The sequence below is a fragment of the Pectobacterium artocarpous genome (assembly GCF_046159765.1).
Taxonomy (GTDB): domain Bacteria; phylum Pseudomonadota; class Gammaproteobacteria; order Enterobacterales; family Enterobacteriaceae; genus Pectobacterium.
On sequence record NZ_JBJXVK010000020.1, the window covers coordinates 1 to 57,671 of the forward strand.

General features: G+C 50.6%; 48 protein-coding genes, 1 other RNA gene, 5 pseudogenes and 1 other annotated feature (1 of these 55 running past the window's edge). Of the genes and pseudogenes, 37 read left to right on the forward strand and 17 right to left on the reverse strand.

Going from position 1 to position 57,671, the window contains the following annotated elements; all coding sequences use genetic code 11:
- Positions 1-346 precede the first annotated feature (346 nt).
- From ACKQAD_RS13650 to ACKQAD_RS13670, 5 genes and pseudogenes are all read left to right on the forward strand, one after another.
- Positions 347-640: a hypothetical protein gene (locus ACKQAD_RS13650; RefSeq protein ID WP_010307340.1), complete on the forward strand. Its 294-nt coding sequence runs from the start codon at positions 347-349 to the stop codon at positions 638-640.
- A gap of 88 nt (positions 641-728) precedes the next feature.
- Positions 729-950: a DUF2188 domain-containing protein gene (locus tag ACKQAD_RS13655; RefSeq protein WP_010307337.1), complete on the forward strand. Its 222-nt coding sequence runs from the start codon at positions 729-731 to the stop codon at positions 948-950.
- Between the two features lie 102 nt (positions 951-1,052).
- A pseudogene (lplA, locus tag ACKQAD_RS13660) lies at positions 1,053-1,943 on the forward strand (lipoate--protein ligase); the annotation flags it as partial.
- 137 nt (positions 1,944-2,080) lie between these two features.
- On the forward strand, positions 2,081-2,806 hold the full coding sequence (locus ACKQAD_RS13665; RefSeq protein ID WP_409160667.1) for an EAL domain-containing protein: 726 nt from the start codon (positions 2,081-2,083) through the stop codon (positions 2,804-2,806).
- A gap of 186 nt (positions 2,807-2,992) precedes the next feature.
- The gene (locus ACKQAD_RS13670) at positions 2,993-4,444 is read left to right on the forward strand and encodes a protein adenylyltransferase SelO (protein WP_409160668.1); all 1,452 of its coding nucleotides are present in this window, start codon (positions 2,993-2,995) and stop codon (positions 4,442-4,444) included.
- 19 nt (positions 4,445-4,463) lie between these two features.
- On the opposite strand, the gene ACKQAD_RS13675 is transcribed toward ACKQAD_RS13670, so the two are convergent.
- The 6 genes from ACKQAD_RS13675 to ppsR form a co-directional block, all read right to left on the reverse strand.
- Entirely contained in the window at positions 4,464-5,261 is a 798-nt protein-coding gene (locus ACKQAD_RS13675; RefSeq protein ID WP_409160669.1) for a heme ABC transporter ATP-binding protein, read from the reverse strand.
- On the reverse strand, positions 5,254-6,258 hold the full coding sequence (locus ACKQAD_RS13680; RefSeq protein WP_409160670.1) for a FecCD family ABC transporter permease: 1,005 nt from the start codon (positions 6,256-6,258) through the stop codon (positions 5,254-5,256). Before ACKQAD_RS13680 ends, ACKQAD_RS13675 begins: the two co-directional genes overlap by 8 nt.
- Positions 6,255-7,073: a heme/hemin ABC transporter substrate-binding protein gene (locus tag ACKQAD_RS13685; RefSeq protein ID WP_409160671.1), complete on the reverse strand. Its 819-nt coding sequence runs from the start codon at positions 7,071-7,073 to the stop codon at positions 6,255-6,257. Before ACKQAD_RS13685 ends, ACKQAD_RS13680 begins: the two co-directional genes overlap by 4 nt.
- Positions 7,070-8,122 carry a hemin-degrading factor gene (locus ACKQAD_RS13690; RefSeq protein ID WP_409160672.1) on the reverse strand — a complete coding sequence of 351 codons (1,053 nt, stop codon included), beginning with the start codon at positions 8,120-8,122 and terminating at the stop codon, positions 7,070-7,072. Before ACKQAD_RS13690 ends, ACKQAD_RS13685 begins: the two co-directional genes overlap by 4 nt.
- 220 nt (positions 8,123-8,342) lie before the next feature.
- On the reverse strand, positions 8,343-9,389 hold the full coding sequence (locus ACKQAD_RS13695) for a 3-deoxy-7-phosphoheptulonate synthase (protein ID WP_409160673.1): 1,047 nt from the start codon (positions 9,387-9,389) through the stop codon (positions 8,343-8,345).
- Between the two features lie 218 nt (positions 9,390-9,607).
- The gene (gene ppsR / locus ACKQAD_RS13700; RefSeq protein WP_409160674.1) at positions 9,608-10,429 is read right to left on the reverse strand and encodes a posphoenolpyruvate synthetase regulatory kinase/phosphorylase PpsR; all 822 of its coding nucleotides are present in this window, start codon (positions 10,427-10,429) and stop codon (positions 9,608-9,610) included.
- 300 nt (positions 10,430-10,729) lie between these two features.
- Between ppsR and ppsA the strand changes: the two genes are divergently transcribed.
- Positions 10,730-13,108 carry a phosphoenolpyruvate synthase gene (gene ppsA, locus ACKQAD_RS13705; protein WP_409160675.1) on the forward strand — a complete coding sequence of 793 codons (2,379 nt, stop codon included), beginning with the start codon at positions 10,730-10,732 and terminating at the stop codon, positions 13,106-13,108.
- A gap of 172 nt (positions 13,109-13,280) precedes the next feature.
- Here the strand turns inward: ppsA and apbE are convergent, their stop codons facing one another.
- The 3 genes from apbE to ydiK form a co-directional block, all read right to left on the reverse strand.
- Positions 13,281-14,327, reverse strand: a complete 1,047-nt coding sequence (gene apbE / locus ACKQAD_RS13710) for an FAD:protein FMN transferase ApbE (RefSeq protein ID WP_409160676.1) — start codon at positions 14,325-14,327, stop codon at positions 13,281-13,283.
- Positions 14,328-14,416: 89 nt separating this feature from the next.
- An RNA gene (gene rprA, locus ACKQAD_RS13715) (antisense sRNA RprA) lies at positions 14,417-14,528 on the reverse strand.
- A gap of 292 nt (positions 14,529-14,820) precedes the next feature.
- On the reverse strand, positions 14,821-15,930 hold the full coding sequence (gene ydiK / locus ACKQAD_RS13720; RefSeq protein ID WP_409160677.1) for an AI-2E family transporter YdiK: 1,110 nt from the start codon (positions 15,928-15,930) through the stop codon (positions 14,821-14,823).
- A gap of 285 nt (positions 15,931-16,215) precedes the next feature.
- Here ydiK and ydiJ point away from each other — a divergent pair, with 285 nt between their 5' ends.
- Complete coding sequence (ydiJ, locus tag ACKQAD_RS13725; RefSeq protein ID WP_409160678.1) at positions 16,216-19,269, forward strand: D-2-hydroxyglutarate dehydrogenase YdiJ; 3,054 nt, start codon at positions 16,216-16,218, stop codon at positions 19,267-19,269.
- Positions 19,269-19,685: a 1,4-dihydroxy-2-naphthoyl-CoA hydrolase gene (gene menI / locus ACKQAD_RS13730; RefSeq protein WP_409160679.1), complete on the forward strand. Its 417-nt coding sequence runs from the start codon at positions 19,269-19,271 to the stop codon at positions 19,683-19,685. Before ydiJ ends, menI begins: the two co-directional genes overlap by 1 nt.
- Positions 19,686-19,730: 45 nt before the next feature.
- Here the strand turns inward: menI and ACKQAD_RS13735 are convergent, their stop codons facing one another.
- Positions 19,731-20,132, reverse strand: a complete 402-nt coding sequence (locus ACKQAD_RS13735; protein WP_409160680.1) for a hypothetical protein — start codon at positions 20,130-20,132, stop codon at positions 19,731-19,733.
- A 427-nt stretch (positions 20,133-20,559) separates the two neighbouring features.
- Here ACKQAD_RS13735 and sufA point away from each other — a divergent pair, with 427 nt between their 5' ends.
- The 7 genes from sufA to ACKQAD_RS13770 all read left to right on the forward strand — a co-directional run bounded on the left by sufA (position 20,560) and on the right by ACKQAD_RS13770 (position 27,748).
- On the forward strand, positions 20,560-20,931 hold the full coding sequence (gene sufA / locus ACKQAD_RS13740) for a Fe-S cluster assembly scaffold SufA (RefSeq protein ID WP_409160681.1): 372 nt from the start codon (positions 20,560-20,562) through the stop codon (positions 20,929-20,931).
- 13 nt (positions 20,932-20,944) lie between these two features.
- Complete coding sequence (gene sufB, locus ACKQAD_RS13745; RefSeq protein WP_409160682.1) at positions 20,945-22,444, forward strand: Fe-S cluster assembly protein SufB; 1,500 nt, start codon at positions 20,945-20,947, stop codon at positions 22,442-22,444.
- A 97-nt stretch (positions 22,445-22,541) separates the two neighbouring features.
- Positions 22,542-23,288: a Fe-S cluster assembly ATPase SufC gene (sufC, locus tag ACKQAD_RS13750; protein ID WP_409160683.1), complete on the forward strand. Its 747-nt coding sequence runs from the start codon at positions 22,542-22,544 to the stop codon at positions 23,286-23,288.
- Positions 23,263-24,594, forward strand: coding sequence for a Fe-S cluster assembly protein SufD (gene sufD, locus ACKQAD_RS13755; RefSeq protein ID WP_409160684.1), 1,332 nt, complete (start codon positions 23,263-23,265; stop codon positions 24,592-24,594). Before sufC ends, sufD begins: the two co-directional genes overlap by 26 nt.
- A complete protein-coding gene (sufS, locus tag ACKQAD_RS13760) occupies positions 24,594-25,817 on the forward strand; it encodes a cysteine desulfurase SufS (protein ID WP_409160746.1) in 1,224 nt (407 codons plus the stop codon). The genes sufD and sufS overlap by 1 nt, the downstream gene beginning before the upstream one ends.
- 32 nt (positions 25,818-25,849) lie before the next feature.
- Positions 25,850-26,266, forward strand: a complete 417-nt coding sequence (sufE, locus tag ACKQAD_RS13765) for a cysteine desulfuration protein SufE (RefSeq protein ID WP_409160685.1) — start codon at positions 25,850-25,852, stop codon at positions 26,264-26,266.
- A 456-nt stretch (positions 26,267-26,722) separates the two neighbouring features.
- On the forward strand, positions 26,723-27,748 hold the full coding sequence (locus ACKQAD_RS13770; protein WP_409160686.1) for a L,D-transpeptidase family protein: 1,026 nt from the start codon (positions 26,723-26,725) through the stop codon (positions 27,746-27,748).
- A gap of 177 nt (positions 27,749-27,925) precedes the next feature.
- Here the strand turns inward: ACKQAD_RS13770 and ACKQAD_RS13775 are convergent, their stop codons facing one another.
- Entirely contained in the window at positions 27,926-28,162 is a 237-nt protein-coding gene (locus tag ACKQAD_RS13775; protein ID WP_005970385.1) for a major outer membrane lipoprotein, read from the reverse strand.
- Between the two features lie 406 nt (positions 28,163-28,568).
- Here ACKQAD_RS13775 and ACKQAD_RS13780 point away from each other — a divergent pair.
- A pseudogene (locus ACKQAD_RS13780) lies at positions 28,569-28,859 on the forward strand (transposase).
- A 379-nt stretch (positions 28,860-29,238) separates the two neighbouring features.
- Here the strand turns inward: ACKQAD_RS13780 and ACKQAD_RS13785 are convergent.
- A pseudogene (locus ACKQAD_RS13785) lies at positions 29,239-29,469 on the reverse strand (phage repressor protein C); the annotation flags it as partial.
- A pseudogene (locus ACKQAD_RS13790) lies at positions 29,454-29,576 on the reverse strand (helix-turn-helix domain-containing protein); the annotation flags it as partial. The pseudogenes ACKQAD_RS13785 and ACKQAD_RS13790, both read right to left, overlap by 16 nt.
- A gap of 194 nt (positions 29,577-29,770) precedes the next feature.
- Between ACKQAD_RS13790 and ACKQAD_RS13795 the strand changes: the two are divergent.
- From ACKQAD_RS13795 to ihfA, 20 genes are all read left to right on the forward strand, one after another.
- The gene (locus ACKQAD_RS13795; RefSeq protein ID WP_409160687.1) at positions 29,771-30,028 is read left to right on the forward strand and encodes a hypothetical protein; all 258 of its coding nucleotides are present in this window, start codon (positions 29,771-29,773) and stop codon (positions 30,026-30,028) included.
- Positions 30,029-30,419: 391 nt separating this feature from the next.
- Positions 30,420-32,588: a sensor domain-containing phosphodiesterase gene (locus ACKQAD_RS13800; protein WP_409160688.1), complete on the forward strand. Its 2,169-nt coding sequence runs from the start codon at positions 30,420-30,422 to the stop codon at positions 32,586-32,588.
- A 143-nt stretch (positions 32,589-32,731) separates the two neighbouring features.
- Positions 32,732-34,477 carry a LytS/YhcK type 5TM receptor domain-containing protein gene (locus ACKQAD_RS13805; RefSeq protein WP_409160689.1) on the forward strand — a complete coding sequence of 582 codons (1,746 nt, stop codon included), beginning with the start codon at positions 32,732-32,734 and terminating at the stop codon, positions 34,475-34,477.
- On the forward strand, positions 34,474-35,223 hold the full coding sequence (locus tag ACKQAD_RS13810; RefSeq protein ID WP_409160690.1) for a LytR/AlgR family response regulator transcription factor: 750 nt from the start codon (positions 34,474-34,476) through the stop codon (positions 35,221-35,223). Before ACKQAD_RS13805 ends, ACKQAD_RS13810 begins: the two co-directional genes overlap by 4 nt.
- Positions 35,224-35,407: 184 nt before the next feature.
- Positions 35,408-36,631 (forward strand): L-lactate MFS transporter, encoded by a 1,224-nt coding sequence (locus ACKQAD_RS13815; RefSeq protein WP_409160691.1) that lies wholly within the window; start codon positions 35,408-35,410, stop codon positions 36,629-36,631.
- 222 nt (positions 36,632-36,853) lie between these two features.
- Entirely contained in the window at positions 36,854-38,191 is a 1,338-nt protein-coding gene (ugpB, locus tag ACKQAD_RS13820) for a sn-glycerol-3-phosphate ABC transporter substrate-binding protein UgpB (protein ID WP_409160692.1), read from the forward strand.
- A gap of 30 nt (positions 38,192-38,221) precedes the next feature.
- A complete protein-coding gene (locus tag ACKQAD_RS13825) occupies positions 38,222-39,070 on the forward strand; it encodes a glycerophosphodiester phosphodiesterase family protein (RefSeq protein WP_409160693.1) in 849 nt (282 codons plus the stop codon).
- Positions 39,071-39,234: 164 nt separating this feature from the next.
- A complete protein-coding gene (gene htpX / locus ACKQAD_RS13830) occupies positions 39,235-40,116 on the forward strand; it encodes a protease HtpX (RefSeq protein ID WP_409160694.1) in 882 nt (293 codons plus the stop codon).
- A 342-nt stretch (positions 40,117-40,458) separates the two neighbouring features.
- Positions 40,459-41,625 (forward strand): oligogalacturonate lyase, encoded by a 1,167-nt coding sequence (gene ogl / locus ACKQAD_RS13835; RefSeq protein WP_409160695.1) that lies wholly within the window; start codon positions 40,459-40,461, stop codon positions 41,623-41,625.
- A gap of 226 nt (positions 41,626-41,851) precedes the next feature.
- On the forward strand, positions 41,852-42,643 hold the full coding sequence (kdgR, locus tag ACKQAD_RS13840; protein WP_409160696.1) for a DNA-binding transcriptional regulator KdgR: 792 nt from the start codon (positions 41,852-41,854) through the stop codon (positions 42,641-42,643).
- A 255-nt stretch (positions 42,644-42,898) separates the two neighbouring features.
- Positions 42,899-43,162: a YebO family protein gene (locus ACKQAD_RS13845; RefSeq protein ID WP_409160697.1), complete on the forward strand. Its 264-nt coding sequence runs from the start codon at positions 42,899-42,901 to the stop codon at positions 43,160-43,162.
- 126 nt (positions 43,163-43,288) lie between these two features.
- The gene (locus tag ACKQAD_RS13850; RefSeq protein ID WP_409160698.1) at positions 43,289-44,710 is read left to right on the forward strand and encodes an amino acid permease; all 1,422 of its coding nucleotides are present in this window, start codon (positions 43,289-43,291) and stop codon (positions 44,708-44,710) included.
- Positions 44,711-44,971: 261 nt separating this feature from the next.
- On the forward strand, positions 44,972-46,900 hold the full coding sequence (gene thrS / locus ACKQAD_RS13855; RefSeq protein ID WP_409160699.1) for a threonine--tRNA ligase: 1,929 nt from the start codon (positions 44,972-44,974) through the stop codon (positions 46,898-46,900).
- A gap of 3 nt (positions 46,901-46,903) precedes the next feature.
- Entirely contained in the window at positions 46,904-47,446 is a 543-nt protein-coding gene (infC, locus tag ACKQAD_RS13860; RefSeq protein ID WP_072034236.1) for a translation initiation factor IF-3, read from the forward strand.
- 110 nt (positions 47,447-47,556) lie between these two features.
- Positions 47,557-47,754 carry a 50S ribosomal protein L35 gene (gene rpmI / locus ACKQAD_RS13865; RefSeq protein WP_034861980.1) on the forward strand — a complete coding sequence of 66 codons (198 nt, stop codon included), beginning with the start codon at positions 47,557-47,559 and terminating at the stop codon, positions 47,752-47,754.
- Between the two features lie 42 nt (positions 47,755-47,796).
- Positions 47,797-48,153 (forward strand): 50S ribosomal protein L20, encoded by a 357-nt coding sequence (rplT, locus tag ACKQAD_RS13870; protein WP_005968887.1) that lies wholly within the window; start codon positions 47,797-47,799, stop codon positions 48,151-48,153.
- Between the two features lie 115 nt (positions 48,154-48,268).
- Positions 48,269-48,393: a sequence feature (Phe leader region), on the forward strand.
- Positions 48,274-48,318, forward strand: a complete 45-nt coding sequence (gene pheM, locus ACKQAD_RS13875) for a pheST operon leader peptide PheM (protein ID WP_106120997.1) — start codon at positions 48,274-48,276, stop codon at positions 48,316-48,318. It overlaps the preceding feature by 45 nt.
- Before the next feature lie 107 nt (positions 48,394-48,500).
- A complete protein-coding gene (gene pheS, locus ACKQAD_RS13880) occupies positions 48,501-49,484 on the forward strand; it encodes a phenylalanine--tRNA ligase subunit alpha (protein WP_409160700.1) in 984 nt (327 codons plus the stop codon).
- Positions 49,485-49,498: 14 nt separating this feature from the next.
- The gene (pheT, locus tag ACKQAD_RS13885; RefSeq protein ID WP_409160701.1) at positions 49,499-51,886 is read left to right on the forward strand and encodes a phenylalanine--tRNA ligase subunit beta; all 2,388 of its coding nucleotides are present in this window, start codon (positions 49,499-49,501) and stop codon (positions 51,884-51,886) included.
- Between the two features lie 4 nt (positions 51,887-51,890).
- Positions 51,891-52,187, forward strand: coding sequence for an integration host factor subunit alpha (ihfA, locus tag ACKQAD_RS13890; protein ID WP_009112984.1), 297 nt, complete (start codon positions 51,891-51,893; stop codon positions 52,185-52,187).
- A gap of 81 nt (positions 52,188-52,268) precedes the next feature.
- Here the strand turns inward: ihfA and ACKQAD_RS13895 are convergent, their stop codons facing one another.
- Positions 52,269-53,987: an ABC transporter ATP-binding protein gene (locus tag ACKQAD_RS13895; RefSeq protein ID WP_409160702.1), complete on the reverse strand. Its 1,719-nt coding sequence runs from the start codon at positions 53,985-53,987 to the stop codon at positions 52,269-52,271.
- Positions 53,988-54,287: 300 nt separating this feature from the next.
- Positions 54,288-55,112: an NAD(+) synthase gene (gene nadE, locus ACKQAD_RS13900; protein ID WP_409160703.1), complete on the reverse strand. Its 825-nt coding sequence runs from the start codon at positions 55,110-55,112 to the stop codon at positions 54,288-54,290.
- A 224-nt stretch (positions 55,113-55,336) separates the two neighbouring features.
- Here nadE and osmE point away from each other — a divergent pair, with 224 nt between their 5' ends.
- On the forward strand, positions 55,337-55,669 hold the full coding sequence (osmE, locus tag ACKQAD_RS13905; protein ID WP_409160704.1) for an osmotically-inducible lipoprotein OsmE: 333 nt from the start codon (positions 55,337-55,339) through the stop codon (positions 55,667-55,669).
- Between the two features lie 145 nt (positions 55,670-55,814).
- On the opposite strand, the gene ACKQAD_RS13910 is transcribed toward osmE, so the two are convergent.
- Together ACKQAD_RS13910 and ACKQAD_RS13915 are read right to left on the reverse strand one after the other, a co-directional pair.
- Positions 55,815-57,209: an L-cystine transporter gene (locus tag ACKQAD_RS13910; RefSeq protein ID WP_409160705.1), complete on the reverse strand. Its 1,395-nt coding sequence runs from the start codon at positions 57,207-57,209 to the stop codon at positions 55,815-55,817.
- Between the two features lie 240 nt (positions 57,210-57,449).
- Positions 57,450-57,671 (reverse strand): annotated as a pseudogene (locus ACKQAD_RS13915) (metal-dependent hydrolase) (its annotated part continues 285 nt past the right edge of the window); the annotation flags it as partial.

Here is a 57,671-nt window from a genome sequence, read left to right on the forward strand (position 1 = left end):
AACAACTCGTTGCAAGGATGTTTACCCCAAACCTGATTTATTCAACAAAGCCATGAAGAACTACAAAATCAGCAATTACACGGGGTAGTACCGTGTTCAACGACATATCCCTACGACAAGATTTATGCGACTCACAAACTCATTAAGAAGAAAGTACTGAAAGATGGTGGTGGTCTACTAGCTATCAGTTTTCTTAAGGGGTCAGAACCACGGTTAGAAGTAGGAGAAAAGACACAATGGGAGGCATTGGGAATTGTTCATGACGTTCAAGTACTCATGTCCTTCCCATTACAACATAAAGGATATCGGGCATGGTGTTACATCGTCCAACAAATGGAGGCAGTAAATGTTATGGATAACGGCGATCATTGATTTGGTCAAAAGTGGCGTGGGGTACTTCACCAAGCGTCAACAATCAAAAGACGAGTTACAGGCACAGAATAGCCATGAACAGAATCAGATCACCCTTGAAGAGACTCGTAAGGGTTTCACATGGCGTCAGGGACTAGGCTGGGTACTTACTTTTATTGTTCTCTGGAACTACGTCATGGTGCCATTGTTGGCATTAATGGGCGTTGTTCTACCAGTGTTGCCTTTGGATGAAGTATGGAAAGTGTTGCTAGTACTGATTGGTAGTTAATTTTTACTATATGTAGTGTTTGAGTTTTTAATAAACCAAATATATAGTGTTTGTGCTGTATCCTAATCAACTTTCAGAGGGCTGCAAAATGGGTAAGAACCAACATGTAGTACCACATAATGGTGAATGGGCTGTTCGTGGCGAAGGTAATGATCGAGTTACTAAAACTTTCGATACACAGCGTGAAGCAATTGATTATGGAAGAGGTATAGCCCGTAATCAGGAAAGTGAACTTGTGATCCATCGCCCTAATGGACAGATACGCGATAAAGATTCACATGGGAATGATCCGTTCCCACCTCGAGGGTGATTGTCAGTACTACTTTTAGAAGGGAGCCAATGGTTCCCTTTTCTTCGTTTGGTGCAATAGTACCTAATTACAATTTCCGGTATGTGTGAAACATTGACTATTACCGTGGTGATTGGTCGCGCTCAGAACCCGTGGAAAGAGTGCAATACGCGGCGGATGGAAGAAGATGGCATCAAGCTGGCACGGCGCAGCAGCGGCGGTGGGGCGGTCTTCCACGATCTCGGGAATACCTGCTTTACTTTTATGGCCGGCAAGCCGGAGTATGACAAAAGCGTTTCAACACAGATCGTTCTGGATGCACTCAGCGCGCTTGGGTTAAAGGCCAGCGCGTCAGGCCGTAACGATCTGGTGGTGGAAACCGCCGACGGCGTGCGTAAGGTGTCCGGCTCTGCCTATCGCGAAACGAAAGATCGCGGCTTTCATCATGGCACGCTGCTGTTAAATGCGGCCCTTAGCCGCTTAGCCGATTATTTGAATCCGGATGTTAAGAAGCTACAGGCAAAAGGGATTACGTCCGTGCGTTCTCGCGTTGCCAATCTGGTGGAATTGCTGCCTTCTGTCGATCACCAGGTCATTTGTCAGGCAGTGACGCAGGCCTTCTTTTCTTATTTCGGCGAACAATGTGAACCGGAAATTATCTCGCCTTATGCCCATCCGAATTTACCGGGATTCAGCGAGCAGTTCGCGCGTCAAAGTAGCTGGGAATGGAACTTCGGTCAGGCACCCGATTTCTCGCATTTACTTGATAACCGCTTTACCTGGGGCGGGGTTGAATTACATTTCGATGTGGAGCGCGGCGTGATTGTCCGTGCACAGATTTATACCGATAGCCTGAACCCTGCGCCGTTAGAAGCACTCGTTTCCGTATTACAGGGAACCGCGTATCGGCCGGAAGCGCTGGCGGCTGCATGTCAGACACTGATTGTCGCGTTCCCCGAACAACAAAACGAATTGCAGGAACTGGCTACTTGGCTGGAGCAAAGTCTGCGTTAGCGCACGAAAGTCGACGCTGAATGACCTTGTTGCATGGCAGAAAGGCACTTTTCGTGCGTTATGCGAATAAGCGCTGTAGATTTACCTATAATAATAACTTAATGTGATTATTATTAATCGCCATGCAGTACAGGATCATGCGTATCCACCTTGCTGTTGACTACACCAGTGATTACGTTTTTTGGCCGATATTCAGGTTGGATGGATCGCTGCTGGCCGTCGAAATGATAAGCCATTTTAATGGTCTTTCAGGCAAGTTGAGCATGCCTGCCGATATTCTCCTCATGCAGTTAAGTCCGCACCAGAAGCAGGATTTGGTTCATGAACAACTGCTTTTTATCAAAGAAAAATCCACATGGTTTATCGATAACCACATTCAACTGGTGCTGAAAGTGGGGCGTGAAATAGCAGAGATTTTACTCAATTCTGACGTGCTGCGCGGCGAAATTAAACGTCTCGATTTTGTTCTGTTGGAAATTAATGAGTTTTTCCCGCAACTCTCACAGGGTAAAGAAAACGCTGCACTACTGAATTTGAGCCAGTCTGTTCCTTTATGGCTGGATAATTTTGGTTCTGAAAAGACAACACTGAAACCTTTGCATGATGGGTTAGTACGCGGAGTGAAACTGGATCGTCAGTTTATTGGGCAGCTTTTATCGCGGCCAGCAAATACGCTGATGATGGAGCCGTTATTACGGACGATTAAAAACAGCTATTCAGGCATCAATATCGTTGCCAAAGAGATCGATAGTATGGCGTTTCTGAATAAAATGAGGCAGCTAAATATTGATGCCGTTCAGGGGAAAATGTGGCCCGCCGTACATTTCGAACGACTTGAGCAGCGTACGACGCTGATCGACTAATTCAATAAATTCACGGTCTTTGGGAGCGAGCGTTCCTCCTGAATAGGCGTGGTAAAAATAATACCCTTGTTTTTCATCCGTGTTAATTTCATTGCCATCCCTCTACACTTTCTACATACCCGTTAGTCGGTGTGTGGTGAGCGTATGGTTCTCTTCACCTGAACAGGGTGGTATTAGGGAGACAGGATGCAGCAGACACCGTTATTCAAAAATCACTATTTTCACCAATTGCCGGGGTTTTATACCGCGCTACAGCCGACGCCGCTACATGGCTCTCGCCTGCTTTATCACAGCGAGGGATTGGCCGCCGAACTCGGCCTGTCTGCCGACTGGTTTACGCCGGAACAAGATGCTCTCTGGTGCGGTGAACGTTTGCTGCCGGGAATGGCGCCGTTGGCGCAGGTTTATAGTGGCCATCAGTTTGGCATGTGGGCCGGCCAACTGGGGGACGGGCGCGGTATCCTGCTCGGGGAACAACAACTGGCGGATGGCCGCATTATGGACTGGCATCTGAAAGGCGCGGGGCTGACGCCGTATTCGCGCATGGGGGATGGTCGCGCGGTGCTGCGTTCGGTGATACGCGAATTTTTGGCTTCGGAAGCGATGCACCATCTGGGGATTCCCACCACGCGGGCGCTGACGATTGTTACCAGTGAACATCCTGTGCAGCGTGAACAGGAAGAAAAGGGTGCGATGCTGTTACGTGTGGCGGAAAGCCATGTTCGCTTCGGTCATTTTGAACACTTCTACTACCGCCGTGAGCCGGAAAAGGTGCGTCAACTGGCGGAGTATGTCATTGCCCGCCACTGGCCGCAGTGGGAGCACGACGAGCGTCGCTATGAGCTGTGGTTCGGCGATGTGGTAGAACGTACCGCCCGGCTGATAACCCACTGGCAGGCTGTGGGGTTTTCACACGGCGTGATGAATACGGATAACATGTCAATTCTGGGGCTGACTATCGACTACGGCCCTTATGGTTTTTTAGATGCCTATCAGCCTGATTTCATCTGTAATCACTCCGACCATCGCGGGCGCTACGCGTTTGACAATCAGCCGGCCGTGGGGCTGTGGAATTTGCATCGTCTGGCGCAGGCGCTGTCGGGGCTGATGGACACCGACACGCTGGAGCGCGCACTTGCCTGCTATGAACCGGCGCTGATGCAGCACTACGGCACGCTGATGCGCGCCAAATTGGGCTTGTTTACCGCGAGCGCGGAGGATAATGATGTGCTGGTCGGGCTGTTGCGTCTGATGCAGCAGGAAGGCAGCGATTATACCCGCACGTTCCGTCAGTTGGCAGACTGTGAGAAACAGGCATCACGCGCGCCGCTTCGTGATGAATTCATTGATAGGGCCGCGTTCGATAGCTGGTTTGCGACCTACCGTCAGAGACTGATGCAGGAAGAACAGGGTGATGAAGAGCGTCGTCAACTGATGAATGCGGCGAACCCGAAATACATTTTGCGTAATTATCTGGCGCAAATGGCGATTGAACAGGCGGAAAATGATGATATCAGCGTGCTGACTCGTCTGCATCAGACGCTGTGCCGACCGTTTGACGAACAGCCGGATAAGTACGATCTGAAAGCGTTACCGCCAGAATGGGGCAAACATCTGGAGATTTCCTGCTCCAGCTAAGCCGGAGCAGGCGTAATGATTATTGCCGCAGATAAACCTGCGGAATGGTGTAGTCAGGGTGCGAGCCGACGCTGAGGTCGGCGCGATACCAATGGGTCAACGTCTCAGCCTGTAATACCTGTGCGGGCGAACCCTGTGCAACCAATTTCCCTTCGTGCAGCAGCAAAATTCGGTCGGCATACAGCGCCGCCAGATTCAGATCGTGCAGAACACAGCACACGGAGAGCGGTTGTTCACGCGTGAGCTGCTTGAGCAACCGCAAGAGATGTTGCTGATGATACAAATCCAGTGCCGACGTGGGTTCATCGAGAAACAGCCAGCCTGGTGTCGGTTCTGGATGCCATAGCTGCGCCAGCACACGAGCCAGTTGCACACGTTGCTGCTCCCCGCCGGAAAGGTGACGATAGTCGCGCGGCCCTAGCTCCAGACAGCCTGTTTGTGCCATGACTTGCTGAATAACATCATCATTTTTTGGGTAGCGTCCATGCGGGGAACGCCCCATCGCGACGACATCCCGCACGCTAAACGCAAACGCCATACCGCTATGTTGACGCATCACCGCGCGCGTTTTTGCCAACGCGCCGGGCTGCCAGTGCGAAAACGGCTGTCCGGCTAACAGGCACTCGCCCTCATTGGGCGTCAAATAACCGGTTAATAAACGAAGCAGGGTCGATTTCCCCGCCCCGTTAGGGCCGATAATCGCGACGATCTCCCCACAGTGCAGCTCCAGAGAAACATCGTCCGTCAGGTTGCGGCCGTTGGTCTGAAAACGTAGATGACGTGCGACTAACGTCCGGTTGAGCGCTGAGTCAGTCATTGCTACGTCCTTTGTGCTGAACGATCAGCCATAAGAAATACGGCCCGCCAATCAGGCTGCTTAACAGCCCAACGGGCATTTCCGCCGGCGCAAGCAGCGTGCGCGCCAGCGTATCGGCAAACAGCAGCAGGCAGGCACCGCCGAGAATAGAACCAGGAATAAGCCAGCGATGATCGGCACCTACATGTAAACGCATCAGGTGCGGAATAATGAGCCCGATAAAACCGATCACGCCACTCACCGCTACGGCGACACCCACCAGCAGCGAACTGAGCATCAGCAGAATATGCTTGGTACGCTTTACGTTGATGCCGAGGTAATGCGCTTCTTCGTCCCCTAACTGCAACACATTCAGACGACGCGCGTAGTACAAGGTGGCGAGTATGGCTGGTATGGTCAGGGTACTGGCGACCAGCAGCATTGGCCACTGTGCCTGCCCAAGGCTACCCATGCCCCAGAGTGAAAACTGGCGCAATTGTTGGTCGGTGCTGATATAGGTTAAGACGCCGATCAGCGCAAGACACAACGCGTTGAGCGCGATACCCGCCAGTAGTAATCGCGTTAATCCAGCTTGTTCGGAGCGGCTAAGGATAAAAATGATAGCGGTAATCGCCAGACTACCCGCGAAAGCGGCAAACATCGGGCTGTAAAGCGCCAGCAGAGGAGGAAGGCCGAGTGGCAGCACGATAGTGAGCGCCACGCACAGCGCGGCACCGCTACTGATGCCAAGCAGGCTGGGGTCGGCCAGTGGATTGCGAAACAGTCCCTGCATAATGGTGCCTGAACAGGCCAGCGCGCCGCCGACGAGTATCGCCAGCAGCACGCGAGGAACGCGGATGTTCAGCCAAATATGCCAGAGCGGATCGTCAAAAGGCGTCTGCCAGAGCATCTTAAGGGACAACGTCAATGCGCCCATGTTGGCAGCACCCACCATCAGTACCGCCATGAGCAACAACAACGCGATCAACCACGTGCGCGGATGAAACCGTGACGTCATTTTATCGCTTCGGCGGTCTGACGCAGCGTTGCCATCAACGCTGGCGTTTCGAGCGTAAAGCCCAGCATTGCCATATCGTCGACGACCAGCAGACGCTTGTTCTTACCTGCAGGCGTCAGTTCTAGTCCGGGTAATTTCCAGACTTGCGCTTCGCCGCCCAGCGTTTTCAGCCCCTGGCTGGAGATCAGAATCAGATCCGGTGCGCTGGCAACCACGCCTTCTTGTGACAACGGCTGGTAGCGTTCAACGTTCTGCATGGCATTCTTCAAGCCAGCATGGCGGATAATGGTATCCGCTGGGGTGTTCTTGCCCGCCGCCATTGCGGTCATGCCGCCGTGGCTAAGAATAAATAACGTCTTGACGGGCAATGGCGCTGTTTTGACTGCTGCCAACTGCTGCTGATAGGTTTCCGTCAGCTTTTTACCTTCAGTGTCTTTACCCAACGCCTGGGCGATGGCTCTGATTTTCTGCGGCACGGAATCCAGAGTCGGTTGAGCGGAGACGTGAACCACTTTGGTTCCGCTGTCCGCAACCTGCTGTAAGACGAGGGAGGGCTGAGACAGATCGCTGGCGACAACCAGAGAAGGTTTCATCGCCAGAATACCTTCGGTGTTGAGTTGACGCATGTAACCCACATCAGGCAGTTTCTTCACCGGTTCCGGGTGCAGGCTGGTGCTGTCGCGTGCAACCAGATCTTTCTCTGCGCCCAGCGCATAGATGATTTCCGTGACGTCGCCGCCGATAGAAACGATACGTTCGGCAGCAGATACCCCCAGCGGGAGTGTCAATAGTAGAGGGAATAGCCAGTTTTTCATGCAGCGAGATCCTTATGCGGTTTCAGAGCATCGATTTGGTTGCGCCACTGTTGTTGTTCCGGCGTACCTTCGGTACGTTGCCCGAAGAGCTGTGCAATTTGAGAGCCGTCTGCGGCATAGAGTTCGAGGCTGGTCACGATACCGTCAACCGTCGGTTTGCGCGTCACCCAGCTTTCAGCAATCGCACCTTCGATCAGATGTAGGGTAAAGTCTTTATTAAAGATGTTAATCCATTCTGCGTGTTGCTCCATGCGTTCTACGCGCTCAAGCGTACCGGTGAAGATTTGCACACAGCCTCGGTTGCCGACAAACACCATGATTTCGTTCTGATCTTCACGTGCGGCAAACAGGATCTGTGACAGCGCATCGTTGTCTACCCGGTAAGCCAAGTCGTCAGGGACTGAGTTAAATGCCTGCTGGCGCGTCAGGTTATAGCGCTTGAGCAGGATGAAGAAATCATGCACGTCCTTCATTGCACGCCAGTCTGCTTCAAACTGAGGATTATGAGCAATGGCCTGTTCAGTCGCCGCGCCATTGGTGGCCGGACGACATACTAATGCGGGGTTTTCGCTGCTGGTAAATTTCTCAACGAATAGCTGCCAGGCGGCCATGTCCGTGGTGTCGGTCGTGTAGACCTTCAGAATGGCATCGCCCTGATGATCGAAGAATTGAATGCTCTGACGCTCGCCGCGCGCGGTGTTTTCACGCAGCGCAAAAGCCGAAGCCCATTGAGAGAGGAACAAACGCAGATCCAATCCGCGCGGATTGAGGATAAGGCCGGCATGTCCATCCAGCGTCTGGTTTTGATAATAGCCAGTATGCTCATGCACGGCGTACTCGTTGCGCGTGATCGACTTGGTATTACCAACTTGCTCCAGTGCACTGAGCCAGACTTTGGCATCACCCTGTAAACGCTGTGTATCGTGTCCGACGCGGGCATGCGTGAGTTCCGCTTCGCTGATGCCGAGTAGCGCAGCCAGATCGCGTGCGTATTTGCGCGGATGTTCTACTTTCGCCTGGAGGTATTGTTGGTAAATGGACGTCTGCATCTCGTTCGTTCCCTTAATCGTTGTCGTATTGATTATAGCAATGAATGAGAATCATTTTCATGTAACAAAAACGCAACCTCAAGTGAAGTTTTCTTAATAAGTGGAATAAAACAAATCTTAAAATGGATTTATGTGCAGCGAGGTGGCGGGATAGATAGCAATAAATAAGGAAACCGGCTGACACACAACCAGAGAAAGGGAGTGTGCCAGCACGTACGGATTAAAAACGGCTGTCGACGGCGTCCGCCAGACGTGCCAGCAGCGTTTCGGTATCCTGCCAGCTCAGGCAAGGATCGGTAATGGATTGCCCATACGTCAATGCCAGAGGATTGATCGCCGGCTGGTTGCCTTCGATTAAGAAACTTTCCGCCATGATGCCCGCGATGGCGCGTGAACCAGCGCGAATTTGCTGGCAGATGTCATCGGCAACGTCGAGCTGACGGCGATGCTGTTTCTGACAGTTGGCATGACTAAAATCGATCACCAGATGTTCGGGCAACGAGAATTCATGCAGGTGAGCGCAGGCGGCGGCGATATCTTGCGCGTGGTAGTTCGGTTTTTTCCCGCCGCGCATAATAATGTGGCCAAACGGGTTGCCTTGCGTTTTGTAGACTGACATGAAGCCCTGCTTATCCGGCGAGAGGAACATGTGTTGGGCGCGCGCGGCACGAATCGCATCGACGGCGATGCGCGTATTACCGTCCGTCCCATTCTTGAAGCCAACAGGGCAGGACAGCGCCGAGGCCATTTCCCGGTGGATCTGGCTTTCGGTCGTTCTTGCGCCAATCGCGCCCCAGCTAATCAGGTCAGCGATATATTGACCTGTGACCATATCGAGGAATTCCGTCGCGGTCGGCAAGCCAAGCTGATTAATGTCCAGCAGCAGGCGGCGTGCAATTTCCAGCCCGTCGTTCACCTGGAAGGTTCCATTGAGCGCGGGATCAGAAATCAGCCCCTTCCAGCCCACCACCGTACGCGGTTTCTCAAAATAGGTACGCATGACGATTTCCAACCTGTCCTGATACTTCGTGCGTAGCGCAGCCAGACGGCGTGCATAATCTAATGCGCTGTCGGTATCATGGATCGAACACGGGCCAACCACGACGAGCAGGCGAGGATCTTGACCGGTTAGAATGGCTTCAATTTTCTTACGTGACGAGGTGACATTTTCGGCAACGGCAGGGGTAATTGGGAGTCTGGCGAGTAACGTTTGGGGCGTAACCAGAGTCTCGATGCGCGTGCTCCGCAGTTCATCTGTTTGTTGCATGTTTTGTCTCTGAATGCGGTCAAGCCGAAAACCTATCTGCACCGAAAAGCTGGATATGACGATGCCAGGCCACAACGGTGTTTACAAACAGGGTTTTCAGGCTATGTTTCCGACTAAAAGGTTGCTTCGCAGCGGCGAAATGCCGGGAAGTGATGGTGCACACAATAAACGAAATGGCGCACATTACAACCGCATCAGGGTAAAAAATCTATCATGTACTAGTACATTCTTCGGCTCATACCGAGAATGTCGATGATTTTGGCGGAAATTTCCTCAACGGAATAATTGGTGGTATTGAGATAGTTAATCTGATGTTTGCGGAATAGCGCCTCTACCTCGCTGAGCTCCATGCGGCACTGGCGCAGAGACGCATAGCGACTGTTACCCCGACGCTCTTCCCGAATGGCTGCCAGTCGTTCGGCATCAATGGTGAGTCCGAATAGTTTGTGCTGGAAGGGTTTTAGTGCATCGGGAAGCCGCAGGTTGTCCATATCGTCAGCAATAAAAGGATAGTTGGCGGCGCGAATGCCGAATTGCATTGCCAGATAAAGGCTGGTCGGCGTCTTGCCGCAGCGTGACACGCCGAGCAGAATGACCTGCGCCTGATCGAGGTTGCGCAACGAAATGCCGTCATCGTGCGCCAGCGTGTAGTCGATGGCCGCGATACGGGCGTCGTATTTGCTCAGATTATTGGCGGTCAAACCATGAGTACGGTTAGCAACCGGTGTAGGCGGCGTGTTCAGCTCTTCCTGCAAAGGTGCAACCAATGCCTGTACGATGTCCTGACAGAACCCTTCGCTGCTGGTAATAATGTTACGAACGGTCGGGGTGACGATGGAGTAAAATACCAGCGGGCGTACGCCGGTCTGCTGATACAACGTATTGATTTGTTTACACACAGCGTTAGCGCGTGCTTCACTTTCAACGAAAGGTAAGGTATAGCTAACCGTGTTCACAGGGAACTGGGACAACACCGCATGGCCGAGTACTTCTGCTGTAATGGCTGTACCGTCCGAGACATAAAATACGCTTCTTTCCACATAACCCCCTTGTGATATTTCCGACAGCTCGAACACGTTAACCTCGTCAAAAATTGTGATTTTCCAATACTTTTATTAAAACACCATTTCATTATATTCATGATAAAGAATGCTAATCTTCTACGATATTGGATTTTTACCGCATTAAGCAATCATTCACCGTGATATCAGTTTTTTTTCATAGGTTGATCGATTCACCTGTCCATGTTCATCAAAACGCTATGCTAACCTGATTGCGTTGAGGCGATTCTCAACCGAACTCTTTCATACCCTAATTGTATGCAGAAAGGATTATTTTCGATGTCCAATAACGGCCCTGATTTGCGTAATGTCCTTTGGTATAACCAGCTCGGTATGCACGACGTTGAAAGGGTGGGAGGCAAAAATGCTTCTCTGGGTGAAATGATCACCAACCTTTCAGAATTGGGCGTAGCCGTTCCCAACGGCTTTGCGACAACGGCGCAGGCGTTTAATGATTTTCTTAATCAAAGCGGGATCAACCAGCGCATTTATGAGCTGCTCGATCGCACCGACATTGACGATCTGAATCAACTGGCTAGCGCCGGTACGCAGATTCGCCAGTGGATTATTGATACGCCATTCCAGCCGGAGCTGGAGCAGGCGATTCGTGACGCCTATCAGCAACTGGCCGATGGTGAGAAAGACGCCTCGTTTGCCGTGCGTTCCTCTGCCACTGCAGAAGACATGCCGGATGCGTCCTTTGCGGGTCAGCAGGAAACCTTCCTGAACGTGCAGGGCATTGATGCTGTGATGGTCGCGGTGAAGCACGTGTTTGCGTCGCTGTTTAACGATCGCGCGATCTCTTATCGTGTACATCAGGGTTATGACCACCGCGGCGTGGCGCTGTCGGCAGGCGTACAGCGTATGGTGCGCTCCGATCTGGCGTCTGCGGGCGTGATGTTTACCATTGATACCGAATCCGGTTTTGATCAGGTGGTGTTCATTACCTCGGCGTACGGTTTAGGTGAAATGGTGGTACAGGGCGCGGTGAACCCGGACGAGTTCTATGTTCACAAGCCGACGTTGCAGAGCAACAAACCTGCGATTGTGCGCCGTAACATGGGATCGAAAAAAATCCGTATGGTGTACGCCGCGAGCCAGGAGCATGGCAAGCAGGTGCGGATTGAAGATGTGCCAGCAGAACAAACGACGCGTTTCAGCCTGACGGATGATGAAGTGCAGGCGTTGGCACGTCAGGCACTGCTGATTGAAAAACACTACGGCCGTCCGATGGACATCGAGTGGGCGAAAGATGGCCACACTGGCAAACTCTATATCGTGCAGGCACGCCCGGAAACGGTACGTTCCAACGGTCAGGTGATGGAACGCTACCATCTGCCAGCCAGCGGTACGGTGCTGGTGGAAGGTCGTGCTATCGGCCACCGCATCGGTGCGGGCGAAGTCAAAGTGATTCAGGACATCAGCGAGATGCACCTGATCAACGCGGGCGATGTGCTGGTGACCGACATGACCGACCCAGACTGGGAACCGATCATGAAGAAGGCGGCGGCGATTGTCACCAATCGCGGTGGACGTACCTGCCACGCCGCCATTATCGCGCGTGAGCTAGGCATTCCGGCCGTTGTAGGCTGTGGCGATGCGACTGAACGTTTGCGCAAGGGACAGAAAGTGACCGTTTCCTGCGCGGAAGGCGACACGGGCTATGTGTATCAGGACCTGTTGGACTTCTCTGTGAAGAGCTCAACGATTGATGAAATGCCTGCATTGTCGTTGAAAATAATGATGAACGTGGGTAACCCTGACCGTGCATTTGATTTTGCCTGCCTGCCAAACGATGGCGTCGGTCTGGCGCGTCTGGAATTCATCATCAACCGTATGATCGGCGTGCATCCGCGTGCGCTGCTGGAATTCGACCAGCAAACGCCTGAACTGCAACGTGAGATTAAAACGCTGATGCAGGGCTACGACGATCCGGTGGAATTTTATATTGGTCGTCTGGTGGAGGGGATCGCAACACTGGCAGCGGCATTCTCACCGAAGCGCGTTATCGTCCGTTTGTCTGATTTTAAATCGAATGAATACGCGAACCTCGTCGGCGGAGATCGCTATGAGCCGGAAGAAGAGAACCCGATGTTGGGCTTCCGTGGCGCGGGTCGCTATGTCTCTTCGGACTTCAAAGCCTGTTTTGCGCTGGAATGTGAAGCGGTCAAACGCGTGCGTAATGTGATGGGCCTGAAGAACGTGGAAATCATGATCCCGTTCGTTCGTACCGTGGCGCAGGCGGAAGCGGTGATTGCTGAGTTGGCGAGTCAGGGGCTACGTCGTGGCGAAGATGGCCTGAAAATCATCATGATGTGCGAAATTCCGTCCAACGCGCTGTTGGCCGATGAGTTCTTGCAACACTTTGATGGCTTCTCCATCGGTTCAAACGACATGACACAGCTGGCGCTGGGTCTGGATCGCGACTCTGGCGTGGTATCGTCGCTGTTCGACGAGCGTAACGATGCGGTGAAAGCGCTGCTGTCGATGGCGATTAAGGCTGCCAAGAAGCAGGGTAAATACGTCGGTATTTGTGGGCAAGGTCCGTCGGATCACGAAGATTTCGCGCTCTGGCTAATGGAACAGGGCATTGATAGCCTGTCGCTCAACCCAGACACCGTGGTGCAAACCTGGCTGAATCTTGCTGAGCACAAGTAATTGGTGTTGTGAATGCCATGACGCTCGGTAACTGCCGAACGTCATGGTAGCCGACGATGTTAGATTTTAGGGGAAACATGGAGATGAGGTTCCCGCAGGGATGCCTCACTCCGTGTTCGCCCCATGTATCTCGCTCTTGTTACGATAGCTTTTTCATAAATCTTGGCGTTTCTTACGGTGCAGCAATCAGGAAGGATTTAAACTGCGGCGTCATTACTGCGCTAAAGCCGTTATCCGTTTTGGTAATCAGATAAACCGCCAGCCCTTGCTGTTCCGCCAGCTTCAGCGCTTTTTCCGTTCCCAGTACCATCAAACCGGTATCCCAGCCATCAGCTTCCAGTGCGGTCGGTGCAATCACGGTTGCAGAAACCAACTGATGAGTAATCGGTCTGCCCGTATCGGGATCGATAACATGAGAATAGCGTTTGCTGTCTTTCTCAAAATAATTCCGGTAGCTGCCGGAGGTGCTGATCGCATAACCCTGCAAATTTACCGCTGCCTGCGCCGCATTTTCCTGATCGGTTGGCTTCTGAATCGCCACACGCCACGGCATTCCTTCGGCGTTCACACCGCGGCTGGAAATCGCGCCGCCGACGGAAACCAGATAATTGGTGATCCCTTTGCGCGTCATTAACTGCGCAAGAACGTCCGCACCGTATCCTTCGCCCAGCGTAGAGAGATCGATATACAAATCCGGGAGATCTTTTTGAATCCATTCTCCTTTTTCATCACCAATCAATTTCAGATGACGCAACCCAACGTTTTGCCGTGCTAAATCGATCTGCTGCTGGCTGGGGATGCGCGTAGGCTGCTTCTGCGGGCCGAATCCCCAGAGGTTAACCAACGGACCGACGGTGATATCCATCGCACCGTGAGTCGCTTTACCGATACGCAACGCGGCCAGCATGATATCCGCCATGCCGTTACTGATAGGTTGTGGTTCCGTTCCCCGATACTGATTAAAACGCGATAGCACTGAATCGTCACGGTAGGTGGAAATGTCGTGGTTAGCCTGCTCCAAAAGGGCATCGATTTCTCGTTGTAGCTGTGTTTTGTCTTCGGTGATATTGCCGCTAATTTTTACGCTGTAAAACGTCCCCATGGTTTTACCTTCAATGGTCAACAAGGGGCGAGGTGCCGACGGCGTTGGATTGTCGCAGGCGGTCAAAAGGCTGAATAAGCCACAGAGTAGTAATCTCTTCGCGGCGAGAGGCATCATGAAAACTCCTGGAAAACTGAACTGAGAGTAGGCAGACAGGAGAGTATCAAAAAAGGGAGGAAGCGTAATTGAATGGAAGAGAAATGAAGGCAAAAAAAGGCCCATCTCAGGGGATGGGCAAAGACTACACACAGCAATTCGTTACTAACTCTGACGAGGAGGAAACCTCATTGACAAACAGTAGGTTAATACTAGCTCCGGTATTTATCCTATGGATTATGTCCTATTCAGTCATTAAGAATCATCCTAATAGTTAATTATCTTTTAAGAGTTGGTCTCTCAGTGTTTTTATATTGTCAATAATATTGATGTATTAGAAAAATGATATCAAAAATTTTAGGACTAATCCCTAATATTAAAGGCTTAATCATTAGCAATTTTTATCCATTTAAAAATAAGGGAATAAATTGGCACGAAGAAATCATGCTGAGAAGAGGCAATCCCTGTGGGCGGTGCACCGCCCACAGGGAAGACGAACGGGTATTTACCGCACTTATTCTTTGTTAGGTTTACTGGACGTATTAACGGAGAGGATGCGCTGCGGTTCGGGGATTTCACGCATCCAGGCAAACAGCAGACGATAGGAAACGGCGAGGACGACCGGACCAATGAACAGTCCAATCATACCAAAGGCCAGCAATCCGCCAATTACACCGGACAGAATCAGCAGTATAGGAAGATCGGCCCCCATCCTGATCAATACCGGGCGAATAATGTTATCGATTGTTCCAACGATGCCGCTCCAAACCAGCAGGATAGTTCCCCAGGTGTTATCACCCGTCCAATACAGCCAGATAATGGCAGGAATAAGCACTGGCAGCGGCCCCAGTTGTGCCAGGCAGCACAGAAACATCAGCACGGTTAATAGTGTGGTGTAGGGAATTCCGGATAGCCCCAGACCGATGCCGCCTAATACTGATTGCACGATGGCTGTTACCACCACGCCCAGCGCGACGGCACGAATTGACTGCGCCGCCAGAATCACGGCGGCATCACCGCGCTCCTGTCCTAATCGGATAGCGAAATGCCGAACGGCTTTCGCAACAGCTTCTCCCTTGTAATAGAGCAGGGCGCTGAAGATCAGCATCAGGGAACAGTGCATCAGAAAGCGACCGACGTGGGCGGCCTGTGCCACCAGCCAGGTCGCCGTTTTACCAAAATAGGGTTGTACCTTGGCGAACAGACCACTGCCTCCGCTTTGCAACAGCGCCTGCCAGCTGTTGAACAATTTTTCCCCGACTAAAGGAATGGACGTCAGCCACTCCAGCGTCGGTGGCGAAAAGTTTTCCTGCCGGGCTCCCCAACTCACTAGTGCCGAGCTGTTATCCACCACACTGCTGACAAGAACGGCAATCGGGACAATAAATAACAGAATGAGTAACAGCGTCATGACGATCACGGCCAAAGAACGTCGTCCCCACAATAGCGCCTGAAACTTAATCAGCATTGGCCAGGTGGCAATCACCACCATACACGCCCAGGCGAATCCCAGAATAAAAGGCTGCACCACCCAAAAACAGGCAATTATCATGATGGTAATAAACGCCAGACTGAACAGAATTCTGGCCAGATCAAATCGTGGCGGCTGAGAATATTTGCTCAATGAATCGCTCCTCAATAGCAAAAGGGAAGGCTGAAGGCGAGCTGGCCTGCGCTAAGTCATGTCATCACCTGTCATCATGAGATATTTCCGGGCGTTTTGACAGTCTGTTGAACATTTTGTTGGTGAAACGACGGTTCGCCAACACGCTGTATGTTTTTGCCTAACCGGGAGCGCACACGATTGCGAAATATGATAAAACGTTATGTCCTCGATGAAAGGACGGCTATAGCAGGCATATCACGACATATTGGCAAACACATCATGTACGGACAGGGTCAAAAAATAATGATCCCACAGATCACGCAATCTCCCGGGCTGGTTCAGCCGGTGCTTAATTTTCTGGAAGCATTGAAGAAAAATGGATTCACAGGCGATACGGCGACCAACTATGCCGATCGTCTGACGATGGCAACGGATAACAGCATCTATCAACTTTTGCCGGATGCGGTGGTTTTCCCCCGCTCAACTGCAGACGTGGTAATTCTATCGCGTCTGGCCAGTGAGGAACGCTTTTCAGGGCTGACTTTCACCCCGCGCGGCGGCGGTACGGGAACGAACGGGCAGGCGTTGAATCGCGGAATTGTGGTCGATATGTCGCGTTATATGAACCGCATTCTGGAAATTAACCCTGAGCAGGGGTGGGTACGCGTCGAGGCTGGCGTCATTAAAGATCAGCTTAACCAATACCTTAAGCCTTATGGCTATTTCTTTGCGCCAGAACTGTCGACCAGTAACCGAGCAACGCTGGGCGGCATGATCAACACCGATGCATCGGGACAAGGTTCATTGGTATACGGCAAGACCTCAGACCATGTGCTGGGGCTGCGAGCGGTACTGCTGGGCGGCGTGATGCTGGATACGCAGGCGATGTCGGTAGCGCTGGCAGAGAAGCTGGCGTTAGAAGACTCGCCTATCGGCCGCATTTACCATACGGTGCTGCACCGTTGTCGCGAACAGCGCGCGCTGATCATTGACAAATTCCCCAAGCTGAATCGTTTTCTGACGGGTTACGACCTGCACCATGTGTTCAGCGACGATCTCCATACCTTTGACCTGACGCGAATTCTGACTGGTGCTGAAGGCACGCTGGCGTTTATTACCGAAGCGAAGCTCGATATCACGCCGTTGCCAAAGATCCGCCGTCTGGTGAACATCAAGTACGACTCCTTTAATTCGGCGCTGCGCAACGCGCCGTTTATGGTTGAAGCGAAGGCGCTGTCGGTCGAAACTGTGGACTCGAAGGTATTAAACCTGGCCCGCGAAGATATCGTCTGGCATTCCGTTAGCGAACTGATTACCGATGTGCCTAATCAGGAAATGCTTGGTCTGAATATCGTTGAGTTTGCGGGTGATGATGAAACGCTGATTAATGGGCAGGTTGAGGCGCTATGCCAGCGACTGGATACGCTTCTGGCGACTGGTGAAGGTGGGGTCATTGGCTATCAAACCTGTAACGATCTGGCCGGAATTGAACGTATTTATGCCATGCGGAAAAAAGCCGTAGGGCTGCTGGGCAACAGCAAAGGGCAAGCGAAGCCGATTCCGTTCGCAGAAGATACCTGTGTGCCGCCACAGCATCTGGCGGATTACATCGAAGAATTTCGCGCGCTGCTTGACAGTCATAATCTAACGTACGGCATGTTTGGCCATGTGGACGCCGGAGTGCTGCACGTCCGTCCGGCGCTGGATATGTGCGACCCGCAACAAGAAATGCTGATGAAACAGCTTTCCGACCAGATTGTCGCGCTGACGGCCAAATATGGTGGCCTGTTGTGGGGGGAGCATGGTAAAGGCTTCCGCGCTGAGTACAGCTCAGAATTTTTTGGACCGGAGTTGTATGCCGAACTGCGCCGTATCAAAGCGGCGTTTGATCCGGATAACCGGCTGAATCCCGGGAAAATTTGCGCACCGCTGGATGTAGAGGCACCGATGATGAAAGTCGATGCGGCCAAACGCGGCACGTTCGATCGCACGATTCCGTTGACGGTGCGCACGGCGTTCCGCGGCGCGATGGAGTGTAACGGCAACGGGCTGTGCTTTAACTTTGATGCTCGCAGCCCCATGTGCCCGTCGATGAAAATCAGCGGAAACCGAATCCATTCACCGAAAGGCCGTGCGACGCTGGTGCGTGAATGGTTACGCCTGTTGGCGGAGCAAGGCGTCGATCCGGTGGCGTTGGAGAAGGCATTGCCGCAGCAGAAGTTGAGCCTGCGCGCTTTTATCCAGAAAACCCGCAATACCTGGCAGGCGAAGCAGGGGGATTACGATTTTTCACACGAAGTCAAAGAGGCGATGTCTGGCTGTCTGGCGTGTAAAGCCTGCTCAACGCAGTGTCCCATCAAGATTGACGTGCCCGGTTTCCGTTCTCGTTTCCTGCAACTTTACCACACGCGCTACCTGCGTCCGGTACGTGACTATCTGGTCGCCGGCGTTGAAAGCTATGCGCCACTGATGGCGCGCAGCCCAAAGACGTTTAACTTCTTCCTGAAAATGCCGCTGCTGAATAATCTGAGCCGCAGCCAGATCGGCATGGTCGATTTACCCTTGCTGTCATCGCCGTCGCTGCGCCAGCAGTTTGCTGGGCGCAGTGGTGTCAACACCACGCTGGAACAGTTGGAACAACTGCCGGAAGCGGCGCGTCAGCAGTACGTGTTAATCGTTCAGGATCCGTTTACCAGCTATTATGATGCGCAGGTGGTGGCTGATTTCGTCTATCTGATCGAAAAACTGAAGCTGAAACCGGTGCTGTTGCCGTTCTCGCCGAACGGGAAGGCGCAGCACATTAAAGGTTTCTTGCAGCGTTTTGCGAAAACGGCGTCGAAGACGGCAGATTTCCTGAATCGCGTGGCTAAACTTGGGATGCCGATGGTGGGCGTCGATCCGGCGCTGGTACTGTGCTATCGCGATGAATACCGTGAAATTCTGGGTGAAAAACGCGGTGATTTCCAGGTGCAACTGGTACATGAATGGCTGGTAACGGCACTGGCCGACATGTCGTCGCAGCCTGCCACTGGTGAATCTTGGTATTTGCTGGGGCACTGTACGGAAACCACGGCGTTGCCGAGCAGCACGAAACAGTGGGCCGATATCTTCGCGCGTTTTGGTGCCACGCTGGAGAACATCAGTGTCGGGTGTTGCGGCATGGCGGGAACCTACGGTCATGAAACCAAAAATCTTGCCAACTCGCAGGGTATTTATGCATTATCCTGGCAGCAGGTGTTGCAGAAGTTGCCGCAGAAACGTTGCCTGACCACCGGCTATTCGTGCCGCAGCCAGGTGAAACGCATGGAAGGCAGCGCATTACGCCATCCGCTACAGGCTCTGCTGGAGATTATCTGATGCTATGGAAACGACAGGTTACGCTTGAGCAACTAAATCAACAGAGCCAGACGTGTATGGTGGGTCATGTCGGTATTCGCTATACCCATATCGCGGATGATGTTCTGGAAGCCGTGATGCCAGTGGATGCACGCACACGTCAGCCGTTTGGCTTACTGCACGGTGGCGCGCCGGTTGTGTTGGCGGAATCGCTGGGTTCGGTGGCGGGCTATCTGTGCTCTGAGGGCGATCAGCAGGTGGTAGGGCTTGAAATCAATGCTAATCACCTGCGAGCCGTGCGCGAAGGTGAAGTGCGTGGCGTGTGCCGCGCGCTGCACGTTGGTCGCCGTAATCAGGTATGGCAGATTGAGATTTTTGATAATCAGAATCGCCTATGCTGCATTTCTCGTCTGACGACATCGGTCATCACGCCGTAAACAGGAAGCATTGAACCAGACTGCTGGGCGGCCTGGTTCGGTTGTTCATGGAAGAAACGGCACGCGCTTAACGAAGTCGGCCTGAAACGCGGTGGCTTTATCCCATGAACCTTGCATGCTTAGCTGATGGCAAATCGATTTCAGCGTGTTACGGGCAAAGTAGTAGCTTTGCACCCGAAAGAGGTGGCAACGTCCTTCATTATTAATCTCTTTAATCAAGCGATTGTGCAGCTTGACCAGCGCATGCAGATAGCTGTCGTCATCGCCATTTCTCAGACAGAGTTCAACCATGTCCATGCAGGCGTTATGATAGCGACGTAAATGATCAATATTGCTTCCAGGACGATTGAGGCGCGCTTCCGCCATGTAAAAATCAACGGTGGCATCGCGAATCTGGAATTTATACTCGTCAATCTGGTGGTGCAGCCAGGCAGTCACGGAAAGCATGGTGAACGATCCTGAATATGAAATGATAATCATTATCATATTGATAAAAAAGGCTGCGATCAATGGGAAAAATGTGCTTTAACGTCAAAAAATACGATCGGGAATCACATAAATCTTCATATACCTTCCCTGTTTTATAAATAGGTATCACCGATAAATGTTATAATAATGATAACGAGATGATAATTATTTTCTGACCGTAATGTGTAGCGATGATGATACTAATTCCTTTAATATCAGTTTGTTAATTGATTTTTTATCGCATTGTTTGCTGCGTAAGAGACGTGTAAAATGACACTATTGGTTTGCTAAAAACTGAAATGTTACGAATAGCCCTGCGAAACAAGAGGTTGAAGCTAGTTTCATTATCACTAACATTAGGGGAAACCAGCCTAAAACTGGTACCACACGTAATGAGGTATTCCATATGCAAGCGGAAAATGTAGGGACGTTTTCACTGGATGAAAATGTCTGGCAAGGATTGACGCTGACAGAGAGCGCTGTGAAGCAGATTAAGAGTCTGATGAAGCAGGATGAGGCCGTGCAAGGACTGCGACTCAGCGTTAAACAATCCGGCTGTGCGGGATTTGGCTATGTGCTGGATCTGGTACAGGAGTTCGAAACCGACGATCTGGTCTTCGAACGTGATGGTGCAAAACTGTATGTCCCACTGAAAGCGATGCCTTTCATTGACGGCACAGAACTTGATTTCGTCCGGGAAGGGCTGAATCAGATATTCAAGTTTAATAATCCCAGAGCGCAGCATGCTTGTGGATGTGGCGAAAGCTTTGGCATTTAAGTGATGAAAAATTATGGCACGTAGCACGGTAGATGTACCTGATGATGTCCAGATCTGGATGGGTGATGGACGCTATAAAGAAGGTTTCTTTACGCAATTGGAAACCGATGAGCTGGCGCACGGTATTAATGAAGATGTCGTACGGGCGATCTCGGCGAAGCGTAATGAGCCTGAATGGATGCTGGAATTTCGTCTTAACGCCTACAAAGCGTGGCTGGAGATGGAAGAACCGCATTGGTTGAAAGCCCATTACGAGAAACTCGACTACCAGGACTATAGCTATTATTCCGCGCCTTCCTGTGGTAGCTGCGATGACAGCTGCGGCTCTGAGCCCGGCGCCAAGCAGCAATCCGGGATTACGGACGTGAATAATTACCTGACCAGCGAAGTAGAGAATGCATTTAATCAGCTGGGCGTTCCTGTCCGTGAAGGCCAGAAAGTGGCGGTCGATGCCATTTTCGATTCCGTATCTGTTGCAACCACGTATCGGCATGAGCTGGCTGAAAAAGGCATTATCTTCTGTTCATTTAGCGAGGCGATTCAGGAACATCCCGAGCTGGTGCGTCAGTATCTCGGTACGGTCGTACCGGCGAACGATAACTTCTTTGCGGCGCTGAACTCGGCGGTCGCCTCTGACGGCACGTTTGTGTACATCCCAAAAGGCGTGCGCTGCCCGATGGAATTGTCGACGTATTTCCGTATCAATGCGGCGAAAACCGGCCAGTTTGAGCGTACGATCCTGATTGCCGATGATGACAGCTATGTCAGTTATATCGAAGGCTGCTCCGCGCCGGTGCGTGACACCTATCAACTGCATGCTGCGGTGGTAGAAGTCATCATCAATAAGAATGCTGAAGTGAAATATTCCACTGTGCAGAACTGGTTCTCCGGTAAAGATGACGCAGAAGGAGGCATTTTGAACTTCGTGACCAAGCGCGCCCTGTGTGCTGGCGAGCATTCGAAAATGTCATGGACGCAGTCGGAAACCGGTTCTGCGATCACCTGGAAATACCCAAGCGTCATTCTGCGCGGTGATTACTCCGTGGGTGAATTCTTCTCTGTTGCCTTGACCAATGGCCGTCAGCAGGCGGATACCGGCACCAAGATGATCCACATCGGTAAAAACACCCGCTCGACCATCATCTCTAAAGGCATTTCTGCCGGACGTAGCGAGAACACGTACCGTGGTCTGGTGAAGATCATGCCGAGTGCGGCTAACGCCCGTAACTTTACCCAGTGTGACTCCATGCTGATCGGTAGCGAATGCGGGGCGCACACGTTCCCGTATGTGGAAGTGCGCAACAATACCGCGCAGTTAGAGCACGAAGCGACGACCTCGAAAATTGGCGAAGACCAGCTGTTCTACTGTCTGCAACGCGGTATTAGCGAAGATGACGCCATCTCGATGATCGTGAATGGATTCTGTAAGGACGTCTTCTCTGAATTGCCGCTGGAATTTGCGGTAGAAGCACAAAAGTTACTGGCGATTAGCCTGGAACACAGCGTGGGTTAATTCGGCGGTTACCGGGATTTTCACAGGCGAATAATGAGAATCATCGGTCCCGGAATTCATTAAGCGCTCGCCACATTGAGCGTTGGAAGGAATAAGCATGTTAAGCATCGAAAATTTAAAAGTCAGCGTAGAAGGCAAAGAGATCATCAAAGGGCTTAATCTCACCCTTAAGCCAGGTGAAGTTCACGCGATTATGGGCCCGAATGGCTCAGGAAAAAGTACGCTCTCCGCAACGCTGGCTGGACGTGAAGAATATGAAGTGACCGACGGTTCGGTGAACTTCAAAGGAAAAGATCTGCTGGAGTTGTCTCCGGAAGATCGTGCGGGTGAAGGCGTCTTCATGGCGTTTCAGTACCCGGTAGAAATCCCTGGCGTCAGCAATCAGTTTTTCCTGCAAACCTCCGTTAATGCTGTGCGTAAATACCGCGAACAGGAAGCGCTGGATCGCTTTGACTTCGCCGACTTTATCGAAGAGAAGATCAAGCTGTTGAATATGCCGGAGGATTTGCTGACCCGTTCAGTTAACGTGGGCTTCTCCGGTGGTGAGAAGAAGCGTAACGACATTCTGCAAATGGCGGCGCTGGAGCCGGATCTGTGCATTCTCGATGAAACCGACTCCGGTTTGGACATCGACGCCCTGAAGATCGTCTCCAACGGCGTGAACTCTCTGCGCGATGGCAAACGTTCGTTCATCATCGTCACGCACTACCAGCGTATTCTTGATTACATCAAACCGGATCACGTCCACGTTTTGTATCAAGGGCGTATTGTGAAATCGGGCGATTTCTCGCTGGTGAAACAGTTGGAGGAGCAAGGCTATGGCTGGCTTACCGACGAGCAATAATGTGACGGGCAAAACCAACATCGCACAGAAACAAGAGAAGGCATTGCAGCAATGGCATGGCTTGTTTGAACGCGATGCGTCGCGCCGTTCTAAAGGAGCAAACCAACACTGGCAGGATGTTGTGCGCCTTGGTTTACCGCATCGTAAACATGAGCACTGGAAATACACGCCGCTGGATGGCTTGCTGAGTAACGAATTTGTCGCCCCGCAGGCACAGTCTGTCGATCGTGCGACGGTGGATGCATTGGCATTAGCGGTGGATAGCTGGCGTCTGGTGTTTGTCGATGGCGTGTTCAATGCTGAACTCAGCGACGACACCTGGGGACCTTATCAGGTTGACGTGCAGGCGTCACGTGCGCAGGGAGAGCTGCCTGCTGCCATCCAATCCGAGGTGTTCCTGCATTTGACTGAAAGTCTGGCTGGCGAAAGCACGCTGATTCGTCTGGCTGCCGGGCAGCAGGCGGAAAAACCGCTCTATCTGTTGCACATCAGTAGCAGCCAGGCGGCGGCATTGAATACGGTTCACCACCGGCATCATCTGAAGGTTGAACGTGGCGCGAGTGCGGAAGTTATCGAGCACTATGTCAGTCTGGATGAGCATGCCCACTTTACCGGTGCTCGCCTGACGGTGAATGCAGCGGAAAATAGTCAGGTTAGCCACTATAAGCTGGCGTTTGAAGCGGCGGCGAGTTACCACTTCGCGCACAATGATTTGGTGCTGGCACGTGATGCCCGAGTTCGCAGCCACAGCTTCCTGCTGGGGGCGGGGCTGACGCGTCACAACACCAGCGCCCAGTTGAACGGCGAAGGCACCAATCTGTCCATGAACAGCCTGATTCTGCCGGTTGGCAGCGAAGTGTGCGATACGCGGACGTATCTTGAACACAATCAGGGTTACGGCGAAAGCCGTCAGTTGCATAAAGTCATCGTCAACGATCGCGCCAGAGCGGTGTTTAACGGCATGATCAAAGTTGCGCCTCATGCGCTGAAAACTGACGGACAGATGACCAACAATAACCTGCTGTTGGGCAGGCTGGCTGAGGTCGATACCAAGCCACAGTTGGAAATCTACGCGGATGACGTGAAATGCAGCCACGGCGCCACTATTGGCCGTATGGACGAAGAGCAACTGTTCTATCTGCGTTCCCGCGGCATTACGCAGCAGGATGCGCAGCAGATGATCATTTTCGCCTTCGCGGCGGAAGTCACAGAAGCGATTGAAAACGAATCTCTGCGAGATGTGGTTTTGCAACGTATCGCGCAGCGTTTGCCAAACGCGCTGGCGAATGCCGGCAAGGCGGTATGATGAGTTATCCTATTGAGCGGGTTCGAGCCGATTTTCCGGTGCTGGCAAGTGAGGTTAACGGCCAGCCGTTAGCCTATCTTGATAGCGCGGCGAGTGCGCAAAAACCGCAGTCGGTTATCGATCGCGAAGCAGAATTCTATCGCCATGAATACGCAGCGGTGCATCGTGGTATTCATACGCTGAGCGCACAGGCGACCAGCGCAATGGAAGCCGTGCGCGAAAAGGTGGCATCCTTTATCAATGCCGCTTCGGTAGACGAGATTGTCTTTGTTCGCGGGACGACGGAGGCCATCAATCTGGTGGCCAACAGTTACGGCCGTACCTTCATCCAGCCGGGCGACAACCTGATCATCACAGAAATGGAGCACCACGCGAATATTGTTCCCTGGCAGATGCTGGCGGAAGTGCGTGGCGTTGAGGTTCGCGTATTGCCGTTGGCCGAAGATGGCTCGCTGGATGTTGCGCTGCTTCCCGCATTGCTGGATGAACGTACTCGCCTGCTGGCGGTGACGCAGATATCTAACGTACTCGGTGCGTTAAACCCCGTTAAAGCCATTATCGCGCAAGCAAAAGCGGCGGGTGCCGTTGTGTTGGTTGATGGCGCGCAGTCGATTATGCATCAGCCTGTCGATGTGCAGGATCTGGACTGTGATTTCTTTGTCTTTTCAGGACATAAGATCTACGGTCCCTCGGGTATTGGCGTGCTGTACGGCAAACGTGACCTGCTTCAGGCCATGCCGCCGTGGGAAGGCGGCGGGGCGATGATTCGTCAGGTTAGCCTGCGTACCGGCACCACTTATGCGGATTCCCCTTGGCGTTTTGAGGCCGGTTCGCCCAACACGGGGGGTATCATGGGCTTAGGCGCTGCGTTGGACTATGTAACGACGCTGGGACGGGAAGGGATTCAACGTTATGAATCTTCACTGATGCAGTATGCGCTGGAAGCGCTAACGCAGGTGCCCGATCTGACGTTGTATGGTCCTGCTGAACGTCATGGCGTCATTGCGTTTAATCTTGGGCAGCACCACGCCTATGATGTCGGAAGTTTCCTCGATCGGTACGGTATCGCGATTCGCACCGGCCACCACTGCGCGATGCCGCTGATGGAACACTATGGTGTTCCCAGTATGTGCCGCGCCTCGCTGGCCGTTTATACTACACGCGAAGAAATTGACCGGCTGGTTGCCGGATTGCAACGTATCCATCGATTGCTGGGCAGTTAAGCGCTGCGCGTATACTGTTCGGGGAGGAAAACATGGCGAGTCTGCCAGAACCGCAGAAACTGGCGCGTAACTTTGCGCGCTGTAATGACTGGGAAGAGAAATATCTTTATATCATTGAGTTAGGGGAGCGTCTTGATCCACTACCTGATGAATGGCGTAATCCAGATAACCTGATTTCAGGGTGCCAGAGCCAGGTTTGGATTGTGGCACAGCCTGACAAGAGGGGTGTTATCACTCTGCACGGCGACAGCGATGCCGCTATTGTAAAGGGGCTGATTGCGGTAGTTTTCAGTCTGTATCAGGGACTGACAGCGCAGGAACTCGTTGAGCTGGATGTACGGCCTTTCTTTGAATCGCTGGCGTTGAATCAACACCTGACGCCCTCCCGCTCTCAGGGGCTTGAGGCGATGCTGCGCGCGATTCGAGCGCACGCTGCCGCACTGCTTTAATTCCCTTCTCTGTTTTCTGCATGTAAAAAGCGCTGTGATGGAAAAAACGTCCAGCGCTTTTTTATTTACTGGTTTTTACCAACGGCACGTTATTGTTTTTGGGCATATTTATTAACTCGCTGATATTTCAGAATTCCTCCCGTATATTTATTTCCCGTTAACTTTTATGCTGACTCTGCTTTGTAAAGAATTGAATATCAATACTTTGATTTTTAAATAAAATATTCTTTCGTTACAACAATGCTAATATATGCCCATGTTCGGTGAAGAGGGGCAGTAATAGCCACATTGACACCATATATCCCCTTAACTATTCAGGTTGCTGTAAGGCAAACGCACAGGCAGCTTGAATATGATGGAGATAAACCGGGTATAGCCAGCCGAATACTGCATTCTGGGTACAGAACCGGATGCCTTTGATAATTGATATGTTAGCTGTGATGTAGGGAACCTAATATGAAACGCGCGTTAACTTTACTTGGTATGGCCTTCGCGGCATATCTGGCTAGCACCGCCGTCAAAGCGACGGAATACCCGCTACCGCCACCAAATAGCCGCCTTATTGGTGAAAATATCGCTTATACGGTCCCCAATGATGGTCGTCCGTTGGAAGCTATCGCTGCGGATTTTAAGATTGGTTTATTGGGCATGATGGAAGCGAATCCTGGCGTGGATCCTTACCTGCCGACGGCGGGTTCCACGCTCACGATCCCAACGCAAATGCTGTTGCCGGATACCCCGCGTGAAGGCATTGTGGTCAATCTGGCGGAACTGCGGCTCTACTACTACCCGAAAGGGAAGAACACCGTTATTGTTTACCCTATCGGTATTGGTCAGTTGGGACGAAATACGCCGCTGATGACGACCAGCATTAGCGAGAAACGTGAGAACCCGACCTGGACGCCAACAGCGAATATTCGTAAGCATTACCTCGAAGAGCAGGGTATCAAACTGCCTGCCGTTGTCCCAGCTGGCCCGGATAACCCGATGGGGCTACATGCGCTACGTCTGTCGGCGCATGGCGGCGTTTACCTGCTGCACGGTACAAATGCGGACTTCGGTATTGGTATGCGGGTGAGTTCCGGTTGTATCCGTCTGCGCCCTGATGACATCAAGGCTTTGTTTGATAATGTGCCGGTGGGTACGCGTGTGCAAATTGTCAACGATGTGATTAAAACTTCCGTTGAGCCAGATGGTAAACGCTACATTGAAGTGCATCAACCTCTGTCGAAGACCGATAAGGACGATCCACAAACCATGCCGATTCCGCTGACGGCGAAGACGAAAAAATTTGTTAAGGATGCGGAGACGGACAGTAAAGCCGTTGCTGATGCAATTGTGCGCCGTTCCGGCATGCCGATCGTGGTTAGCATAGGGCAGGACATCAATACCTACCAGCCACCGGTAGAAGAGACTCCAGAAGCGTCTGAAACGTATCAGGCTGCGCCGATCACGTCTATCAGCACCACCACCGCCCGTTAATCAGGAAATAAACCGGTCAGGTGCGTTCAGGCGCACCTGTGCTGGCTCAGGGATAGCGTAGAAGGATGAAGTTGCCCGTACGGGCGAGCAAAGAGTGAAAGGGACATTGAAAAGGTAAAACGCAGGCAAAAAAAATGGCGCACATTGTGCGCCATTTTCACTACTTAACCAGTTCGATTACTTTTTGTAAGTACGAACTTGGTTGTCCAGACGCTGGTTAGCACGAGCTGCATCGTCTTTAGCAGCTTGTACGTCAGAGCGGATTGCGTTCACGTCGTTGCTCAGTTGGTCAACTTTAGCGTTCAGAGTCTGAACGTCAGAAGACAGTTGATCGATCTTAGCATTGCTGGAACAACCTGCCAGCAGAGTAGAACCCAGGATTACCGCGCCCAGTACCAGTTTAGTACGATTCATTATTAATACCCTCTAGATTGAGTTAATCTCCATGTAGCGTTACAAGTATTACACAAACTTTTTTCTAATGAGAATAAATTTTTGATGAGAACATGCTTAATTTTGATCGTTCGCTCAAAGAAACAGCGAGTTTTACATATTCATTAAAAAAGTAAGGAAAACAGTGCTATTTTTATCGGATAACTCCGAGGCTTTAGGCTATTAAATGGCATGTTACGCAAACGCATTAATTAGGTTATTGCACTGTAGAAAGTCGTTTCAGAATATAAAAAAGCGCCATACAGGCACCTCAGACTGCTGACAAAGTCTTGGCCGGGAGGACAGGTTTTGAACTAATACGGTCAGTGCAAAAAACGGACTGACCGCTATACCCAGAGAACCGACGCCACAGCAATACCCGTTTGGAATGGTTACCCTCGAAGAACTGGTTCCACAACACCATCTGGTGCGTAAAATCGATGCCGCCATTGATTTTAAATTTATCCGCGATAGGGGCGCCACCTTGACTGCCACAATAATAGCCGTCCCGTCATAGATCCCCGTACACCTGATTAAAATGCTGCTACTCGGTTACCTCTTCGGTATCCCTTCCGAATGCCGTCTGGTCCGGGAGATTCAGGTCAACGTCGTCTACCTCGGGTTCCTGCGCATGTGCTTGACCGAGATTGTCTGCTGTGACAAACGGACTCCCACCTGATAAGAGGCAACGATGAGATTAAATGCAGTAATGAACTGAAGGCAAAAAATATCGCGATCACAACCTGTGGGGCTGCACGCAGAAAGGGCTAGATGAAGGACAAAAAAATCCCGCCATAGGGCGGGAAAGGAACACACAGACAGGGTGAATAACACAACATCAACAAGGGTTGATGAAACAATAGCACGGTGATTGTATAAAACTGTTGCGTGTGGGTAAGGTTATCTGGGCGAGGGTAAACGTTTTTTAGCGGCGCAGCGGTTATGAGTAACGCAGCTATTGGCAGGATTAACACAAAGCCGGTGTCCGTATCGGTCTGCCGACTTTGGTTAAAGGAACAGAGAGACGGCTATAGTACGGGATACCGCCAATATCGGGACTATAGCAGCACCGAATACCAGAATACGCGGTCAATGGTTTCGACGTTTGATTCGTAAGCTTCTTCGTCAGCTTTGCGATTGAAGCGATGGATGATGAGAAGGCCGCCTGGTTTACGGTAAAGCTGCTTGATTTGCTTGAGCTTATCGTTACCGCCGCCTTCCTGAGCGATGGCGTAAAGCTTCCCATCAATGATGCGTTTGTTGTTGGTATCCGCTGCGACGCTTTCCCCACCTCGATCTTCTGTATGGCGGCCTGAGATACGCCAATCATGTCGTCAAGTGCTTTTTGGCTGAGTTCCTATGCGATTCTGGCGGCCTTTAATCGTTCTACTATCACAAATCCTAATAAATATCAGGCGGTGATAGTATTGTCTTATTCCACCCATGATTTGCTTTAAATGTGTATGCCATTTGATCTAAATCACAATCTGACTGTATGCATTTTGCTCTTATGGAAATCCCGTTGTGGGAAATATAACCAATAAATTCGTTTCATTAAGCATGCGCATGACTGCGTGTCGCGGAGGATATATGTCTGTAATTCGCACGTGTTTAAGTCTGTTTGGTGGTGATACGGTAATTGTTCGGTGTGCAAATATATTTGAAGTGCAAATGAGCAATGGTGAACAGGAAGCATTGGCTGAAAAGAATAGTGCTACGCAGGATTCTATTTGCCGCCGTGCGGAAGGCGAAGTGTATTTAACGGTGCCTTATACCGGGATTTGGGATGTCGTGATCAGGGCAAAAAACGACACACCTGAGCATTCAATAACCTATTTCCCTGCCTGATGATTCCCCGGTTGGTTATATTCTGTTAATAACTTGATAATATGTTGTCGTTATCCAGTCGTGAAGGTTTGAATATACCAACCGCCCCCTTTCTTTTTTGTCCCCATCGTTCAGCGTTGTGAGTGCGTCGGTATCTTTCTATTTCGCCTTTCATCTACGATCTTAATTGATACTTCCACTTATTATTAATGACTCGAAGGGATGATAGAGTCTGAATCTTTTGCCATACTCAACACTCAGCCACTACGCGCCATGATTCTAGGCAGGAGAAGGGGCTTTGGTTTGATAACACTGGCATGCTGTTCTTATCGTGCTCATTGCTGCAACATTTTGGATTTATAACTAAATTTTTGTCTAATCTGAACATTAATACGATGGGAGGGGGGAACCGATGAGCCGTGCCCGGGTAGGCAAAGATGAAGACAAACGTCTTGCTGCTCTTCGTGAGTATGGAATTAAGAACGTATTATTTGACCCGAGTTTGAGCAACCTGATTAGCCTGGCTGCTAACATTTTCAGTGTGCCTATCGTTTTGGTGTCGTTGGTCAAGTCTGAGCGCCAACTGTTTGCCGCCAGCCTAGGGGTTCCTTTTTGCGAAACTCCGCGCGATATCTCTTTTTGTGCACATACGATCCTGAAGAAAAAGATCATGGTGGTGCACGATTCCCTCAAGGATGCACGTTTTAAAAATAACCCGCTGGTTGTGGGCGTTCCTTACATTCGTTTCTATTCCGGTATTCCCTTAATTACGCCGTCCGGGCATGCCATCGGTACGTTGTGCATTATCGATTTGAAACCCAGAACCACATTCACCAAACGTGATGAGCACAATTTGCAAGATCTGGCGTCATTGGTCATGGACAAGCTGGAAATGCGACGTCTGGAACTGGCACGTAAAGCCAGTCAGATTCGTTTTGAGAATATTGCTAATACCTCGCCGGATACGATTCTGTGTGTAAATGAAAAGGGGATGATCACCTTCTGGAATACTGCCGCGGAACATATGCTGGAATATACTGATGAGGAAATTATTGGTCGCAGTATTAATACCATCGTGCCCGATTCCTTTGTCGTGCAACTTAATCACCTGGTTACCGATCGTGATTCGTTGATGAAAGGCGTGACGCTGGAACTGAATGTACAAGCCAAAAGCGGTAATTTGGTTCCGGTTGAATTGTCGGTTTCGATGTGGGAAGACAACGATAATGTTAGTTACGGCGCAATATTGCGCGACATTACAGAGCGACGACACAATGAAGAACGCCTGTTTTTGCTGGCGCATCTAGATCCGTTAACCGGGTTGGCAAACCGGACGCTATTGACATCCAATCTGGAAACGGTGCTAAAGAATGAACCCGCGGTCTGTATCATGATGGTCGATCTGGACGGGTTTAAAGATGTGAATGATAGCCTGGGGCATTCCAGCGGCGATAATATTCTGGTGCACGTCGCCAAAAAAATAAAAGCCACGGTTCGCTCCGGTGATGTTGTGGCGAGGATGGGCGGGGATGAGTTTGCGCTGCTGTTTCCCGGTCTGAATGATAAAAAAGTCGCGGGAAAAATTGCCGAGCAAATTATTCATGAAATTTCTCAGGCGATGATTATTGACGATCATCAAATCAATATTAGCGCCAGTATTGGGGCAGTACTGTATCCAGAATATGGGTTGACCGTACAGGATCTTTTGACTAGCGCGGATTTAGCGCTGTATCAGGCTAAATCCGAAGGTCGAAACTGTTACCGCTTTTTTACGCGCGAACTGCTTGAAGTCTTTCAGGCTAAACATGCCTTCCAGCTAGAGTTTATGCGAGCTTACGAACAGCATGAATTTGAGATGTTCTATCAGCCACAGGTAAAACTGGCGACAAATGAGATTGTTGGCGCAGAGGCGTTGCTGCGCTGGCGTCACCCGGAAAGAGGATTGCTTGGCCCTGCGGCCTTTCTTACCGCACTGGAAAATGGCCCGTGGGCTGAGCGAGTCGGTGATTGGAGCGTCGAAACGGCATGCCAGCAGGCGGCGGAATGGTGTCGGACGAGCGATCGCTATTTTCGCATCAGTATTAATCTTTTCAGCGCACAGTTCCGTACTGGTATGTTGGCGCAAAAAATTATGGATATGCTTGCGCGTACAGGATTGCAGCCAGGTTCGCTGGAACTGGAAATCACGGAAAATATCATCCTGCGTTACGATGAAAATATGCTGCAGCCCTTGAAAGCGCTGCGCGAAGCGGGAATCGGTATTGCCTTTGACGATTATGGGACGGGCTATGCCTCGCTCAGTATGCTCAAAAACTACCCGGTTACTCGGTTGAAGATCGATCAGACTTTTGTCAGAACCATGTGTGAATCTCCGCCGGACGCGGCGATTGTCCGGGCGATTCTGTATCTCGGGAAAAGTTTTGGGCTGGGCGTGATTGCAGAGGGGGTGGAAACATTAGATCAGAGCGAACGACTGCGAGGCAAAGGGTGTGAGGAAGCCCAGGGATACCTGTTTGGGCATCCGATGCCGGCGGAGGAGTTTACTGAGCTACTGAAGTTGAATAAGCCCATAGACGTATAAAACGCCTGTGCTATACCTCTTTTCAAAAAAGCCGATGTCCGCTGGCTTCCATACTTCTTCCCACGCGGTTAACAGACTAAAAAGTGGAATACGGATCACATTTTTTCTATAGTGCAGGTTTGTAAATCTGTACCGGATGTCCCGTGCACGAAATATTTGAGATGCTCCTTGCGGTCTTTGACCGCGCCGCGCTGATGCTGATTTGCCTGTTTTTCCTGACCAGAACACGTCAGTTCCGGCAATTACTGCAAAAAGAGCAACACTCGCCGAGAGAGCGAGCGATGGTGACCGCTATCTTTTCACTGTTTGCGCTGTTCGGTACGTATTCCGGTATAAATGTTGAAGGATCGCTCGTCAACGTACGCGTCATTGCCGTGATGTCTGGCGGTATTCTCTTCGGTCCCTGGGTGGGGGGGGCGACCGGTATCATTGCGGGAGTGCACCGTTATCTCATTGATATTGATGGCATCACGTCCGTGCCTTGCCTGATTACCAGCATTATTGCTGGCATCACTTCCGGCTACATTAATAAGAAAGTCAAAAAAGAGCAGCAGTGGAGCATCGGGATTCTGGGCGGTATGCTGTGTGAATCGCTAACTATGCTGCTGGTGGTGGCATGGGCGACACCGATCGAGTTAGGGCTGGATATTGTTTCAAAAATTGCGGTGCCGATGATTCTCGGCTCTGTCTGTATTGGCCTGATCGTGCTGCTGGTGCAGAGCGTGGCGAATGAAAAAGAGGTGATTGCCGCCAGGCAGGCTAAGCTCGCGCTGGATATCGCACATAAAACACTGCCGTATTTCCGTAATATCAACAGTGATTCGCTGACGGCTATCTGTCGTATTATTCGTACTGAGATTAATGCGGACGCGGTGGCGATAACAAATACGCAGCATGTTCAGGCTTATGTGGGTATTGGGGAAGAAAAATATAATATCGGTCGCGATATTATCAGCCCAATGACGCAGCAGGCGATTCATGACGGGAAAATCATCATTAAAAATAATGATGAGCAGCATCTAACACCGGAAATCCATTCGATGATCGTCATTCCGTTGTGGGAACACGGGCAGGTAACCGGTACGCTGAAAATCTATTATCGCCATGCGCACAAAATTACCTATTCATTACGCGTGATGGCCGTCGGCTTATCACAAATCATGTCAACGCAAATTGAAGTGTCCCGCACCGAGCAACTGCGTGATATGGCAAATAAGGCGGAGCTGAGAGCGCTGCAAAGTAAAATCAATCCGCACTTTCTTTTTAATGCACTGAATGCGATCTCCTCGTCGATTCGCATTAATCCCGATACGGCACGCCAGTTGGTGATCAATCTGTCGCGTTATTTGCGCTATAATCTTGAGCTCAACGATGACGCGCTGATTGATATAAAAAAAGAGCTGTACCAAATTCAGGATTATATCGCCATTGAGCAGGCGAGGTTTGGTGCCAAACTAACGGTGATTTACGACATCGATGACGATCTGGCGTATAAGATCCCCAGCTTATTAATTCAGCCGCTGGTGGAAAACGCGATTGTGCATGGCATTCAGCCTTGTAGAGGAAAAGGGACCGTGGTGCTGTCCGTGAAAGAGCAGGGCGATAGGCTGCTGGTGGCGGTAAAAGACACGGGAAACGGCATTAGTCAGGAAACCATGGATCGCGTCGCGCGCAATGAGTTACCGGGGAATAAGATCGGTCTGCTGAATGTTCATCACAGAGTTCGCCTGCTTTATGGCGAAGGTTTGCATATTCGTCGCCTGGAACCCGGAACCGAGATTTACTTCTACATTCCACGAGAAGATAAAATACCGTCTGCCTTTCCGGATACCATTCAGGTGCCGCCGCCGGGATATTCTGCTGCTGAAAACACAGGAGGCAACCCATGAAAGCCATTATTGTTGAAGATGAGTTCCTCGCGCAGCAAGAGCTGAGTTACCTCATCAAACAGCACAGTGATATTACGATTGAGGCGATGTTTGATGACGGGTTGGATGTACTAAAGTATTTGCAGCATAACGAGGTTGATGCGATCTTTTTGGATATCAATATTCCCTCCTTGGACGGCGTTTGGTTGGCGCAAAATATCAGCAAATTTGCGCATAAGCCCTACATCATTTTTATTACGGCTTACAAAGAACACGCGGTGGAGGCCTTTGAAGTCGAAGCCTTTGATTACATTCTTAAGCCGTATCATGAATCACGCATCGTTACGATGCTGCGTAAGCTGGAAGCGACCTGGCAACAGCGGCAAATGGCTCCTGCTGTCGATACGGGCGCGCCTTCTGGTGCGGCGAGAAGTACGCAGAACACCATTAACCTGATGAAAGATGAACGAATTATCGTTACGGACATCAACAATATCTATTATGCCGCGGCGCAGGAAAAGGTCACGCTGGTTTATACCCGACGTGGAGAGTTCATCATGCCGATGAATATTACGGAGTTTTGTAGTCGTTTGCCGGAAGAGTACTTCTTCCGTTGTCACCGCTCTTACTGCGTCAACCTGACAAAAATCCGTGAAATTGTGCCGTGGTTTAACAACACCTATATTCTGCGATTGAACGATCTGGATTTTGAAGTGCCGGTAAGCCGAAGCAAGATAAAGGCGTTCAGGTCATTGATGCGCCTATAAAGGCATTTCATTCCGCGTTTCAGGCATCTCATTCCCCATTCGAACAATCACTGTCAGCCCGCTTGTATACTGGCTTCAGCCCATAAGCTGACCGTGTTTTGATGGATTTTTTCTTCTCCACATCAGCTTATATTTTTTGGCGTACCGAGTGAATCGGACCCATTTTTGATGTAGGGGAAAACCTATGAATACTAAACCTGCTAATCGGGGATTCATTGTCCTCGGGACCATTATCACCCAAATGGGACTTGGTTCGATTTACACCTGGAGTCTGTTCAATCAGCCGCTGGTGGACAAATTTGGTTGGACACTGAGTTCAGTCGCGACGACATTTTCCATCACCAGTTTCTGCCTGGCCTTTGCCACGCTGTTCGCGGGTAAGTTTCAGGAGCGTATTGGTCTGCGTCGTCTGACCATGATTGCAGGTATCACGCTGGGGGCAGGGCTGATGGCGAGTGCGGTGAGCCCGTCGCTGACGCTGATTTATTTGCTGATGGGAGTGGTTGTCGGTTTTGCTGACGGTACGGCTTACATCACGACGTTGTCCAATTTGATCAAATGGTTCCCGAATCGCAAAGGGTTAATCGCGGGCATTTCTGTGGGTGCCTTTGGCACCGGAAGTCTATTATTCAAATACGTCAACAGCTTTTTGATTGCGGAAGTGGGGGTGTCAGAAGCCTTCTTCTATTGGGGCGTTATCGTCATGGCGATGATTCTGGTCGGGAGCTCTCTGCTGAAAGAACCTGCTGCGGTGCCGGTTCAACAGGCGGTGGTTCAGGGGCAGGCGCGTGATTTCTCGCTAACGGAAATGTTGGCAACGAAAGAGTCGTATTTGCTGTTTATTATCTTCTTCACCACGTGCATGAGTGGGCTGTATTTGATCGGTATAGTGAAAGATATCGGTGTGCAAATGGCGGGAATGGATATGGCGATGGCGGCCAATGCGGTGTCGGCGATTGCGATTTTTAATACCGTCGGACGCATTATACTTGGCGCGCTCTCGGACAGTGTCGGGCGTATGCGGGTAATCAGTTTTACGCTGTTGGTGACGATTCTTGCGGTATCCGTCATGACGTTCCTGCCGCTGAATCCGATTCTGTTCTTTATCTGTGTCAGCGCAATTGCTTTCTGCTTTGGTGGCAATATCACCGTGTTTCCAGCGATTGTCGGTGATTTCTTCGGCCTGAAAAATCACAGCAAAAACTATGGCGTCATTTATCAGGGATTCGGTATCGGCGCGCTGTCCGGCTCGTTTATCGCTGCGCAGCTCGGGGGCTTCCAGGCCACATTTACGGCAATCATCATCATGTCTGTCGTTTCGCTGCTGATTACCCTGTGGATCAAACCGCCTAAGCATCAGCCTGTTTCTGCCGCAATGCGTGCGGATATGGCTCACGCTCAAAGCTAATCGAGTACCCAGGCGGGCAGCGGATGTTCTGCTCGCCACAAGATTGTCCTGTCATAAAACCTTTCTCTTCTCTGCTGAAATATCGCGATACAGTTCATCACTTCCCTGGTCATCTACGTGTCACAGGCGAACCCTAATGTCGTTACCAGCACTGCGTTTTCCTAACTGAGACATTCCTCAACGCCGCAATATTTTCCTAAAAATTGTACCGGAGAAAATATCATGATGATTCGGTTTAGGTTCACGTCTGTTTTTCTGATGCTGTTAAATATGATCTTGCTCGTCCCGCTGTCTGCCAGAGCGGCTGTCGAACTGACGTTTTGGCATGGCATGGACAGCAACCTGAACACGGAATTGATGCGGTTGGTTAACCGGTTTAATGAATCTCAGACGACATACCATGTTGAACCCATCTATAAAGGCAGCTATGAGCAGACGCTGTCTGCCGGGATTGCGGCGTATCGCACCGGTAACGCACCGGATATTTTGCAGGTTTATGATGTCGGTACGACCAATATGATACACAGCGGGGCGATTGTCCCCGTATTCGAACTGTTCAAACAGGTTGGTATCGAGAATGACGAAAAAGCCTTTCTGCCTGCGGTGGCGCTGTTTTACAGCGACAGTCAGACCGGGCATCTGATTTCCCAACCGTTTAATAGCTCAACACCCGTTCTTTACTACAACAAAGATGCGTTTGTTAAAGCAGGGCTCGACCCCGATAAGCCACCACGCACCTGGAATGAACTGGCGTATGATGCGGCGCGGTTGCATCAGAGTGGGATGGCCTGCGGCTACACAAATGCAGGGCAGCAAGGCTGGATATTATTGGAAGCGTTTAGCGTATGGAACGGACTGCCGATCGCGACGAAAAATAATGGCTTCGATGGTGTTGATGTGCACTTGCTGATAAACGGACCCTTGCAGGTCGCGCATATCACCCAGCTTGCGGAGATGATGAAGAACAAGGCGTTCAGCTATTTTGGCCGCAATGACGAGGCCACAGCGCGCTTTTATAACGGCGATTGCGGTATATTGACCACCTCATCGGGTGGACTACGCAAGATTCAGAACTATGCCAAATTCCACTACGGTGTCGGTATGTTGCCTTACAGTGAAGAGGCCAACGGCGCACCGCAGAATACGTTCATCGGAGGGGCAAGCCTCTGGGTCATGAAAGGGAAAGCGGCATCGCATTATCAAGGTATTGCTGAATTCCTGCATTTCCTGACGCTGCCGGAAAATGCCGCTGAATGGCATCAGATGACGGGTTACCTGCCGGTGACACAAGCTGCTTACAAACTCACGATCGAGCGAGGGTTTTATGCCAGATACCCCGGCAGCGATGTCGCTATGAAACAGCTCACCAATAAACCGCCACTGCCGTATACGCGTGGATTCCGCTTGGGTAATATGCCGCAAATTCGCACCATTATGGATGAAGAATTGGAGAAGGTCTGGGCAGAGCAGGAAACGCCACAGCAGGCGCTGGACAATGTGGTTTCGCGGGGCGATCTCCTGTTGCAACATTTTGCGCAGTCGGTTTCCCGTCATTCGTGATATTCCCCGTTTATTTGGAGCTTTCGACTGATGACAAAGCAAAATAAAGGCATGACCCAGGACGTGATTTCGGCGCAAAATGCGACGGTTCTGGCAGTGGCGCATCGCGGCGTTTGGGCATCGGCACCGGAGAATTCGTTGGCGGCGCTACGCGAGGCGATTCGTCTGGGCGTTGATATTGTGGAGATGGATGCCCAATTGACGGCAGATAGCCACATTGTCGTAATTCATGATGACACGCTCGATCGCACGAGCGATATGCGCGGGCGCGTTAGTCAGATGACGTTGGCGGAAATTCGTCAGGCGCATTTGCGCGGGAGTGACGGCAGTTCAGCATGGTCATTGAGTGACGAAAAGGTGCCGCTGTTGTATGAAATCCTCGAAGAGGCGAGAGGGAGAGTTGTCATCAACGTAGATGTTAAACATGAGCGAGAATTTGGTGTTATCGCCCGCGATATTCGCGATAAAGGCCTGAGTGCGGGCGTGATCATGAAAAGTCCGATTGATCTTGCTTCTGCCCATTTTCCCATTGCCTCACCGTCGCGGGATATCCAGATACCCTATATGCCAATACTCCACCTCAAACGGGGAGAAACTGCCGACATTTTGCGGCAGGTTGATGATATCGGCATCGCCATTGTGGAAGTCAACTTTGATCATATTGATGCGTTGACCGAAGCGCATGTCGAGTTTCAACGGCTTGGGGTGCGGATTTGGGTGAACACGCTGGATTGTTCGCATTCTCTCGACTATAGCGATACGCACGCCTTAGCGGATCCTGACGCCGTATGGGGAGCATTAATTCGCGCTGGGGTGGGCGCGATTCAGGTCGATCATGCCAACGTGTTTATCAATTTTCGGTCAACATTGTCGCGCTGACGTACCAGGATTAACATCAGGCAGGACGCTGCCTTCCTTTTGAAAAGTGTAAAGTTATGTGGATTTAGTAACTGAAAAGCTAAGAATGCTTGAAAATGCCACGGCAACCCATACGATGTACGTGTTGCAAACTTTATCTTTCTGCAAGAGGAAATCAGACCTTTATGATGCGTATTGCGCTTTTCCTGATCACCAACCTGGCGGTGATGTTGGTTTTCGGGCTGGTACTCAGCCTGACGGGAATTCAGTCCAGCAGTGTCCAGGGCTTAATGATTATGGCTGGGCTGTTTGGCTTTGGCGGTGCGTTTGTTTCACTGCTGATGTCTAAATGGATGGCGTTACGGTCCGTTGGCGGTGAAGTTATTGAACAACCCCGTAACGAAACCGAACGTTGGCTGATGGAAACCGTTCGCACACAGTCACAGCAGGCGGGGATTGCGATGCCGCAGGTGGCAATCTACCATGCGCCGGATATCAATGCGTTTGCGACGGGCGCGCGCCGTGATTCATCGCTAGTGGCGGTCAGCACTGGTTTGCTGCAAAACATGAGCCGTGACGAAGCGGAAGCGGTAATCGCGCATGAAATCAGCCACATTGCGAATGGCGACATGGTGACCATGACGTTGGTGCAAGGGGTGGTGAACACCTTCGTTATCTTTATCTCTCGTCTGATCGCTCAGGTCGTTTCCGGATTCCTGTCCGGCAACCGTGATGAAGGTGAAAGCAGTAACGGTAATCCGCTGGTTTATTTTGCTGTTGCGACTGTGCTGGAACTGGTGTTTGGTATTCTTGCCAGCATTATCACCATGTGGTTCTCACGCTACCGTGAATTCCATGCGGATGCGGGTTCAGCCAAGCTGGTGGGGCGTGAGAAAATGATCGCTGCACTGCAACGTCTGAAGACCAGCTATGAGCCGCAGGAAGAGAGTAGTATGATGGCTTTCTGCATTAACGGAAAATCGAAATCCTTCAGCGAGCTGTTTATGTCTCACCCGCCGTTGGATAAGCGTATTGAAGCGCTGCGATCCGGCGATTACCTGAAGTAATTCACGATATTTTCTTCCCAAAGGCCCATTCGGGCCTTTGTTATTTCTGCGTTTCTTGATTCAGCAAACCTGCGCTTTCTCTGTTCACGTGTTTTCATTAGATCTGAAACAGGTGGTGAAAATAGGAAGAATGTTTTATAAAATAAAACCACGATCACGGAAAAATGAAACATTGTTTCTATAATGTCGATATAACAAGCGTCTCGCGTGAGGTTGGTGGCCTGATTCTTGAACAACCGGTGTCGGGGTAACTCGCTTGTCGGGCGATCGGAATGTCAGGTTATCGAAGAGTATGCGCGTGTGGCGTCAGATTCTTCATGAATAAGTGCTAAGGATTTACGGATGGCCAAAGGTAACAAGATCCCCCTAACGTTTCATACCTATCAGGATTCAGCAACCGGCACCGAAGTTGTGCGTTTAACCCCGCCCGATGTTATCTGCCACCGCAACTATTTCTACCAGAAGTGTTTCTTCAATGACGGCAGCAAGTTGCTATTTGGCGCGGCGTTTGATGGCCCGTGGAATTACTATCTGCTGGATTTAAAAGAGCAAAGCGCCACGCAGTTGACGGAAGGCAAAGGCGACAACACCTTTGGTGGTTTCCTGTCCCCGAATGACGATGCGCTGTATTACGTTAAAAATACCCGTAATCTGATGCGTGTCGATCTGGCTACGCTGGAAGAGAAAACGATTTATGAGGTGCCTGACGATTGGGTCGGTTACGGTACCTGGGTTGCCAATTGCGACTGCACCAAAATAGTCGGTATTGAGATCAAAAAAGAAGACTGGAAACCGCTGACCGATTGGAAAAAATTCCAGGAGTTCTACTTCACTAATCCTTGTTGTCGCCTGATTCGCGTCGATTTGGTCACGGGCGAAGCGCAGACTATCCTTCAGGAAAACCAGTGGCTGGGTCACCCAATCTACCGTCCGGGTGATGACAACACGGTGGCTTTCTGCCACGAAGGCCCGCACGATCTGGTTGATGCCCGTATGTGGTTCATCAACGAAGATGGAACCAACATGCGTAAAGTGAAAGAGCATGCTGAAGGCGAAAGCTGCACCCACGAATTCTGGGTACCAGATGGTTCAGCGATGATCTACGTCTCTTACCTGAAAGACGACAGCAATCGCTATATCCGTAGTATCGATCCAGTTACGCTGGAAGATCGTCAACTGCGCGTAATGCCGCCGTGTTCTCATCTGATGAGTAACTATGATGGTACACTGCTGGTCGGCGATGGTTCCGATGCGCCGGTCGACGTGCAGGATGATGGCGGATATAAAATCGAGAACGATCCGTTCCTGTATGTTTTCAATCTGAAAACGGGCAAAGAGCATCGTATTGCACAGCACAATACATCCTGGGAAGTGCTGGAAGGGGACCGTCAGGTCACTCACCCACATCCTTCTTTCACGCCAGATAATAAACAAGTTCTGTTTACTTCTGACGTAGATGGAAAACCTGCGCTGTATCTGGCGAAGGTTCCTGATTCAGTCTGGAACTAATAATACTAATAAATCCGCGTCACATTTTGTGGCGCGGATTGTGGCGCGGATTATTTTAAAATATTTACTTACATATTATTTTATTAAGTCTCTGACGCGGTTATTCCTCAAACTTAACTTGATTATCGTTGTTGCTCCATTGCCATAATCAAAGCGTTCCCTTTATACTAAAACCATTGTTCTATTTTTTTTAAAACAAAAAAAACTGAGTAGGGTAACCACAAAAATGGCTAGTGCAGATTTAGATAAACAACCCGATTCCGTGTCGTCCGTTTTAAAGGTTTTTGGTATTTTACAGGCATTAGGTGAAGAGAGAGAAATTGGTATTACCGAGCTTTCTCAGCGTGTCATGATGTCCAAGAGTACCGTTTACCGCTTCTTGCAGACGATGAAATCCCTGGGCTATGTCGCGCAGGAAGGTGAATCAGAGAAATATTCGCTAACGCTCAAGTTGTTTGAACTTGGGGCAAAAGCATTGCAGAACGTCGATTTAATCCGCAGTGCAGATATACAGATGCGTGAGTTGTCTGCGCTGACGCGCGAAACGATCCACCTTGGCGCGTTGGATGAAGACGGTATCGTTTATATCCACAAGATTGACTCGATGTATAACCTGCGTATGTATTCGCGTATTGGTCGCCGTAATCCTCTGCACAGTACCGCAATCGGTAAAGTGCTGTTGGCATGGCGCGATCGTGGCGAAGTGGAAGAGATTCTGTCGACTGTCGAATTCACCCGTAGTACGCCACACACGCTGTGTACTGCTGAAGATCTTCTCACCCAATTAGACGTTGTCCGCGGACAAGGTTACGGAGAAGATAATGAAGAGCAGGAAGAAGGGCTGCGTTGTATCGCTGTGCCAGTATTCGACCGCTTTGGTGTTGTGATTGCCGGCCTCAGTATTTCTTTCCCAACGATTCGTTTTTCAGAAGAAAACAAACACGAATATGTAGCTATGCTGCATACTGCCGCCAGAAATATCTCTGAGCAAATGGGTTATCACGATCACCCATTCTGATATTCTCTATCGATACCTGAGCCTGTCCTTACCGACAGGCTTTTTTATGGCCGCTATCCCTGTCCGCCCCGTTCGGGCCATCGCAAGCGACGTTGAAAAACGTTCCCCACGTTTTTTTATTTTTGTACCAAGACGATAGCGATGTGTATCGATACGATATGGAGATCAAATAGGGTTGGGTATCGAACTTGGCTACTTCACGGTGTTAAGATAGCCCACAGGTACTCGTCATAAGTGGTGATAAACGGAGTCGTTGTGAACATATTAGAAGTGGTTTTTGTCTTGCTGGTTGTGCTGCTGGCCGCGCTGATCTGGTTTTTTGTTAATCGAGCGAGCGTCAGAGCGAATGAGCAAGTGAAATTGCTGCAAGAGATCGTAGAGCAGCAACGCCAGCAGTTAGCATTATTGAAAAAATTGCTGCCCCAGAATGCAGAAAAAAGTGAACCTGAAACGCTTACTGCCGAGTTCGAGCGTGATGACGTGGAGTTAACGTTTAAAAGTGTCATTCCTGAACGTTAATGTGCCATCACCGTGTCGCGTTTAACCCCCGATCCCTTTGCCTGTTTACGTCATTTTTCATACGGATGACGTGAGCAGGTATGGTTATAAAAATGAAGAAGGCTTTACAGGAAGCACAAAAACAACATGGCAAATGCGGAAAACAACATAGCAAATAATCAAAAAGATAGAGCAAACGATCAACAGGAACTGGTTTTAAAACGAGGGTTAAAAAACCGGCATATTCAACTGATAGCGTTGGGTGGCGCGATTGGTACCGGATTGTTTTTAGGGATATCGCAGACTATCCAAATGGCAGGGCCGTCCGTTTTATTGGGCTACGCGATTGCTGGAATGATCGCGTTTCTGATTATGCGACAGTTGGGCGAGATGGTGGTGGAAGAGCCAGTAGCGGGTTCGTTCAGCCATTTTGCCTATAAATACTGGGGCGATTTTGCGGGCTTTCTGGCCGGTTGGAACTACTGGGCGATGTTTATTCTGGTAGGGATGGCTGAACTAACGGCCGTGGGGATTTATATCCAGTACTGGTGGCCCGAGACGCCAACTTGGCTGTCCGCCGCGATATTCTTCGTACTCATCAACCTGATCAATCTGGTGAATGTGCGGATGTTTGGGGAAACGGAGTTCTGGTTCGCCATTATCAAAGTGCTGGCCATCGTCGGGATGATTGTCTTTGGCAGTTGGTTGCTGCTGAGTGGTAATGGCGGCGAAACGGCAACGGTGCGTAACTTATGGATCCATGGTGGATTCATGCCGAATGGCGCAAGTGGATTGATCATGGCCATGGCGGTGATTATGTTCTCATTCGGCGGTCTGGAATTGGTGGGAATCACCGCGGCAGAAGCTGCCGATCCGAAATGCTCTATTCCTCAGGCGACCAATCAGGTGGTCTATCGCATCCTGATTTTCTATATCGGCGCGCTATCTATTTTGTTATCGCTTTATCCGTGGGGAAATGTCGTTGATGGTGGTAGTCCGTTTGTTCTTATCTTCCATGCGCTGAATAGCAATACAGTGGCAAACGTACTTAACATCGTGGTACTCACGGCGGCGTTATCGGTTTACAACAGCGGCGTGTATTGTAATAGCCGGATGCTGTACGGTTTGGCAAAACAGGGGAATGCGCCGAGGTCTCTCGCGAAGGTCAACGCGCGCGGTGTCCCTGTCCACTCTATCGTACTGTCAGCCTTAGCGACATCGTTCGGTGTGGCGATCAACTACCTAATGCCAGGAAAAGCGTTTGAGCTGTTGATGACGCTTGTGGTGTCGACGCTGGTGATTAACTGGATCATGATCTGCTTTGCGCACCTGCGTTTCCGTCAGGCGATGATGGAGAAGGGGATTGTTCCTGCGTTCAAAGCCTTCTGGTATCCGTGGTGCAACTACCTGTGTCTGGCCTTTCTGGCGGGTATTTTGGTGATTATGCTGCTGTCGCCGGGCATTCGCATTTCGGTCATTTTAATTCCGTTCTGGATTGCCGTTATTTGGCTTGGTTTCCGACTTTCCCGTAAAAATAACGCGGCGCAGAAGTCGGTGCAAATACAGTAAACACTTCCGTGGCCTGTGCATTATGCGTAACGATGCGCAGGCTACCCATCCGACTTTAACACACCACTTATAAGGTGTATTATTGTCCCCGACGTTATCCATGTCACGCTAGTGCACGCCTTTAGTTGTGTGCACCATGTGTATATATTTCACAGAGTACAGAGGAATAGCATGGTTAACACTTTTGATTTTCAATTGATAGACGATTTTTTTTGCATGTGAGCTTTCGTGTGGCTCACCACTGTAAATAAGGGAATTATAATGCCAGTTATTACCCTTCCTGATGGAAGTCAGCGTCATTACGACCACGCCGTTTCTCCCCTAGATGTTGCACTTGATATTGGTCCCGGTCTGGCAAAAGCCTGTATCGCCGGACGCGTCAATGGCGAGCTGGTTGACGCCAGCGATAAAATCGATACCGATGCGCAGTTAGCCATCATCACCGCCAAAGATGAAGCGGGTCTGGAAATTATTCGTCACTCCTGTGCGCACTTGTTGGGCCATGCGATCAAGCAACTGTGGCCTGATACTAAAATGGCGATTGGTCCGGTTATCGATAACGGTTTTTACTATGACGTAGATATCGACCGTACCCTGACTCAGGAAGATATTGAACTGCTCGAAAAGCGTATGCACGAGCTTGCTAACACCGACTATGACGTCATTAAGAAAAAAGTCAGTTGGCAGGAAGCGCGCGATGCGTTCGCTGCGCGCGGTGAAACCTATAAAATGGCGATTCTGGATGAGAACATCAGTCGCGATGATCGTCCGGGTCTGTATCACCATGAAGAATACATCGATATGTGCCGTGGCCCGCACGTACCGAATATGCGTTTCTGCCACCATTTCAAATTGCAGAAAACGTCGGGTGCTTACTGGCGCGGCGACAGCAAAAACAAAATGCTGCAACGTATCTACGGCACGGCATGGGCGGATAAAAAGCAGTTAGCTTCTTACCTGCAACGTCTGGAAGAAGCGGCTAAGCGCGACCACCGCAAAATCGGCAAACAGCTGGATCTGTATCACATGCAGGAAGAAGCACCGGGTATGGTGTTCTGGCACAACGACGGTTGGACGATCTTCCGCGAGTTGGAAGCGTTTGTGCGCATGAAGCTGAAGTCGTACCAGTATCAGGAAGTAAAAGGTCCATTCATGATGGATCGCGTGATGTGGGAAAAAACTGGTCACTGGGAAAACTACAAAGAAGCGATGTTCACGACGTCATCAGAAAACCGTGAATACTGCATCAAGCCGATGAATTGCCCGGGTCATGTACAGATTTTCAATCAGGGGTTGAAATCATACCGCGATTTGCCGCTGCGTATGGCCGAGTTCGGTAGCTGTCACCGTAATGAACCATCAGGCTCTCTGCATGGTTTAATGCGCGTGCGTGGCTTTACTCAGGACGATGCGCACATCTTCTGTACGGAAGAGCAGGTTCGTGATGAAGTAAACAGCTGCATCAAGATGGTGTATGACATGTATAGCACCTTCGGTTTTGAAAAAATCGTGGTGAAACTGTCTACGCGCCCTGAAAAACGTATCGGTAGCGATGAGATGTGGGATCGTGCCGAAACCGATTTGGCCGCAGCGTTGAGTGAAAACAACATCGAATTTGACTATCAGCCGGGTGAAGGGGCGTTCTACGGTCCAAAAATTGAATTTACCCTGCATGACTGTTTGGATCGTGCGTGGCAGTGTGGTACGGTGCAACTCGACTTTTCATTACCGGGTCGCCTGAATGCGTCTTACGTTGGCGAAAGCAACGAACGTCAGGTGCCGGTTATGATTCACCGGGCTATTTTGGGATCAATGGAGCGTTTCATCGGTATTTTAACCGAAGAGTTCGCCGGTTTCTTCCCAACCTGGTTAGCTCCGGTTCAAGTGGTGATTATGAATATCACCGATACCCAGTCTGATTATGTCAACGAATTGACCCGAAAACTGCAAGAAGCGGGCATTCGTGTAAAAGCAGACTTGAGAAATGAGAAGATAGGCTTTAAAATCCGCGAGCACACTTTACGGCGGGTTCCCTATATGCTGGTTTGTGGCGACAAAGAAGTTGAGGCAGGAAAAGTTGCTGTCCGTACTCGTCGCGGTAAAGACCTGGGGAGCCTGGATGTCAGTGAAGTCATTAGTAAGCTGCAGCAAGAGATTCGCAGCCGTAGTCTTCATCAATTGGAGGAATAAGGTATTAAAGGCGGAAAACGAGTTCAACCGGCGCGTCCTAATCGCATCAACAGAGAAATTCGCGCACATGAGGTACGCCTGACAGGCGTCGAAGGCGAACAGCTTGGCATTGTCAGTCTGAATGAAGCATTAGAAAAAGCCGAGGAAGCAGGTGTTGATTTAGTTGAAATCAGTCCGAATGCCGAGCCGCCGGTTTGCCGAATCATGGATTACGGCAAGTTCCTCTATGAGAAGAGTAAGGCCACAAAGGAACAGAAGAAGAAGCAAAAAGTTATTCAGGTCAAGGAAATCAAATTCCGGCCTGGTACCGATGATGGCGACTATCAGGTCAAACTACGCAACCTGGTTCGCTTTCTGGAAGATGGTGACAAAGCTAAAATCACACTGCGTTTCCGCGGTCGTGAAATGGCGCACCAGCAGATTGGTATCGAAGTGCTTAACCGCGTTCGTGACGATCTTAGTGAACTGGCTGTCGTCGAATCCTTCCCAACGAAGATCGAAGGCCGTCAAATGATCATGGTGCTAGCACCTAAGAAGAAACAGTAAGGCACTCAAGTATCAGAACCGCACTGTCTTTTTGCGTTAAGCAATGAATTTGTGCGGTTTTGTTCGCCTTATCTGATTCGTTTTATTAACAATGCGAAGTGGAAATAAAAATGCCAAAGATTAAAACAGTACGCGGTGCTGCTAAGCGCTTCAAAAAAACTGCCAGCGGTGGTTTCAAGCGTAAGCATGCTAACCTGCGTCATATTCTGACCAAAAAGGCGACTAAACGTAAACGTCATCTGCGTCCGAAAGGCATGGTCTCCAAAGGAGATCTGGGTCTGGTTGTCGCATGTCTGCCGTACGCATAAGTAACTTTTTTTAATTCAGAATAAGACTTTAGGAGAGAGCATATGGCTCGCGTAAAACGTGGTGTAGTTGCCCGTGCACGTCACAAGAAAATACTGAAACAAGCGAAAGGTTACTACGGTGCCCGTTCGCGCGTTTATCGTGTTGCCTTCCAGGCAGTAATCAAAGCTGGTCAGTACGCTTACCGCGACCGTCGTCAACGTAAACGTCAATTCCGTCAGCTGTGGATTGCACGTATCAATGCAGCAGCCCGTCAAAATGGCTTGTCTTACAGCAAATTCATCAACGGCCTGAAAAAAGCCTCTGTTGAAATTGACCGTAAGATTCTGGCTGATATCGCTGTATTCGACAAATTAGCGTTCAGCGCGCTGGTCGAAAAAGCGAAAGCAGCACTGGCGTAAGTCAGTTGAGAGAGGGAGCTTTGGCTCCCTCTTTTCGTCAAACGTCACAGGTTTTTTTATTCTCACACTTTTTGTTATTCACAAGGCTTCTTGTGATTTTCAAGACAAGGTAACGCAAGCATGAATGCTGCTATTTTCCGTTTCTTTTTTTACTTTAGCGCCTGAACTCAGGGGGGCTTTGCGCGTAAGAAAAGAAACGAAAAGTAGCGCTTAAGCCTCCCTAAGGGAGGCTTTTTTGTTTACGATAATCGGCTTTTGCTATTGTTTTTAGTAATATTTATCGCTTTAGTAAAACGACATTCTTCAATCATGACCGTTGGCCACTTAGGCAGAAAAAGAGGAACACAATGCCACATCTCGCAGAACTGGTTGCTAAAGCCAGAACAGCTATAGAAGAGGCCCAGGATGTTACCGCACTGGAAAATGTGCGTGTCGAATATCTGGGTAAAAAAGGTCACTTAACCCTTCAGATGACCTCGCTGCGCGAGTTGCCGGCTGAAGAACGCCCTGCTGCGGGTGCCGTCATTAACCAGGCGAAGCAAGACGTTCAGGACGCGCTAAATGCCCGTAAGCACATGCTGGAGTCTGCTGAGTTAAATGCGCGTCTGGCGCAAGAAACCATCGATGTCTCTCTGCCGGGCCGCACGATTGAGAACGGCGGTCTGCATCCGGTGACACGTACCATCGATCGCATCGAAACCTTTTTCGGCGAGCTGGGTTTTTCAGTCGTAACCGGGCCGGAAATCGAAGACGACTATCACAACTTTGATGCGCTGAATATTCCAGGACATCACCCTGCGCGTGCTGACCACGATACATTCTGGTTTGATGCGACACGCTTGCTGCGTACGCAGACCTCTGGCGTCCAGATTCGCACGATGGAAAAACAGCAGCCGCCTATTCGCATCATTGCGCCGGGCCGTGTTTATCGTAACGATTACGATCAGACCCACACGCCAATGTTCCATCAAATGGAAGGGTTGATCGTTGATAAAGACATCAGCTTCACCAACCTGAAAGGTACGCTGCATGATTTCCTGCGTAATTTCTTTGAGGAAGATTTGCAGGTCCGCTTCCGTCCGTCTTATTTTCCGTTTACCGAGCCGTCCGCTGAAGTGGATGTAATGGGTAAAAACGGCAAATGGCTGGAAGTGCTGGGTTGCGGCATGGTGCACCCGAATGTCCTGTGTAATGTCGGTATCGATCCGGAAGTGTATTCAGGCTTCGCGTTCGGTATGGGTATGGAGCGCCTGACGATGCTGCGCTATGGCGTGACCGATCTGCGTGCATTCTTCGAAAACGATCTGCGTTTCCTCAAACAGTTTAAGTAAGGCGGGTATACATCATGAAATTCAGTGAACTCTGGTTACGCGAGTGGGTAAGCCCGGCAGTTGACAGTGAAACGCTATCCGAACAAATCACGATGGCAGGGCTGGAAGTGGATGGCGTTGAGCCGGTTGCTGGCGCGTTCCACGGTGTGGTTGTGGGTGAAGTGGTTGAATGTGGACAACACCCGAATGCAGATAAACTGCGTGTAACAAAAGTCAATGTAGGCGGCGAGTGCCTGCTGGATATCGTGTGCGGCGCGCCGAACTGCCGTCAGGGCCTGAAAGTGGCAGTGGCGACGGTGGGGGCCGTGTTACCGGGCGATTTCAAAATCAAAGCCGCCAAACTGCGCGGCGAGCCGTCTGAAGGCATGCTGTGCTCGTTCTCCGAATTGGGTATTTCCGACGATCACGATGGCATCATCGAACTGCCAGCAGACGCGCCGATTGGCACGGATATTCGTGACTACCTGAAGCTGGATGACAACGCGATTGAAATCAGCGTGACGCCAAATCGTGCAGATTGTCTCGGTATCATCGGCGTGGCGCGTGATGTCGCCGTGTTAAACCAATTGGCGTTGAATGAACCGGCTATTGAGCCTGTTGCTGCCAGCATTCAGGATACGTTCCCCATTCAGGTTGATGCAGCGCAGGCATGTCCGCGTTACTTAGGACGCGTGGTGAAAGGCATCAATGTTAAGGCGGCAACGCCGCTGTGGATGCGTGAAAAACTGCGCCGTTGTGGAATTCGTTCTATCGATTCCGTCGTGGATGTCACTAACTACGTTCTGCTGGAACTCGGACAGCCGATGCACGCATTCGATCTCGACCGCCTGAATGGCGGCATCATCGTGCGTATGGCGAAAGAGGGCGAATCGCTTACTCTGCTGGATGGCAACGAAGCGAAACTGAATACGGATACGCTGGTGATCGCTGACCAGCAAAATGCGCTGGCGATGGCCGGTATCTTTGGCGGTGAGCATTCTGGCGTCAATGAAGTTACACAAAACGTCCTACTGGAATGTGCCTATTTTAATCCGCTGTCGATTACCGGACGCGCACGTCGTCACGGTTTGCACACCGATGCTTCCCACCGCTACGAGCGTGGCGTCGATCCGGCGTTGCAGCACAAAGCCATTGAGCGAGCCACTCGCTTACTGATCGACATCTGTGGTGGTGAGGCGGGCCCGGTCGTTGATGTGACCAGCGAGGCAGATCTGCCGACGCGCGCAACGATCACACTGCGCCGTGAGAAGCTGGATCGTCTGATTGGACATGTGATTGCCGATGAGCAGGTTAGCGATATCCTACAACGTCTGGGTTGTAACGTCGTGAAGACTGACGCAGGTTGGCAGGCGACGGTACCGAGCTGGCGTTTCGACATGGAAATTGAAGAGGATCTGGTTGAAGAAGTCGCGCGTATTTACGGCTACAACAACATTCCGAATATTCCGACTCAGGCGCCGTTGGTCATGACTGCACACCGCGAAGCGTCATTGTCACTGAAGCGAGTGAAGACATTATTAGCCGATCACGGCTATCAGGAAGCAATTACTTACAGTTTTGTTGACCCGAAAATTCAGGGATTACTCCACCCTGATGAAGCGTCGTTGAGTCTGCCGAGTCCCATTTCCGCAGAAATGTCGGTGATGCGTTTGTCGCTGTGGAGTGGTTTGCTGAGTGCGGCGGTGTATAACCAAAACCGTCAGCAAAGCCGCCTACGCTTGTTTGAAAGCGGCTTGCGTTTTGTACCGGACAGCGGTGCTGACCTAGGTATTCGTCAGGATCTGATGCTGGCAGGGGTGATTACTGGCACTCGCTATGAAGAGCATTGGGATCTGGCGCGTCAGGCTGTTGACTTCTATGATTTAAAAGGCGATTTGGAAGCGGTACTGGCATTGACGGGTAAACTGTCTGAAATCGAATTCAAGGCCGAAAATAATCCGGCATTGCATCCGGGACAAAGTGCTGCTATTTATCTAGGCGACGAACGTATTGGATTTATTGGCGTTATTCATCCAGAACTGGAGCGCAAGTTGGATCTCAACGGGCGCACCGTGGTGTTCGAACTGTTGTGGGATAAGGTTGCAGACCGCGTATTGCCTGAGGCTAACGAGGTTTCCCGCTTCCCGGCGAACCGTCGTGATATTGCCGTTGTGGTCGCTGAAAATGTTCCCGCAGGAGATATTTTGGCCGAGTGTAAGAAAGTTGGCGCAAATCAGTTAGTTGGCGTAAACTTATTCGACGTGTACCGAGGGAAGGGCGTAGCGGAAGGTTATAAGAGTCTGGCTATCAGTCTGACCCTGCAAGATACCACGCGTACACTGGCAGAAGAGGAAATTGCGGCTACCGTTGCAGAATGCGTAGCAGCATTAAAACAGCGATTCCAAGCATCCTTGAGGGATTGAACCTATGGCGCTTACTAAAGCTGAAATGTCAGAATACCTGTTTGAGAAGCTCGGGCTGAGCAAACGGGATGCCAAAGAGTTAGTCGAGCTGTTTTTTGAAGAAGTTCGTCGCGCTTTGGAAAATGGCGAACAGGTCAAGTTGTCAGGTTTTGGCAATTTTGATTTGCGAGACAAGAACCAACGTCCGGGACGTAACCCAAAAACTGGCGAAGATATTCCGATTACGGCGCGCCGTGTAGTCACGTTCCGTCCGGGGCAAAAGCTAAAAAGCAGGGTAGAGAACGCCTCTCCCAAAGAGTAACAGTATCACTCAAAAAGGCCGCGTAAGCGGCCTTTTCCTATTTGTTCGAAAGTTTGTCAGCAGTTCGAGGCGAGGAGGTAATTAAGCCTGACCGAACTGTGCCTGATGTAATCTGGCATAGATGCCGCTTTGCTCCAGTAGCGCCTGATGACTGCCTTGCTCAATGATGGTGCCGTTATCCACCACCACAATGCGCCCAGCATTCTGTATGGTTGCCAACCGGTGGGCGATGACCAACGTGGTACGCCCTGCGGAAAGTTCGCTAAGCGACTGTTGTATTGCCTGCTCCGTTGCCGTATCCAGCGCGGATGTGGCTTCGTCAAGAATCAGGATCGGCGGGTTTTTCAGGAAGATGCGCGCAATAGATAAACGCTGTTTCTGCCCGCCAGACAGCTTAACGCCGCGCTCACCCACCACGGTATACAACCTGTCAGGCAGATTTTCGATCAGTTCATCTAACCTTGCACGCCGAGCGGCTTCCATGATGTCGTCATCGCTGGCATCAAGTTTACCGTAGGCGATGTTTTCCCGAATGGTACCGCCGAACAGGAATACATCCTGCTGTACGATGCCAATTTGGCTGCGCAGTGACGCCTGCGTCATCTGACGAATATCTATGCCGTCAAGGGTGATGGCTCCGCTGGTTAAATCGTAGAAGCGCGGAAGCAGAGAACAAAGCGTGGTTTTGCCCGCGCCGGATGGGCCAACAAATGCCACGGTTTCCCCTGCACGAATCGACAGATCGATATTACGGAGAATCGGGCGTTCGGCGGAATAGCCAAAACTTACTTGATTAAATCGGATATCGCCTTTCAACGGTCCGGCATCATGTGCGTCGGGAGCGTCGACAATCTCGGGAACGGTATCGATCAGTTGAGTAAAGCGTTTGAAGCCCGCAATGCCTTTGGGATAGCTTTCCAGCACCGAGGTAATTTTGGCTACCGGACGGAAGAAAACTTCAATCAGCAGCAGGAAGCCGATAAAACCACCGTAGCTGAGTTCGCCTTGAATGACATACCAGATACCTGCCAGCATGACGATAAGCTGTATCAGGCGCGTGCTGAGGTAGCTGAGCGTCATGCTGGCTGTCATGATGCGGTAAGCCTGTAATTTGGTCCGGCGGTAGTTTTCGTTATCGTCGGAGAACAGTTTCTTCTCATGCGCTTCATTAGCAAAAGCTTTAACAACGCGAATCCCCCCAACGCTCTCTTCAATGCGGGCGTTGAAGTTACCAACCTGACCAAAGAGCTGACGCCAGGTCTCCGTCATGCGGGCGCCATAGCGGCTGACAAGATACGTCATGAAAGGCACGATAATAATCGTCAACAGCGCCAGGTTCAGGTGAACTGTCGCCATCAGGATGAACGCACCGATAAACGTCATGATCGCGAGAAAAAGGTCTTCCGGGCCGTGGTGGGCGATTTCCCCGACTTCCTCCAGATCTTTGGTGACATGGGTGATGATATGCCCGGTTTTCATATTGTCGTAGTAACGGAACGGCAAATTTTGCAGGTGCTCAAAGGCCTGCCGCCGCATATCGGTTTCAATACCCACGCCCAGCGCATGCCCCCAATAGTTGACGATGGCCATCAGCGCGGTATTCAGCAGATAGACCGCCAATAGCGCCACCGACGCTAACAGGATCAGCGACCAGTCCTGAGCCGGTAACAGTTTGTCGATGAACGCTTTAATCGCCATCGGGAACCCTAATTCAAGCAGCCCAGCGATAATGGCACAGCCGAAATCGAGGACGAATAACCCTTTGTAAGGGGAATAGTAAGAGAAGAAACGTCTTAACATGTGTGACTATTTTTAGGTAACGAAATGTGAAGATGACTATAACAGGTTAGCGCGAAGAATGTGACCGCACGCAGATTAGGGTTTTATTCCTGTCATCGTTCAAATTGCCTGTGCGTTGGCCGCATTGCCCGGCCCGGGTCTTCCATGGATTTGCCCTGACGGGCTGATTTTGGCGTTGCTCAACATGCAGGCGTTCTACCTGCTACTCGAATGAGAAGGCAACCGTGAAACGGTTGCAGTAAGAAATCAGGTGCAAACCGGACGCCGTTATCCACGCCCGGTGGTGCTCATCGCGATGGGTTACCGCCAGAAGTCATCAAAAACGGTAATCGGCGGGCGGCGCTTGTGTTCGGTTTTACGATACCAGTTTTCAATAATGTCGGCGTCTTTCGCATCGACCTGTTTACCTTCCAGATAGTCGTCGATCTTTTCATAGGTGACACCCAACGCGACCTCGTCGGGGAGTGACGGACGGTCTTCTTCCAGATCGGCGGTGGGTGCTTTTGTATAAAGATGAGAAGGGCAGCCAAGCTCACGTAGCAACGCTTTTCCCTGACGCTTGTTCAGTCGGAAAATCGGGTTGATATCGGTACCGCCATCACCGTATTTGGTGAAGAAACCCGTTACCGCCTCCGCCGCATGATCGGTGCCGACGACCAGCCCGGCATTCATCCCCGCAATACTGTACTGCGCTTTCATCCGCTCCCTGGCTTTCTCGTTGCCTTTTACAAAATCGGACAACTCCACGCCAATGGCGCGCAAGGTGGCTTCACTGGCCTCGATGGCGGGCTTGATGTTGACGGTTAATACGCGGTCCGGTTGGATAAAGTCGATGGCATCCTGACAGTCGGCTTCATCTGCCTGTACGCCGTAAGGCAGTCGAACAGCGATGAACTGGTACCGAGCGTTCCCCGTCTCACTGCGTAACTCCGTGATAGCCGTCTGACACAGTTTGCCGGTCAGCGTAGAATCCTGACCGCCGCTGATGCCCAAAACTAACGACTTAACGAACGGGTGAGCATTCAGATAATTCTTTAAAAAATCAACGCTAACACGGATTTCCTGTGCTGGATCGATGCTGCTTTTTACGCCCAACGCAGTGATAATGTCGTTTTGTAATGACATGCCATCCCCCTCCTGAACTTATTGATACTGCAAAAGAATTATTACGATTGCCTGAGTGTAAAACGAATTGGCGTGAAGAAAAAGAACAAGCTGTCAGGTAATCATTTTCCCTATAGATGACCGGTTTTGACTATCGGCCAATATGTTACATAAGCGCGCTTTGATTTGAAAAAGTGGTCGCCGCCGACTAGCCTTAGAGTGAACTATAATAATGAGGTGATGATATGAAGAATAACAGATTACTGATATGTGTTGCGGCAGCAGGTGCTGTCCTGCTGGCGGGTTGTTCGGCTTATAACAAGGCAGAAAGCTATGTTAATGAGCCTGTGGTGAAAGATGTGAAAGTAGGCATGACGAAGCAGCAGGTTCACCAGATTACCGGGAGTGGTGGTACCGAGGTACGCCTGATGAATGCCAAAGGAACCTGTAGCGACTATCTGCTGAAAAATCGCGATGGCACTGCGCAAAACTATTTCGTGAGCTATAACGACACGGGCCATGTTCTCAATAAAGGCTTCCAGAGCTGTCAGGCTTACGATACTAACCCACAGCGCTAAGTAATCTGACAGCACGATATTGTCATTAGAACAGTGTCATAAAAAACGTAGGGAATGTTTTTCAACGTTGCGTAGCAACGGCCCGTCCTAAGAAAACGCCGACGGCATCAGCCGTCGGCGTTTTCTTTTGCATGGTAAATGCAGCTTAGCGGTGTGTCAGTTCAGCGTCATCCTGCGCGTTGAAAACTGTTTTATCTGTTTGCTTCATCAGTTGGCTGGTGACGGTACCGGCCGTCATCGAACCGCTGACGTTAAGGGCCGTACGGCCCATATCGATAAGCGGCTCAATGGAAATCAGCAGCGCAACGAGGGTCACCGGCAGTCCCATTGCAGGCAGGACGATTAGCGCGGCAAAGGTCGCGCCGCCTCCCACACCCGCTACGCCAGCAGAACTGATGGTGACGATACCGACCAGCGTCGCGATCCAGACGGGATCCAACGGATTAATGCCGATCGTTGGGGCGACCATCACGGCCAGCATCGCTGGATAAAGGCCTGCACAGCCGTTTTGACCAATGGTCGTACCGAAAGAGGCCGCAAAGCTGGCGATGGATTGCGGTACACCAATGCGGCGTGTTTGTGCCTCAATGCTGAGAGGGATCGTTGCTGCACTGGAACGGCTGGTAAACGCGAACGTCAGCACTGGCCAGACTTTGCGGTAAAAACGCGCCGGATTAATCCCCGTGAAAGACAGAATCAATGCATGAACGCCGAACATAATCGCGAGCCCCAGATAGGACGCGACAACGAAGCTCCCCAGCTTGAGAATGTCTTGCAGGTTAGAACTGGCGACCATCTTGGTCATTAACGCCATGACGCCGTAAGGGGTCAATGTCATCACCAGACGGACAAGTTTCATCACCCAGGATTGCAGCGTGTCAATGGCAGTTAACACACGTCCGCCTTTCACCGCGTCATCTTTCAGCAGTTGCAGAGCCGCGGCGCCAAGGAACGCCGCGAAGACGACGATGCTGATGATGGATGTCGGGTTAGCCCCAGTGAGCTCAGCAAACGGGTTTTTAGGAATGAAAGACAAGATAAGCTGAGGCACGTTAAGGTCAGCAACTTTACCGGCATAGTTGTTTTCAATCGCCGTTAATCGTGCGGTTTCCTGCGTGCCTTGCACCAGCCCGGTCGCCGTCAGGCCAAACAGGTTAGTCACAAAGACGCCTACCAGCGCAGAAATCAGCGTGGTGATCAGCAGGGTTGAAAGGGTCAATAGGCTAATTTTCCCTAATGAAGATGCATTATGCAGCTTGGCAACGGAATTCAGGATGGAGATAAAAACCAGTGGCATGACAATCATCTGCAATAGCTGCACATAGCCATTACCGACGATATTAAACCATGAGATGGATTGCTTAATAACCGGGTTGTCGCCGCCATAAATCAGGTGCAGCGCCAGGCCAAATAACACCCCGACAACCAAACCCAGCAACACTTTCTTTGCCAGACTCCAGGAGGCGTTACGGCTGGCGTAACGGAGTCCGAGTAGTAATACGACAAATAGCAGAATATTTATGAGTAGCGGAAAATTCATCCGACTTTGCTCCCTATCAGTGAATCGCGTCACATTGCCCGGAATCCTGCGCAGCAGCGCAAGTCGGTGGAGGGCATGTAATTTTTTGCGATAAAAAATAACAAACGCGCACAGGATAGCAGGTCTTTTGCCATCATGTTACAGGGATATGTTTGACGGTAGATAACGCGGCTATTTCACGTATTGAAAGAGGTACGTTTGCGCGGATTGCAAAAAACGAAATGACTGCTCGTAGGTACAGCAATTCAAATTCTTCTGCGGCTGATACAGTGAAAAAACGATACAGGCAATGCACAGGAAACGTTCCAGTTGATTACCTTTTTGGCTGTTTAAGAGCGGTAAACGGAAACGCCAGCGACAGGGCCAGAGCAGGGGAACACCAGAAGGCGTCAGCATATCAGCAAGGATGTGGCTAAGATAACCGACGATCGTGGCATGGTAAGCATCCGTCGGGATCGGCCA

Bases quoted from the DNA above. Each gene is read 5' to 3' on its own strand.
- ACKQAD_RS13680 (WP_409160670.1), bottom strand. From the start codon at position 6,258: ATGACGTCACGGTTTCATCCGCGCACGTGGTTGATCGCGTTGTTGTTG.
- ACKQAD_RS13810 (WP_409160690.1), top strand. From the start codon at position 34,474: ATGAAAGCCATTATTGTTGAAGATGAGTTCCTCGCGCAGCAAGAGCTG.
- ugpB (WP_409160692.1), top strand. From the start codon at position 36,854: ATGATGATTCGGTTTAGGTTCACGTCTGTTTTTCTGATGCTGTTAAAT.
- pheS (WP_409160700.1), top strand. From the start codon at position 48,501: ATGCCACATCTCGCAGAACTGGTTGCTAAAGCCAGAACAGCTATAGAA.
- sufC (WP_409160683.1), top strand. From the start codon at position 22,542: ATGTTAAGCATCGAAAATTTAAAAGTCAGCGTAGAAGGCAAAGAGATC.
- ACKQAD_RS13695 (WP_409160673.1), bottom strand. From the start codon at position 9,389: ATGCAACAAACAGATGAACTGCGGAGCACGCGCATCGAGACTCTGGTT.
- ACKQAD_RS13670 (WP_409160668.1), top strand. From the start codon at position 2,993: ATGCAGCAGACACCGTTATTCAAAAATCACTATTTTCACCAATTGCCG.
- kdgR (WP_409160696.1), top strand. From the start codon at position 41,852: ATGGCTAGTGCAGATTTAGATAAACAACCCGATTCCGTGTCGTCCGTT.
- ACKQAD_RS13850 (WP_409160698.1), top strand. From the start codon at position 43,289: ATGGCAAATGCGGAAAACAACATAGCAAATAATCAAAAAGATAGAGCA.
- ydiJ (WP_409160678.1), top strand. From the start codon at position 16,216: ATGATCCCACAGATCACGCAATCTCCCGGGCTGGTTCAGCCGGTGCTT.
- nadE (WP_409160703.1), bottom strand. From the start codon at position 55,112: ATGTCATTACAAAACGACATTATCACTGCGTTGGGCGTAAAAAGCAGC.
- rplT (WP_005968887.1), top strand. From the start codon at position 47,797: ATGGCTCGCGTAAAACGTGGTGTAGTTGCCCGTGCACGTCACAAGAAA.
- ACKQAD_RS13650 (WP_010307340.1), top strand. From the start codon at position 347: ATGTTATGGATAACGGCGATCATTGATTTGGTCAAAAGTGGCGTGGGG.
- ACKQAD_RS13655 (WP_010307337.1), top strand. From the start codon at position 729: ATGGGTAAGAACCAACATGTAGTACCACATAATGGTGAATGGGCTGTT.
- ACKQAD_RS13795 (WP_409160687.1), top strand. From the start codon at position 29,771: ATGTCTGTAATTCGCACGTGTTTAAGTCTGTTTGGTGGTGATACGGTA.
- ACKQAD_RS13675 (WP_409160669.1), bottom strand. From the start codon at position 5,261: ATGACTGACTCAGCGCTCAACCGGACGTTAGTCGCACGTCATCTACGT.
- ACKQAD_RS13770 (WP_409160686.1), top strand. From the start codon at position 26,723: ATGAAACGCGCGTTAACTTTACTTGGTATGGCCTTCGCGGCATATCTG.
- sufA (WP_409160681.1), top strand. From the start codon at position 20,560: ATGCAAGCGGAAAATGTAGGGACGTTTTCACTGGATGAAAATGTCTGG.
- sufE (WP_409160685.1), top strand. From the start codon at position 25,850: ATGGCGAGTCTGCCAGAACCGCAGAAACTGGCGCGTAACTTTGCGCGC.
- osmE (WP_409160704.1), top strand. From the start codon at position 55,337: ATGAAGAATAACAGATTACTGATATGTGTTGCGGCAGCAGGTGCTGTC.
- ACKQAD_RS13815 (WP_409160691.1), top strand. From the start codon at position 35,408: ATGAATACTAAACCTGCTAATCGGGGATTCATTGTCCTCGGGACCATT.
- ACKQAD_RS13665 (WP_409160667.1), top strand. From the start codon at position 2,081: ATGCGTATCCACCTTGCTGTTGACTACACCAGTGATTACGTTTTTTGG.
- ihfA (WP_009112984.1), top strand. From the start codon at position 51,891: ATGGCGCTTACTAAAGCTGAAATGTCAGAATACCTGTTTGAGAAGCTC.
- ACKQAD_RS13825 (WP_409160693.1), top strand. From the start codon at position 38,222: ATGACAAAGCAAAATAAAGGCATGACCCAGGACGTGATTTCGGCGCAA.
- ACKQAD_RS13775 (WP_005970385.1), bottom strand. From the start codon at position 28,162: ATGAATCGTACTAAACTGGTACTGGGCGCGGTAATCCTGGGTTCTACT.
- sufB (WP_409160682.1), top strand. From the start codon at position 20,945: ATGGCACGTAGCACGGTAGATGTACCTGATGATGTCCAGATCTGGATG.
- thrS (WP_409160699.1), top strand. From the start codon at position 44,972: ATGCCAGTTATTACCCTTCCTGATGGAAGTCAGCGTCATTACGACCAC.
- ACKQAD_RS13910 (WP_409160705.1), bottom strand. From the start codon at position 57,209: ATGAATTTTCCGCTACTCATAAATATTCTGCTATTTGTCGTATTACTA.
- sufS (WP_409160746.1), top strand. From the start codon at position 24,594: ATGAGTTATCCTATTGAGCGGGTTCGAGCCGATTTTCCGGTGCTGGCA.
- ACKQAD_RS13735 (WP_409160680.1), bottom strand. From the start codon at position 20,132: ATGCTTTCCGTGACTGCCTGGCTGCACCACCAGATTGACGAGTATAAA.
- apbE (WP_409160676.1), bottom strand. From the start codon at position 14,327: ATGATGCCTCTCGCCGCGAAGAGATTACTACTCTGTGGCTTATTCAGC.
- ogl (WP_409160695.1), top strand. From the start codon at position 40,459: ATGGCCAAAGGTAACAAGATCCCCCTAACGTTTCATACCTATCAGGAT.
- ACKQAD_RS13895 (WP_409160702.1), bottom strand. From the start codon at position 53,987: ATGTTAAGACGTTTCTTCTCTTACTATTCCCCTTACAAAGGGTTATTC.
- menI (WP_409160679.1), top strand. From the start codon at position 19,269: ATGCTATGGAAACGACAGGTTACGCTTGAGCAACTAAATCAACAGAGC.
- ppsA (WP_409160675.1), top strand. From the start codon at position 10,730: ATGTCCAATAACGGCCCTGATTTGCGTAATGTCCTTTGGTATAACCAG.
- sufD (WP_409160684.1), top strand. From the start codon at position 23,263: ATGGCTGGCTTACCGACGAGCAATAATGTGACGGGCAAAACCAACATC.
- htpX (WP_409160694.1), top strand. From the start codon at position 39,235: ATGATGCGTATTGCGCTTTTCCTGATCACCAACCTGGCGGTGATGTTG.
- ACKQAD_RS13800 (WP_409160688.1), top strand. From the start codon at position 30,420: ATGAGCCGTGCCCGGGTAGGCAAAGATGAAGACAAACGTCTTGCTGCT.
- ACKQAD_RS13685 (WP_409160671.1), bottom strand. From the start codon at position 7,073: ATGAAAAACTGGCTATTCCCTCTACTATTGACACTCCCGCTGGGGGTA.
- rpmI (WP_034861980.1), top strand. From the start codon at position 47,557: ATGCCAAAGATTAAAACAGTACGCGGTGCTGCTAAGCGCTTCAAAAAA.
- pheT (WP_409160701.1), top strand. From the start codon at position 49,499: ATGAAATTCAGTGAACTCTGGTTACGCGAGTGGGTAAGCCCGGCAGTT.
- ACKQAD_RS13690 (WP_409160672.1), bottom strand. From the start codon at position 8,122: ATGCAGACGTCCATTTACCAACAATACCTCCAGGCGAAAGTAGAACAT.